We start from the raw sequence: 53830 nt of genomic DNA, 5'->3' as shown, positions 1-53830 counted from the left end.
GGGCCGGGTGAACGCCTCGGCGAGGAACACCCCGTCGGGATGCTGCCCGCGGATATCGCTGATCAGCCATTCCCAGAAGGCGAAGGGCTTGGTGTGCGGATTGTCCACGCGGAACAAGCGCACGCCCTGGTCGATCCAGTGCAGCACCACATCGCGCAAGGCCAGCCACAAATCGGGCACGGCATCCTTCGCGAAGAAGTCGACATTGACGATGTCCTGATATTTCTTCGGCGGATTTTCCGCATATTTGATGCTGCCGTCTGGCCGCCAGTCAAACCAGCCGGGATGCTCGGTGAGCCAGGGGTGATCCGGTGCGCACTGGACGGCGAAATCGAGCGCGATCTCCAGGCCGTGGTCCTTTGCCGCCGCCAGCATGCGCCGGAAGTCGCTGAGCGTGCCCAATTGCGGGTGCACCGCATCGTGCCCGCCTTCGCGCGAGCCGATGGCATAGGGGCTTCCGGGATCGTCCGGCGCGGGGGTCAGGGTGTTGTCCCGGCCCTTGCGGTTCTTGGCGCCGATGGGATGGATCGGCGGGAAATAGAGCACGTCGAAGCCCATGTCGCGGATGCGGGGCAGGTCGGCCATCACGTCGTCGAACGTGCCGTGTCGGTTCGCATCGCCCGAGGTGGACCGGGGGAAGATCTCATACCAGGCCGCGAACGCCGCGCGCTCGCGTTCGGCATCCACCGGGAACATCCGGGGATGGCGCACCGCGAACGGGCGCACGTCGCTGGCTGAGAGGATCTCCTGGGTCTGCGGGCTCAGAAGCAGGTCACGCGCCGCCGGCCCATCGGCCTGCGCCAAGGCGCGCGTAAGTTCGGCGATGCGTGCGCCCGCTTCACCCGTGGCCGAGGCGCCGGCCACCAGCGCGCGGCCCTCCTCGATCTCCAGCGATACGTCGAGCCCCGCGTTCACCTTGGCTGAAAGCTCGTGATGATAGCTCGCATAGGGGTCGCGCCAGGCCTCGATGGTGAAGAGATGACGGCCGAGGCGCTCCAGCGCGAAATCGGCGCCATACCGATCGTTCCCGAGAGGCGTCATGCGCACTTCGCGCCAATTGGCGTCGTCCGCCGGCCGCCACAGCAAGGCCACAGCGGTGACGTCGTGCCCGTCGGTCACCACGTCCGCTTCCACGGAAACACGCTCGCCGACAACGCGCCGGATGGGGAAGGCGCCATCGTCCACGGCGGGGCTGACCGCTTCGATGGCGAGGCGCTGGGCGCGCGCGGCATTGAGGGCGCCCTTGCGCCCCAGGTCTTCCAGCAGAATGGCCTGGGGCCGCAGGCCGGACAGGTGGATCACGCCGCCCGGGGGCAGGGGAAGGCTGGCGGTGCTGTCGAAAGGTACGCCCTCGGGCCCATCGAACCGGGCAAATCCGTCGGTCCGTGGCATCAGCGCGGCGCCGCTCACCTGCGCCACCCGCTGAAGGCTGGCGTTGGCGATCACGAGATCCGCCGCGTCGCGGTCCTCGCTCTCCCGCAGCAATGCGGCAAAGGGGGCGGCGGGCGGTGAAATCATACGCCAAGGTCCCATGGCGCCAAGAACGTGGCGCCGCGCCATGGCGCCATTGGCCTCGACCACAGCCGCCGAAAGGTCAAAGGGGGCGGTCTGCCGCAATTGAGCGAGGTCCGTCGCGACAGCGGCAGCGGGGTCGAGCGGATCGCGCGCGCCGAATTCAAAGCCGGCCGGTATCAGCAGGCCGTCGCCGAGAGTTGACGCCAGCGCGAGCCGGTGCCGGTGGGCGCGGGTTGGATCGCCGCCATCCGGGTACGGCTGGAGCCGCGGGGCGAAGGGCGCTTCGGGAAAGGTGATGACGGGGCCGAGGCGGTGCAGCAGCGCCATCTCCTCCGCAAGCCAGGGTTTGCGGACATCCCACCACGCGAGAGAGGAGAAGCCGCCATCGAAGCCCGCCGGCACCAGGGCTTCGAGCTGCACGCGCGTCAGGCCGGGCGTCCAGGCATAAAAGCGTGCGTCGGCGTCAGCTGCGCGCCCCGCCTCGATGATTTTCTGCCAGATCTCGACCGGCACCCGCTGGGGCGCGTCGCAGCGAAAGCCCGAAATGCCGGCATCGACCAGCGCGCCCACCAGATCGGCGAAAAAGGCACCCACCGCGGACGCAACGCCGGCGTCGGCGAAATTCACTTGCGCGCCTTCCCGTGCGGGCAGGCGGCGGGGGTCCGGCATGGCCGGTTCCGCATCCTGCGGCAGGAACCAGGAGGGCTCCATGGCGGGGAGCAGGCCGTCGGGGGCCATGCGGTCCACCACCAGATCAAGGAAAAGCGCGAGGCCGTGTTCGCGCGCCTGCGCGCTCAACGCGGCGGCACCATCCAGCGCATCGCCGGCGAATTCGAAGCGCGCATTCAGCCGGTCGTGGTCGGCGGTGAGGAAGACGCTGCGGTCGCGGCCGGTGGCGAACGGGGAGGCCAGCAGAAGCGCGTCAAACCCCAGGGCCGCCGCGTGCGTGCAGGCGTCTGCGAAGGCGGCTGGCCGCATCGGATCGGTAAAATAGAGCCGGGGGACCCGGCTGGAGGAGGCGGAACTTTGACGGCTTGCGCGCGGTTCAGAGAGGATCAGCATGGGCTCTTCACTGCGGGCGGGAGAACGGAACGACTCAACGCCGGGCAAACCGCCGGCCGAGCTCTCCAGGGGGCAACGCCCCAGGCGAGCGGCGGTTCCCTTTCTTTTGCAGGCCATTGGAGAGGGCGGCAGGCGAAGGCCGGAACCGGCGCGGCGCCCCTCCGTTATGCCGATCACGTCGAAGTCGGCAGCGGGGCCGATGCGTAATGCGCCGGTCGCGCCGGCCTGCTTCAATGGCTCGGACGCGCCGCGCGAAGCGAGGGGAAGGACCATCCATGGATGCGCAAAACGAGACTGGCGCGAACCGGGCGCCGGCGTCCTGGTGGCAGACAGGGGTGATCTATCAGATCTATCCGCGCTCCTTTCAGGATGGGTCGGGCGATGGCATCGGCGATTTACCGGGCATCCTTTCCCGGCTCGATTATCTCGCCGACCTCGGTATCGATGCCATCTGGGTTTCCCCCATCTTCCCCTCGCCGATGGCCGATTTCGGCTATGACGTCAGCGACTATGTGGGCATCGATCCGCTGTTCGGGACGTTGGAGGATTTCGACCGGCTGGTGGCGGCGGTGCACGAGCGGGGCATGAAGCTGCTGCTGGATCTGGTACCCAACCACACCTCCGACCAGCATGCCTGGTTCAGGCAGGCTCGCGCGTCGCGGGATAATCCCAAGCGGGACTGGTACATCTGGCGCGATCCGGCGCCCGACGGCGGGCCGCCCAACAACTGGCTCTCCGAATTCGGCGGCAGTGCTTGGACCCTGGATGCGGCCAGCGGGCAATATTATTACCACGCCTTTCTCGATCGCCAGCCGGATCTCAACTGGCGCAATCCTCAGGTGGTCGCGGCGATCCACGAGGTCATGCGCACCTGGATGCGGCGGGGCGTGGACGGATTCCGGGTCGATGTGATCTGGCATCTCATGAAAGATGCGGAATTCCGCGACAATCCGGAAAACCCGGCGTTCGCCGCCGGCATGAATCCCTATGCCCGCCTGCTGCCTCAGCGCACCACCGACCTTTCCGAGGTGCAGGATGTCATCGCCGGCCTGCGGACGGTGGTGGATGAATTTCCCGAGCGCCTGCTGATCGGGGAAATCTATCTGCCGGTCGAGCGGCTGGTCGCCTATTACGGGGCGGAGCTGAAGGGCGTGCACCTGCCGTTCAATTTCGCGCTGCTCGATACGGCCTGGAACGCCCGGGCGCTGGACCGGCTCATCACCACCTATGAGGCCGCTTTGCCGCCGGGCGGCTGGCCCAATTGGGTGCTGGGCAATCATGATCGCCCCCGCATCGCAACCCGTGTCGGCCCGGATCAGGCGCGGGTCGCTGCCATGCTGCTTCTGACCCTGCGCGGCACGCCCACGCTCTATTACGGCGATGAAATCGGCATGGCCAACGTGCCGATTCCCCCAGAGCGCATCCAGGACCCCTATGAGAGGAACGTCCCCGGCCTCGGCCTTGGCCGCGACGGCGTGCGCACGCCGATGCAATGGGATGACAGCCCCTTCGCCGGCTTCTCGGAAGTCGAGCCCTGGCTTCCCGTGGCGGCGGACTTTTCCGAGGTGAATGTCGCCGCCCAGCGCGGCAACGGCCATTCCATGCTGACCTTCGTGCGGCGCCTGATCGCGCTGCGGCGTGCCCATCCGGCGCTTCTGGTGGGTGACTATCGCGCCCTGGCGGCGCAGGGCGACCTGCTGCTCTATGTGCGCACGCTGGAGGGCACGGAGCGGGTCCTGGTCGCGCTCAATGTCGGTCCGGAGCCGCTTGTCGCGACCTTGCCGGGGATCGCCGGGGAGGTGCTGCTCTCCACCTTCTGCGATCGCGAGGACGAGCGGATCTCGGGTGAAATCGCATTGCGGGCCAATGAAGGGGCCATCGTGGGCGTTGCGGCTGGAGCGGTGCTGCCCGAATGACCGGGCGGCGCCCGCGCCCGGCGCGGGCGCCGCTTATTCGGCCGCCAGCGCCAACGCCTCCAGATCGGCGCTCACGGTGATCCATTCCTCTTCCGCCTGCGCCAAGGCGTCCACCAGATCGCCGCGCTGCTTGTTCAGGCGGGCGGCGTCATTGGGGAATTTCTCGATCTTGGGATCGGCCAGGCGCTTGTCCACGGCGGCGATATCCTTTTCGAGCTTCGCCACCTGCGCCTCCACCTCCTTGAGGCGCTTGCGCAGCGGGGCGAGATCGGCCCCCTCCTCAGGATCCGCGGCGCCGTCGATGCGCTCCTTCTTGCCGTCGCCGGTCATGCGGCCGTTGGATTTGCTCAGCACCTCGCGGCGGTATTGGTCGAGATCCCCGTCATAGGGCTTCACCGTGCCGCCGCCGACCACCCAGAGCCGTTCGGCGCACGCTTCCAGCAGATGCCGGTCATGCGACACCAGGATCACGGCGCCGGGAAAATCGTTGATGGCGTTGATCAACGCCTCGCGGGCCTGGATGTCCAGATGGTTCGTCGGCTCGTCGAGGATCAGCATGTGCGGCCCGTTGAAGGCCGCGAGGCCGAGCAGCAGGCGCGCTTTCTCGCCACCCGAAAGCGATGACACCTTGGTGTCGGCCGCCGCGCCGGAGAACCCCATCTCAGCCGCGCGGGCGCGCACCTTCGCCTCGGGGGCATCGGGCATCAGCTTGCGCACGTGCTGGGCCGCGCTGTCGCCGGGGATCAGCTCGTCCAGCTGGTGCTGGGCGAGATAGGCGACCTCCAGCTTGTCGGCGCGCACCACCGTGCCCTTTTGCGGCGCGAGGCGATCCGCCAGTAGCTTGGCGAAGGTGGACTTGCCGTTGCCATTGGGCCCGAGCAAGGCGATGCGGTCGTCCTCGTCGATGCGCAGGTCGAGATTGCGCAGGATCGGCTTGTTTTCCACATAGCCGACCTCGACCCGGTCCAGCACAACGATCGGCGGGGAGAGCAGCTTCTCGGGATGGCGGATGGAGATGGCGGCCTGGGTCTCGCCCACCTCGGCGGCGAGCGGCTCCATCTTCGCCAGCGCCTTCATGCGCGACTGGGCTTGCTTGGCCTTGGAGGCCTTGGCGCGGAAGCGGGCGACGAACGCTTCCATATGGGCGCGTTGGCTTTCCTGCTTCTTGCGGGCCTTCTGGTCCAGCAGCAGCCGTTCCCGGCGCTGGCGGTCGAACGAAGTGAAGCCGCCGCGATAGAGCGTCAGCTTGCCGTTGAAGAAATGCAGGATGTGATCGACGCTGGTGTCGAGCAGGTCGCGGTCATGGCTGATGAGGATGACCGTGCGCGGATAATTGGCGAGGTAATCCTGAAGCCACAGCGTGCCTTCCAGATCGAGATAATTGGTCGGCTCGTCCAGCAGCAGCAGGTCCGGCTCGGTGAACAGCAGCGCCGCGAGCGCGACGCGCATGCGCCAGCCGCCGGAGAATTCCGAGCAGGGGCGGGCCTGCGCGCTCTCGTCGAAGCCGAGGCCAGCGAGGATGCGCGCCGCCCGCGAGGGCGCCGAATGGGCGTCGATATCCACTAGGCGGATCTCGATCTCGGCGATCCGGTGCGGGTCGGTGGCGGTCTTGCTTTCCTCGAGCAGGGAGGCGCGCTCGGTATCGGCGGCAAGCACTCGCTCCAGCAGGCTGTCGGGGCCGGACGGGGCTTCCTGCGCCACGCGGCCGATGCGGGTGCGGTTCGGCAGGCGCACGACGCCGCTCTCCAGCTCCAGTTCGCCCACCAGCGCCTTGAAGAGGGTCGTCTTGCCCGTGCCGTTGCGGCCGACCACGCCCACGCGCGCGTTCTCGGGAATGGCCGCCGAGGCGTGGTCAATGAGCAGGCGCCCCGCGACACGGAGCGAAATATCGTCAAGAACGATCATGATGCCCGCCTTCTCGCAGGCGCGAAGGCGAAGGGCAAGAAAAAGCGCTTCTAAAAATGCCGATGGCTGCTCGCAGGCGGCATCGGGAGGCATCATGGCAGCTGGGGCGGCACGGTAGGTCGGAACCTTCGCCGTGCGGCGAAGGTTCAACAGCAAAGCGGGCCATGGCCCGCGCAGACCTCCCGAACCGCCCGGGTATTGCCAGCATGAACAGTTTCGTTCCCCCAGACGTCGCACCGGATGCTCCGCGCGGCCATGCGATGCCGTTTGGCGCCCAGCTCGAGGCGGGGGCGGTGCGGTTCCGCCTGTTTGCGCCCGCACAACAAAGCGTGACCCTGGTGCTGGAGGATAACCGGGCGTTTCCGATGCACCGCACGGCCGATGGCTGGCACGAATATGTGACGGCGGCCGCCGGCCCGGGAACGCGCTATCGTTTCCAGCTGGACGATGGCCTGATGGTGCCGGACCCAGCCTCCCGCCACCAGCCGGAGGATGTGCACGGCCCGAGCGAGGTGATCGACCCGGCGCGTCATGCGTGGCGCGACACGGACTGGCGCGGCCGGCCCTGGCACGAGGCGATCCTGTATGAATTGCATATCGGCGCCTTCACCTCCGAGGGCACCTTCCGCGCCGCGACGGAGCGGCTCGACGATCTCGTGGACCTCGGCATTACCGCCATCGAAATCATGCCCGTGGCGGATTTTCCCGGCGGTCGCAACTGGGGGTACGACGGCGTGCTGTTTTATGCCCCGGACAGCGCCTATGGGCGGCCGGACGACCTGCGCGCCTTCGTCGATGCCGCCCATGCGCGTGGGCTCATGGTGATTTTGGACGTGGTGTACAATCACTTCGGTCCCGACGGGAACTACCTGCACGTTTATGCGCCCTGTTTCTTCACTGAGCGCCACCAGACACCCTGGGGCGCCGGGCTGAATTTCGATGGTCGCGAGAGCGCGGTGGTGCGCGATTTCATGATCCACAATGCGCTGTTTTGGCTTGAGGAATTTCATCTGGACGGGCTGCGCCTCGACGCCGTCCACGCCATTCTGGACGACAGCGCGGATCCGTTTTTGGACGAGCTGGAGCGGCGCGTGCGCGCGGCCTGCGGCGGACGCCAGGTCCATCTCATTCTGGAAAACGAGGAAAACGAGGCGCGCCTGCTGGAGGGCGATCCGTCGTCAAAATTCACCGCGCAATGGAACGACGACATCCACCACGCGCTCCATGCGGCGATCACCGGAGAGGACCAGGGCTATTATGCCGATTATGCCGGCGACACCGAAAAGCTCGGCCGGGCGCTGGCGGAAGGGTTCGCCTTTCAGGGCGACCACATGCCCTATCGGGGGGCCGCACGTGGCGCGCCCAGCGCCCATCTGCTCTCCACCGCCTTCGTCGCTTTCCTGCAAAACCACGATCAGATCGGCAATCGGGCGTTCGGCGAGCGCATCACCGCGCTGGCACCGCGCGCGGCGGTGCGGGCGGCGGCGGCGATCTATCTGCTCGGCCCGCAGATTCCCATGCTGTTCATGGGCGAGGAATGGGCGGCGTCCCAGCCTTTCCTCTTCTTCTGCGGCTTCGAGGGGGAACTTGCGGACGCGGTGCGGGCCGGGCGGCGCGCGGAATTCACCCGCTTCCCCGCCTTCCGCGATCCCGAATTGCGCGAGCGCATTCCCGATCCGATCGCGCAATCCACCTATCTCGCCTCCAAGCTCGAATGGGCGGATCGGGATCGTCCGGAACACCTGGAGTGGTTGAACTGGTATCGCCACGTCATCGCGGCGCGGCGCGAGCATGTGTGGCCGCTCCTGCCGCTCCTGAAGGGGGAAATCACCACCACGCGAATCGTGGGTCCAGCGGCCGTCGAAGTCGAATGGGACCTTGAGGATGGCCGCCGGCTGTGCCTCGCCCTCAATCTCACCGCGGGGGAGCAGGGCGGTTTCTCCCCGCAGAAGGGCACGGCCCTATGGACCGAAGGCGCGTTCGAGGCCGGCCGCGCCGCCCCGTGGTCCGTGCGCTGGAGCCTGGACGAGGCTCAGGCGCCGTAGATCCAGCCGTAATGATCGATGAGGCGGTCGCTGGTGATGCGCAGCAGCGCGTCGCGGGCGAATTTGGCGGGGCCGGAGAGGTGATAGACCGTGCCGTTGGTGCGGGCGTCGCGCTGGATGCGCGCGGTGCGTGGCCGGCGGGCGGTCTCATAGGCGCGCAGCGCGTCGGTGACGCTGGACGCGCGGTTCAGCTCCGCGGCGAGGGCGGCGGCATCCTCGATCGCCTGGGCCGCGCCCTGGGCGAGGAACGGCAGCATGGCGTGGGCAGCATCGCCAAGCAGCGTCACGCGGCCTGAGCCCCAGCGGGGCAGGGGATCGAGATCGTACAGGCCCCAGCACTGGAAAGATGGCGCGGCGGCAAGCAGGCGGCGCACCGGCTCGGCCCATTCGGCGAAGGCGGCATGGACGCGGCTCGCGTCGCCTTCCTCGCTCCAGCGCGTCACGGGGCGCGATTCCTGCACCACGGCCACCACATTGATGGCGCGGCCGGACCGCACGGGATAGGTCACGAGATGCGCCTCGGCGCCGAGAAACAATTGCACCACGTTCGGCGCGCGGCCCTGTTCCACCGGCACGGTGGCCCGATAGGCGACGCGCTGCGCGAAGACGGGAACCGCCGAAAGCCCGATCTGCGGCCGCACCACCGAGCGGATGCCGTCTGCGCCCACCAAGATGTCGGCTTCCAGCGGCATCGGGTTGCCCGCGCAATTGGCGACCGCCGAGGCCTGGCTGTCGTCGGCCTCCACGCCCTCGAGCCGGGCACCGAGCAGAATCTCGGCACCAGCCGCGCGCGCGGCCTCGCTCAGCACGCGGTGCAAATCGGCGCGATGCACCACCAGGAACGGCGCGCCGAAACGGGTCGTCGCGGCGTCATAGGGGCAATGGGCGATGACCGAATCGCTGCGCCCGTCGCGCACTTCCAGCGCATCGGGCGCGATCGCCACGGCTTCCAGCGCCGGCAACAGGCCGAAGTCGCGCAGCACGCGCGTGGCATTGGGCGTGAGCTGAAGACCCGCGCCGACTTCCTCAAGCGCCTCCGCCTGCTCCAGCACGCGCACGGATATCCCGGCGCGGCGCAGGGCGATGGCGCAGGCCAACCCGCCGATTCCCGCACCGACGATGATGGCGCTGCGCGCGAAAGGGGATGTCATGGGCGATCAGGCGGCGACCGGCCGCTGCTCCCATACGCAGCCCTCGGGATTGGCCTGGTCGCTGTGGAGCGCGGGATTGTGCCGGTAGAGGGTGGAGCAATAGGAGCAAACGGCTTCCGGCTCGTCGCCCATGTCGATGAAGATATGGGGATGGTCGAACGGCGGCTTGGCGCCGATGCACATGAATTCTTTCGCACCCACCTCGACCACGCTCACGCCGAGATCGTTGCAGAAATGGGGAATGCTGTGGGCTGCCATGGCTGTGCCTTGTCCGTGTCATCGCCGGCCTGAATCCGCGCGACATTAGCGCTTCGCTCCGGACCCTCCAAGGGGAAAGGGGCCGCTTCGGTGCGGCGCCGCGACACAAATTGCGGCGGTGCCGCAAAGGTATCGCTGCGGCCGATCCGGGGCGCGGCTTGCCCTTTTTATGCCGCTTCTCTAGCGTAACAGTACGTCAACCGCGAACGGGGAGGCCGTAGAATGAAGCAGTTTGTCGCGCTCGGCCGCCGTTCGCCGATCCCTGAAACGATCGCCCGGACCGCGTTCCGCTAGCTTCGTTTCCGCGCCCGCCAGCGGGCGCCCCTTCTCTTCCCATCGATTTTGACGTGCGCCCTGCCGGCGCGTGTCCCACCCTCGTCTCCCTCAGAGGCCGGCTCTGCGCGATCGCGCGGCTGGAAGTCTGTCATGTCCTTTTTCGGTTCTCACAAGCGTGCGGATACCTTCCGTTCCGTCTTCGCCTTTCTTTGGGGTCACTGGCGCCGCCGGCCGGTGCTGCTCGCCGGCATCATGGTCGGCATGCTGGTCGCGACCCTCGGCGAGGTGCTGGTGCCGATCTTCGTGGGTCGGCTCGTGGATGCCCTTTCCGCGGCGCAGGGCGGGGCGGAGGCGGCGCGCCTTGCCGCGCGCGCCGTGGCGCTGAACGCATTCCTGGCGATCCTCACGCTGGGCGCCGTCACGGTGCTGGTGCGCCATTTTGCCTTCATGGGCATCGTCACGCTGACCCTGCGCATGATGTCGGAGATCGCCGCCGACGCCTTCGCCCGGGTGCAGCGCTTCTCCTCCGACTGGCATGCCAATTCGTTCGCCGGCTCCACCGTGCGGAAGATCTCGCGGGGCATGTGGTCGCTCGACCTTTTGAACGACACGATCGTGATGGCGCTCCTGCCCTCGCTGGTGGTGCTGGCCGGTTCCGCGCTTGTGCTCGGGCTGTATTGGCCGGTGATGGGGCTGCTGGTGGGCGCGGGGGCGGTGCTCTACGTCGCCATGACGCTGCTGCTCTCCACCGCCTATGTCGCCCCGGCGGCGCGGCTTTCCAACGCCTGGGACACCAAGGTGGGCGGGACGCTCGCCGACGCGGTGAGCTGCAACGCGGTGGTGAAGGGCTTCGGCACCGAGGCGCGCGAGGAGGCGCGGCTCGCCGGCGTGCTCAACAAATGGAACATCCGCACCACCCGCACCTGGCGCGCCGCCACCTGGAGCGGAACGGCGCAACTGATCGCACTGCTGGCCTTGCAGACCGGCATCATCGGCACCGCGCTGCTGCTGTGGTGGAAGGGGCAGGCGAGCCCCGGCGACGTGGCCTATGTGCTCACCACAGAATTCGTGGTGCACGGCTATCTGCGCGAGGTGGGTATGCATGTGCACAATCTCCAGCGCTCGGTGAATGAGATGGAGGAATTGGTCGAACTGCACAAAACGCCCATCGCCATCGCCGACAAGGCGGGTGCGGTGCCGGCGCGGGTGGACCAGGGCGCCATCGCTTTCGAGAATGTGCGCTTCCATTACCAGGGCCACGACAAGCCGCTTTACGACAACCTCTCGCTTTCCATCGATGCGGGCGAGCGGGTGGGCCTCGTGGGTCATTCCGGCTCCGGCAAGACCACATTCGTGAAGCTGATCCAGCGGTTGCACGACGTGACCGGCGGCCGGGTGCTGGTGGACGGGCAGGATGTGCGCGACGTGCAGCAGGGAACGCTGCGGCGCTCCATTGCGGTGGTGGCGCAGGAGCCGCTGCTGTTCCACCGCTCCCTGGCGGAGAACATCGCCTACGGCCGGCCCGACGCCACGCGCGCCGAGATCGAGCGGGCGGCGGCATTGGCCAATGCGAGCGGCTTCATCGAGCGGCTGCCGCGCGGCTACGGCACGCTGGTGGGCGAGCGGGGCGTGAAGCTCTCCGGCGGCGAGCGGCAGCGGGTGGCGATCGCGCGGGCGTTCCTGGCTGATGCACGCATCCTGATCCTGGACGAGGCCACCTCCAGCCTCGATTCTGAATCCGAGGCGCTGATCCAGGAGGCGATGGAGCGGCTGATGGTGGGGCGCACCACGCTCGTGATCGCGCACCGTTTGTCCACGGTGCGGGCGCTCGACCGGCTGCTGGTGTTCGACAAGGGGCGGATCGTGGAGGAGGGCGACCACGATGCCCTCGTCGCGCGCGAAAACGGCCTTTATCGCCGGCTGTTCGAGCGTCAGGCGCTCGATCTCGTGAAGGGGCTGGCCGCCTGAGGGATGCAAAAATAACGGGGTGGCCGCGTGCCACCCCCTGACAAAGCCACAAACCGATCCCCATATGCCACGCATCTGCCGTTAGGTCATCTCCTGCATAAGCGGAGGGGCCGGGGGCGGATCGCGGGTGGTTCCTTTCGAGGGTGAAATGAAGATTTTCAAGCGCATGCCGGTTCTGATGGGCGTCCTCGCTCTCGCCTCGGCGGTGACATTGACGATGGTGGATCATGCCGATGCGCGCCAGGGCGGCGGCTTCGGCAGCCGGGGCGGGCGCACCTATCAGGCGCCGGCCAGCACCAATACGGCGCCCGGCGCGGCGCCCATTCAGCGCTCCATAACCCCCCAACCGCAGCCCGGCATGAACACGGCCGGCGCGGCCACTGCGGCGCGTCCCGGCGGCATGTTCGGCAGCGGGTTCGGCGGCGCGCTGATGCGCGGCCTGCTGATCGGCGGCTTGGTGGGCATGTTGTTCGGCGGCGGCCTTGGCGGCCTGTCGGGCTTCCTCGGCCTGCTGCTCCAGGTGGCCCTGGTTGGCGGCCTCGTGTTCCTCGCCATGCGCTTCTTCGCGAACCGTCGCCAGCAGCCTCGGCCCGCTGGCGCGGGTGCGCCCTTCCCCGGCCCGCTATCGCGTGACAGCATGTTCGGCGGTCCGTCGCGCCCTTCCGGTTCGGCCAATGGGCGCAGCGCGCTCGGTGGTCTCGGTGGAATCGGCGGCGGGGCACCGCGCCCGGTTCCGCAGCAGCCCGCTCCGGCCAACCGCGTGAAGGATGAGCTTGGCATCGGCCCACAGGATCTCGACGCGTTCGAACGCCTGCTGTCCGAAATTCAGGCCGCCTTCTCCCGCGAGGATCACGGCGCGCTCGCCGAGCGCACGACGCCGGAGGTGCTCGCCGTGTTCTCCGAGGAGTTGCGTGACAATGCGGCGCGCGGCGTGCGCAACGACGTGAGCGACGTGAAGCTGCTGCAGGGCGACCTCTCCGAAGCCTGGCGCGAGGGCAATCTGGAATATGCGACCGTGGCCATGCGCTACGCGATCCGCGACCTGATGCGCGACCGGGTGACCGGGGCGCTGGCCGCCGGCAGCAAGGACGCTGTCAGCGAGACCACCGAGGTGTGGACCTTCGTGCGCCCCAAGGGCGGGCAATGGAAGCTCTCGGCGATCCAGGACGTTTGACCGCCTCTGATCGACGATTCAATTCAACACGAACGGCCGGGATCTCCCGGCCGTTTTTTTGTGCGCGCCGCCCCGTCGCGACGTTTTTCAACGCGGGACCTGACGCTGCGACATCCTGCCGCGTGCGTCCGCGTCTGGTCCAGCGGCCTTCGGCTTCCTAGCTGTAGCCTATCGATCCGGGCCCCTCTGGCGCGTGCATGAAAATGCGTGCGTGATGTCGGATCTCTTCCGACAGCTCTGCCGGCGAGAGGCCCAATGCCCCGTATCGACCCCCCGACGCATTTTCGCGCCCGCAATTCCGGTGCCGCTCCCGCCTGCCGCGATCGCCCTCGCAGCCGGCGCGGGGTCGCTTTGCCATACGTGGGGCCCGGCCTCGCCGGTGCCGTGGCGCGGGCGTGCGTCTCCTTCCCTTTCGCTTGTGTCGTTGCCGTTCGCGGCGCGCCACCGCATACCTTTCATCCGTCGAAGGCAGGTGAGTGATCCATGGACTATCTCGTGCAATTGGCAGCCGACCCCGCGGCCTGGGTGGCCCTCATCACCCTGGTGGCGATGGAGGTCGTGCTCGGCATCGACAATCTGGTCTTCATCTCCATCCTCACCAACAAGCTGCCGGAAGTGCACCGCTCCAAGGCGCGGCGCATCGGCATCAGCCTCGCGCTGGTGCTGCGCCTTGCGCTGCTGGGAACGGTGGCGATCATCGTGCAGCTCACCGAGCCGGTGTTCTCGGTGTTCGGCCAGGCGTTTTCTTGGCGGGACATGATCCTGATCGCCGGCGGCCTGTTCCTGGTGTGGAAGGCCACCAAGGAAATCCATCACACGGTCGATCCCGCACCGCATGACGACGTGTTCGGCACCAGCAAGGCGAGCATCGGCTTTGCCGCCGCCATCGCCCAGATCCTGATGCTGGATATCGTGTTCTCGGTGGACAGCATCATCACGGCGGTCGGCATGACGGACCATATCCCCATCATGATCATCGCCGTGGTCGTGGCGGTGAGCGTGATGATGCTCGCGGCCGATCCGCTCGCTCATTTCATCGAGGCCAATCCCACGGTGGTGATGCTGGCGCTGGGCTTCCTCATCATGATCGGCATGACGCTGATCGCCGATGGCTTCGGCGCCCATGTGCCCAAGGGCTATATCTATGCCGCCATGGCCTTCTCCACCGGCGTGGAGGCGCTGAACATGCTGGCGCGGCGCGCCAAGGCGCGGTCGAACGGGGCCGGAGGACAGGTCGAGGGCGGCGCGAGCCGCCACTGACCGGCAGCACCGGCCCAAGAGCAAAGCGGCCCGCCTCCTGCCGGAAGCGGGCCGCTCGCCTTCATTCGAATGCCGGCGCTGCGAGGCGATGGGCGTGGGTGCGGATGTCCTGCGGCCACGCGGCGGTGAGCTTGGCAAAGCCCGCCTCATCCCCCGCATAGAAGGCCCGCAGCGCCTCCTCGAACTGGGAGAGATTGCCGGCGAGCGCGCTCATGAAGCGATAGCCGGCCTCCTGCGCCGCGCGGCGGCGGGCCGGCGCGCTCTGGTCGCGGCGTGCGGCCTCCACCAGCTTGCGCAACGCAACGGACGCGCCGCCCGGCTGGGCGGCGAGCCATTCCCAATGGCGCGGCAGCAGGGTGACTTCGCGCGCGACGACACCGAGCTTGGGGCGCCCCGGCCCGCGAGCCGGCTCGGCTTCCGCCGGCGCGGGGAGGGTGGCATAGCGCGCCGCCACGTCATCCGGCGCGCCGCGCAGATCGAAGTCCACCGGGTGGGCGGTCTCCAGATCGAACACAAGCACCTGCTGCGCCTCGTCTTCGAGCTGCATGCGCTTGACGGCGGCCGCCACCTGCGCGGCGGAGCCTTCCGCAAGCCGGCGCGGGCCGGCGAAGGCGATGAACGGGCCGGCAAAGGGCAGGGGAGGCGTGGAAGCGGAGGCGGGGGTCGCGGCAGTCATAGGATGTCCTTTCCTCGCCTTTATATCCGGGTGTAATTGCCTCGTCAATTTGATCCGGATAAAAATAATCGACCTAAGGGCACCGGCTCGCCACAAACGGCGTTTATCTCTCCGACTGGAGAAGAAGATGGCGCGAATCCTCGCCTTGTTTGGCCTGCTGGCGGCTTTCGCCGGCCTCTTGCCCTGGGCCGCGCCCTTGGCGAAGAGTGGCGCGCGCCTGATCGAAGCACGGGACAATCCCGCTCTTCTCTCCGATCTCGCGCTTCAATCCTTCACCGCCGCCGATGCGGCCCTGGAGATCGAGCGCGCGCTGGCGGATGACGACGGCGAACTCGCCGCCTCGTATCTCGCGCTTGCCGACGCGCGGGCCCTCGCGCTTCCCCCAGACCTGCGCGCCCGCGTTGTGGCGGCCAATGACGGCGCGACCACCGCGTGGCGCTCCGCGAAGCATTTCGGCTATGGCTTCCTCACCGGCACGCCGGAGGATCTGGCGGGTTTCGCCGGTGCCGCTGCCGGCGATCTCACCGCCTGGGGCGATCTGCGCGACGCGAGCCGGGAAGGTTGGAAATATGCCAATGGCGAAGCGGTAGACCCCCTGATCCTCGGCCTTTCGACTGTCGGGCTGGCGCTCACGGCCGGCACCTATGCCACCTTCGGCGCCGGACTGCCGGTGCGGGCCGGGGTGAGCGCGGTCAAGGTCGCCAAGCGCACCGGCCGGCTCTCGGTGGGAATGGCTCGCCTGCTGACCCGCGCGGTCAACGAAACCGTCGATTTCGCGGCCCTGCGCCGGGCCGGCGCGAGCCTGGATGCCTCCGCCCTGAAAGGCGTCGTGCGTGCCGAGGGCCTCAAACCGCTCGCCCGCCTCATGGGTGATCTTGGCACGGTGCAGGCGAAGGCCGGCTCGCGCGCGGCGGTCGCCGGTCTTGCCGTGGCGGAGAATGGCAAGGACCTCTCCCGCCTCGCGCGCCTGGCCGAGGCGAAAGGCGGGCAGACGCTGGCGATCCTCAAGACACTCGGGCGCGGCGCCCTGGTGATGGGTTCGGCGTTGCTCAAGCTGGTCTGGTGGGGCGTGGTGGCGGCGCTTTGGCTGTTCGGCCTTGTCGCCGCCTTCAACCGCTTCTGCGTGGAGCTGGTGCGGCCCATCTGGCGACGCAGGCGGGTGCGGGGGCGCAAAGGCCCGATAACCGCTCCTGGTCCTGCTGCCGTGCCACCCGCGCCCGTGCTCCGCCGCGCGTCCAGGTCGCCGGCCCCGGTGTGCCTGGAGCCGGGCGAGGGCCCGGCTGCCACAGGCGCGGCATCCGCAGCAGCGCCTGCCATCGCCCGCTTCGAGCTGGCAGCGCGCGAGGCCGCCTCCCTCTCGGCCGTATAAGGGGCGCGTCCGGCGCGCTTTCAACAGGCAGAAGATCGTTGCCGCACAGCGGCTTGAACGGAGGCGGCGGGCGCGCCGGCAGCTTTCGCTTCCGCAAAGCGCCGGGGCGAATTAGGGTCCGCCCGAAACATCGCTTCGGGATACGCTTATGCCTCTCCTTTCGGCCGACGGTCTGGACATCGCCTATCTGGACGAGGGTTCCGGCCCGCCGATCTTGCTGATCCACGGCTTCGGCTCCACGAAGGAGATCAACTGGGTCCATACCGGCTGGTTCAAGACCCTGATGGGCGCCGGCTATCGCGTGATCGCGTTCGATCATCGCGGCCATGGCGCCTCCAGCAAGCTGTATGATCCCGCGCTCTACGACACGCGCCTGATGGCGCAGGATGCGCGGCGTCTTCTCGATCATCTCGGCATCCCGCGCATCGACATCATCGGCTATTCCATGGGCGCGCGGGTGGCGGCCCAATTCGCCCTTGCGGAGCGCGACCGGCTCAACAGCCTCATCATGGGCGGGCTCGGCATCCATCTGGTGGAGGGCGATGGCCTGCCGCAGGAGGTGGCGGCGGCGCTGGAAGCGCCGAGCCTTGCGGAGGTGACCGACCCGCTCGGCCGCATGTTCCGCGCCTTCGCCGATGCCAACAAGGCGGATCTGAAGGCGCTCGCGGCCTGCATTCGCGGCTCGCGGCAGACCCTGACGCGCCAGCAGGTGGCCGATATCGACCAGCCGGCGCTGGTGGCGGTGGGCACGCGCGATCTGATCGCCGGCAGCGGGCAGGAATTGGCGGACCTGCTGCCGCGGGGCGAGATGCTCGACATCCCCGGCCGCGATCACAATCCCGCGGTTGGCGACAAGGCCTTCAAGCAGGGCGCGCTCGACTTCTTCGCCCGGCATGGGTGATGTGCGCGAGCCGGCTCGGAACGACGGCCGGCTTGTGCTAGAAATGCGTCGAAACGTGATCCACCGGGAGGCAGGAATGCCCCAGTCTTTGTTCAAGGCGCCGCATCAGCCGTTGGCGCGCATCAATACGGAGCGCTTCCAGGACGTGGTCGACCCCGTCTGGGCGCGCATCCGCAATGAGGCGGACCTTGCGGCCGAGCGCGAGCCGCTGCTGGCCGGATTCCTGATCGGCGCCGTGCTGGGGCAGGGGAGCCTCGAAGCGGTGATCGGCGAACGCATCGCCGCGCGCCTCGACCATGCGGAGCTGCCCGGCTCCGCCATTCGCGCCGCCTATCACGAAGCCGTGTCGCAGGACCGCACCATCGCCCAGGCGGTGCGCGCCGACATCATGGCGGTGGTGGACCGCGACCCCGCGACCACCCGCGCGCTGGAGCCGGTGCTCTATTTCAAGGGCTTCCACGCGCTCCAGACCCACCGCCTGTCCCATTGGCTGTGGACCCACGACCAGCGCGATTTCGCCCTCTATCTGCAAAGCCGCGCCTCCTCGGTGTTCTCGGTGGACATCCACCCGGCGGTGCCCGTGGGCCGCGGCATCTTCCTCGACCATGCCACCGGCATCGTGATCGGCGCGACTGCGGTGATCGAGGATGACGTCTCCATCCTCCAGGGCGTCACGCTCGGCGGCACGGGCAAGGAATCCGGCGACCGGCATCCCAAGATCCGGCGCGGCGTGCTGCTGGGCGCCGGTGCCAAGGTGCTGGGCAATATCGAGGTCGGCCATTGCGCCCGCGTCGCGGCCGGCTCGGTGGTGCTGAAGCCGGTTCCGCCCAAGACCACGGTGGCCGGCGTGCCGGCGAAAGTGGTGGGCGAGGCCGGCTGCGCGGAACCCTCGCGCGCCATGGACCAGATGTTCGACGACAATATCTTCGCCGGCGCGGACATCTGAGCCGCCCCCGATTTCACGCGCATCTCGCGCTTTCGTGGCCGTCCCCGGGCGGCCATTCGACCCTTGGAGGAAGACACTTGGATAAAACGGAACTCGAGCGCGTGCAGCGCTACATGCGCACCCTGTTCGGCAATCCGCAGATCAAGGTGACGGCGCGCCCGAAGAAGACCGATTCGGCCGAAGTCTATCTTGGCGACGAATTCATCGGCGTCCTGTTCAAGGACGAAGAGGACGGCGACCTCTCCTACAATTTCCAGATGGCGATCCTGGAAGCCGACCTCGACTGAGTTTCGGCGCAACGCCTTCCTGCCGGTCCGTTTCGGATCGGTCTCTGCCACCTTCCGGCCAAGCCGGAGGGTGTTTCCCGGTGAGATCCGCACTCTTTCCCGCCCATCGACCTTGCCAATTGCCGGCAACGCTTTAAACCGGCGTCGTATACAGAATGCCGACCGGGGGTCCCGTGTCCGTCCTCGATATTGCAGGTGAGCGTTTCCGGGTTCAGGTCGAGGGCAAGGAGGGCGCGCCGCCCCTGGTCCTTGCCCATTCGCTGGGCACCACGCTGGAGATGTGGGACGCGCTCGTGCCCCATCTCACCGCGCATTTCCGCGTCATCCGCTATGACGCGCGGGGCCATGGTCAGTCCAGCGCGCCCGACGCGGTCTATTCCATGGGCGATTTCGGGCGCGATCTGCTCAACATCCTCGACCGTCTCGATGTTTCCGAACCGGTGAACTATTGCGGCCTCTCGCTCGGCGGCATGGTGGGGCAATGGCTGGCGCTCAACGCCCCGCAGCGCCTGAAGCGCGCCGTGCTCGCCAACACCACCGCCCACGCCGGCCCCCATCGCATGTGGGAAGGGCGCATCAAGGCCGTGCGCCGCGCCGGCACCGCCCCTATCGCCGACGCCGTGATCGACAGCTGGTTCACGCCGAAGTTTCGCGCGGCCCACCCCGACCAGGTCGCGAAGGTGCGCGAGATGATCGTGCACACGGCGCCAGGCGGCTACATGGGCACGAGCTGCGCCATGCGCGACATGGATTTCCGCCACGGCCTCCCGCACATCAAGACGCCCTGCCTGGTGATCGCGGGCCTTCAGGATCGCTCGACCCCGCCCGAATGGGGGGAACTGATCGCCGCCCATATTCCCGGTGCGGAGCTGGTGAAGCTCGACGCGGGCCATATGTCGGCAATCGAGCTGCCTGCGGATTTCGCGCGCGAGGTGCTCGGCTTCCTCAGCTGACGGCGACGGTATTTTATCGACGCCGGGACGCGCACGAAACGGTGCGCGGTGGTATCTAGGCGGCCGTCAGTTTCGCGATCGCGGCAAGGAGCCCACCATGACGGCACAGGGGCAAGACCAGCACGACGGCAAACCTACACCCGGTACGGCATCCGAAGAGGCATCCCAGCCCGTTTTCCCGCCGGGGCATGAGAACCACAATCACGCCAGCCACAACCATGCCGGCCACGACCACGGCACCGGCCACGCCCATGCCGCGCCGGCGGCGGCGAACCGCGACAGCCACGCGCCGCACGACCACGCGCCGCATGGCGATCACGGCCACGACGATCACGACCACGGCGCGGCCGAGGGCAGCCATTCGGGCCACGATCATTCCGGCCACAGCCATGGCCATGGCGGGCACAATCACGCCCATGCGGTGCCAAGCTCGCTTCGAGCGTTCGCCATCGGCGCCTCGGTGAATTTCGGCTTCGTGATCATCGAGGCCATCTTCGGCCTGCTGTCCGGCTCGCTCGCTTTGCTCGCGGACGCGGGCCACAATCTCTCCGACGTGCTCGGCCTGCTGCTGGCGTGGGGCGCCGCATGGCTCTCGCGCCGCGCGCCGAGCCCGCGCCGCACGTTCGGCTATGGCCGGTCCTCCATTCTTGCCGCGCTCGCCAATGCCATGATCCTACTGCTCGGTACCGGCGGCATCATCATCGAGGCGATCGGGCGCTTCGGCGATCCCGCGCCGATCCAGACCGGCGTCGTGATGATCGTCGCGCTGGTGGGCATCGGCGTGAATTTCGGCACTGCCATGCTGTTCATGGCCGACCGCAAGAATGACCTCAATGTCCGCGGCGCCTTCGTGCATCTGGTCGCGGATGCGGCCGTCTCGCTGGGCGTGGTGGTGGCGGCGGCAGTCATCGCTGTCACCGGCTGGCTGTGGCTGGATCCGGTGGTGAGCCTCATTATCGCGGCGGCCATCATCGCAGGCACCTGGGCGCTGCTGCGCGACAGCGTGAACCTCGCCATGGATGTGGTGCCGAGCGGCATCGACCATGCGGCGGTGGAAGCCTTCCTCGCCGGCCGCCCCGGCGTCAGCGAGGTTCACGACCTGCACATCTGGGGCCTCAGCACCACCGATTCCGCCCTCACCGTTCACCTTGTGCGCCCCGGCGCCGCGCTGGACGACGCCTTCCTCGCCGAGACCTGCGCCGAGCTGAAAATGCGCTTCAAGATCGGCCATGCGGCGATCCAGGTGGAGAACGGCACCATTCCGTGCGCTCTTGCGCCCGCCCACGTGATCTGAGGCGGGCCCGCGCGGCCCTATGGACGAAACCAGCCGGAAAGGCGGACCCATGACCACTGACGGCCTTGCCGATTTCCGTGCGCTGCTCGGCGACACCGGCGTGTTGACCGCGCCGGACCTCCTCGCGCCCTATGTGGTGGACCATCGCCAACTGATCCGCGGCACGACGCCGGCCGTGCTGCGGCCGCGCTCGACCGACGACGTACAGGCCATGGTGCGGCTGGCGGGAAAGCTCGGCTACGGGCTGGTGCCGCAGGGCGGCAATACCAGCTATGTGGGGGGAGCGACGCCGGACGAAAGCGGTCGCCAATTGGTGGTGAGCCTGGAGCGCATGAACCGGATCCGCGCGGTGGACCCGCTCGGCTTCACCCTGTCCGCCGATGCGGGCGTGATCCTCGCCGATGCGCAGGCGGCGGCGGAAGCGGTGGGCCTCATGCTGCCGCTGAGCCTCGGTTCGGAGGGCAGCTGCCGGCTGGGCGGCAACGTGGGCACCAATGCCGGCGGCCTCTCGGTGCTGCGCTATGGCATGACCCGCGATCTGGTGCTGGGGCTCGAAGCCGTATTGCCGGACGGCAGCTTGCTCGGCGACATGCGGGCGCTGCGCAAGAACAATGTGGGCTACGACCTCAAGCAGATGTTCATCGGCGGGGAGGGCACGCTCGGCATCGTTACCGGCGTGGTGCTGAAGCTGTGTCCCGAACAGGTGCTCACCGCCACCGCCTGGCTGCAACTGGCCAAGGGCGCGCCGCTGCCGCAGATGCTCGCGCAGGTGCGGCGCGAGACGGCGGATCTCGTCTCCTCGTTCGAATTCATCACCGCCAATTCGGTGGCGCTGGTGGCGGCGCTGAAGCCCGGCGAGGTCAATCTGACCACGGGCAGCGGCGGGGCGGTTCTGCTGGAGGTCTCGTCTTCATCCCGGCGGGTTCCGCTGGATGAAATTCTCATGGGAACGCTGGAAGCACTGATGGAAAAAGGATGGGTGGAGGATGCGCTCCTCGCCCAGTCGGAACGCCAGCGCGCCGACATGTGGGCCTTGCGCGAGACCATTCCCGAGGGCGAGAAGCACGCCGGCGGATCGGTGAAGCACGATATCTCGGTGCCGATCTCTGCTCTCGACGCTTTCCTGGAGCAAGGCGGCGGCGCGGTGGCGGCCTATGATCCCGCCCTTGTCCTATCCGTCTACGGCCATGTGGGCGACGGCAACATTCACTTCAACATCGTGGTGCCGCAGGGCGAGGACCGGCTGGCCTTCACCCGCAAGATCGAGGCGGGCCTCGCGCACGAGCTCTATGCCATTGCCGCCGCGCTGGGCGGCAGCTTCAGCGCGGAATATGGCATCGGCCGGTTGAAGCGGGATTTGCTGGAGCGCTACGGCGATCCCACCCGCATCGCGCTGATGGGGCGGGTGAAGTCGGCCTTTGATCCGGCCGGCCTCATGAATGCCGGCGCCATGGTCGATCCCGCGCGCGATCCTTCAGCCTGAGTCTCAGGCCGCGACGGAGGTGGCGCGCAGGCCGTCCAGCGCTTCCTTGGCGATGGGGGAAAGGCCCTCGCCGCCATGGTCCAGATGCTCGAAGATCTTCGAGCGCATGCGCGGGTCCCAGAACTTATGGATGTGCTCGCGCGTGGAAGCGACCGCTTCCGCGTGATGCTGGGTGGAGAAGGCGGTCGCGATCTGGTTCGCCATATAGACGAGGCGGTCGTTGGTGCTGGTGCTATGCGACATGTGCGTGCCGTGGGGATGACCCGAGGTCGATGCGCTCGGGATGGGTGAAGAGTTCAAACCCGTCGCCGCGCACGATTGCAGCCAGCGTGATGCCGGCCGCCTGCGCGGTACGGATGGCGAGGGATGTGGGCGCGGAGACGGCGGCGATGACGGGGGTGCCCAGCACCGCCGCCTTCTGCACCATCTCGATGGAAACGCGGCTGGTGAGCAGAACCATGCCGCGGGCGGGATCGGCGTCGAGCTTCACCACCTTGCCCACCAGCTTGTCGAGCGCGTTATGCCGACCCACGTCCTCGCACACGGCGAGCAGCCCGCGCCCCGGCTCGAAATAGCCGGCGGCATGGACCGCGCGGGTCTCGTGGTTGAGAGTCTGGGCGGGCGCGAGCGCCGCCATGGCCTCCAGCAGGAGGGACGCGGGAAAGACCGGGCGAGCGGTCACCTGCGCGGCGGGCTTGATGGCTTCGGCAAGGCTCTCCACCCCGCACAGGCCGCAGCCGGTCGGCCCGGCCATGTGCCGGCGACGGGCGCCGAGCACGGCCATCTTCTCCTCGGCGATCCACATCCGCGCCTCGATGCCGTCTTCCACCGCGATCACGTCGAGGTTGAGGATGTCCGCCGGGCTGGAGATGATCCCCTCGGTGAGCGAGAAGCCGAGCGCAAAGTCAGCGATGTCGAGCGGGCTCGCCATCATAACGGCATGGGTGGTGCCGTTATAGGTGAGGGCCACCGGCGTTTCCTCGGGCACCGCGCGTTCCGCAACCGTGACGCCATCCAGGCGCCACACGTCGCGGCTCACGCGCCGCACCGGCTCGGGAAAATCGGGGATTTCGAACAGCTCATCCATGATGCGCGCCACCGAGTGTTGCTGCCATCAAGGTTGTGCCGAACGCGCCCGCATTCAAGTGCGGCCTCGCCATGGGCCCCTTGCCCCGCCTGCAGGCGAATGCGAGGACGGAACGGCCGGCAAACACCCACGACCCGACGCCCGATGTTCCGTGTCCCAGCCCTCGCCCGCGCACGGGAGAGGGGCCTGGGTCCAGGCGGGGAGGGCGCGGGGCGGCGCCGGCCTTCATCTCACTCCGCCGCTTCGGCGATGCGACGGCTCTGGCGGGAGAGCTCTTCATACTCTTCCTGCCAGGCGCTCGGCCCGTTGGAGGGGGCGACCTGCACGGCCGTCACCTTGTATTCGGGGCAGTTGGTGGCCCAGTCGGAGAAGTCCGTGGTCACCACGTTCGCCTGCGTCACCGGATGGTGGAAGGTGGTGTAGACCACGCCGGGCTGCATGCGCTCGCTGATCACCGCGCGCAGGGAGGTGCCGCCCGCGCGGCTTTCCAGCTTCACGAAGTCGCCGTCGCGAATGCCCCGGTTCTCGGCATCGTGCGGGTGGATTTCCAGCACGTCTTCCGGATGCCAGGCGACATTCTCCGTGCGGCGGGTCTGCGCGCCGACATTGTATTGCGACAGGATGCGCCCGGTGGTGAGCAGCAGCGGGAACAGCGGGCCGGTGCGCTCGTCGGTGGGCACGTATTCGGTGAGCACGAACTTGCCCTTGCCGCGCACGAAGCCGCCGATGTGCATGATCGGGGTGCCTTCCGGCGCCTTCTCATTGCACGGCCACTGCACCGAGCCCAATTCGTCCAGCTTCTTGTAGCTGACGCCGGTGAAGGTGGGGGTCAGGCGGGCGATCTCGTCCATGATCTCGCCAGGGTGGCTGTAGTCCATGGGATAGCCGAGCGCCTCGGAGAGCATGATGGTGACTTCCCAATCGGCATAGCCGTTCTTGGGGGCCATCACCTTGCGGATGCGCTGGATGCGGCGCTCCGCATTGGTGAAGGTGCCGTCCTTCTCCAGGAACGAGCAGCCCGGCAGGAAGACGTGCGCGTAGTTCGCCGTCTCGTTCAGGAACAGGTCCTGCACGACGAGGCATTCCAGCGCGCCGAGGCCGGCGGAGACGTGGCGGGTGTCGGGGTCGGACTGGAGGATGTCCTCGCCCTGCACATACATGCCCTTGAAGGTGCCATCCACGGCGGCATCGAACATGTTGGGAATGCGCAGGCCGGGCTCGGCATCCAGCTTAACGCCCCACAGGCTCTCGAACAGCGCGCGGGTGGCGTCGTCGGAGACGTGGCGATAGCCGGACAGCTCATGGGGGAAGGAGCCCATGTCGCAGGCGCCCTGCACGTTGTTCTGGCCGCGCAGCGGGTTCACGCCCACGCCGTTGCGGCCGACATTGCCGGTCGCCATGGCGAGGTTGGCGATCGCCATCACGGTGGTGGAGCCCTGGGAATGCTCCGTCACGCCGAGGCCGTAATAGATCGCCGCATTGCCGCCGGTGGCATAGAGGCGCGCGGCCTTGCGCACGTCCTGGGGATCGACGCCGGTATACTTGGCGACCGCTTCCGGGCTGTGGCGCTCGTCGGCGACGAAAGCCGCCCATTCCTGGAACTCGTCCCAATCGCAGCGCTCGCGGATGAACTGCTCGTTCATCAGCCCTTCGGTGACCACCACATGAGCGAGCGCCGTGACCAGAGCCACGTTGGTGCCCGGGCGCAGCGGCAGATGGAAGTCCGCCTGCACATGCGGGGTGCGCACGAGGTCGATTTTGCGCGGGTCTGCGACGATCAGCTTGGCGCCTTCGCGCAGGCGCTTCTTCATGCGCGAGCCGAACACGGGATGGCCGTCGGTCGGGTTGGCGCCGATCACCAGGATCACGTCGGTCTCTTCGATGGAATCGAAGTCCTGCGTGCCGGCGGAGGTGCCGTAGGTCTGGGAGAGGCCGTAGCCCGTGGGCGAGTGGCAGACGCGGGCGCAGGTATCGACATTGTTGTTGCCGAAGGCGCCGCGGATCAGCTTCTGGACCAGATAGGTCTCTTCATTGGTGCAGCGCGAGGAGGTGATGCCGCCCACCGAGCGGCGGCCGTACTTCTCCTGGATGCGCTTGAACTCGGAGGCGGCGTAGGCGATCGCCTCCTCATAGCTCACTTCCTTCCACGGCTCGTGGATGGAGGAGCGGATCATGGGCTTGAGGATGCGTTCCTTGTGGGTCGCATAGCCATAGGCGAAGCGGCCCTTCACGCAGGAATGGCCGCGGTTCGCCTTGCCGTCCTTATAGGGCACCATGCGCACCAGCTCGTCGCCCCGCATCTCCGCCTTGAAGGTGCAGCCGACGCCGCAATAGGCGCAGGTCGTCACCAGCGAATGCTCGGGGGTGCCGATGTCGTACATGGCCTTTTCGTTCAAGGTCGCGGTGGGGCAGGCCTGCACGCAGGCGCCGCACGACACGCACTCGGACGAAAGGAAGCTCTCGTTCATGCCCGGCGACACGCGCGAGCCGAAGCCGCGGCCGGAGATCGTCAGCGCGAACGTGCCCTGTACTTCCTCGCAGGCGCGCACGCAGCGGTTGCAGACGATGCACTTCGACTGTTCGTAGGTGAAATAGGGGTTGGACTCGTCCTTGCCCAGCTTGGTGTGGTTCTCGCCCTCATAGCCGTAGCGCACGTCGCGCAGGCCGACCACGCCGGCCATGTCCTGCAGCTCGCAATCGCCGTTGGCGGAGCAGGTCAGGCAGTCCAGCGGATGGTCGGAGATGTACAGCTCCATCACGCCCTTGCGGATCTGCTTCAGCCGCTCGGTCTGGGTCTTCACCACGATGCCTTCCGCCACCGGCGTGGTGCAGGAAGCGGGGGTGCCGTTGCGCCCTTCGATCTCCACCAGGCAGAGCCGGCAGGAGCCGAAGGCGTCCAGCATGTCGGTGGCGCAGAGCTTGGGGATCTGGTTCCCGATCTCCATGGCGGCGCGCATGATGGAGGTGCCTTCCGGCACCTGCACCTTCATGCCGTCGATGACGAGCGAAACCAGCTTCTCGGACTTGGAGCGGGGCGTGCCGTAGTCGATTTCATGCACGAGGGACATTGAGTTCCTCCTATTCCGCAGCCGCGGGCAATTTCGGCGACACGCCGAAATCTTCCGGGAAATGGGTGAGCGCGCTGATCACGGGATAGGGCGTGAACCCGCCGAGGGCGCAGAGCGAGCCGAGCTTCATCGTGTGGCAAAGGTCCGTGAGGATCGCGAGATTGGCCTCGCGCCGGTCGCCGTTGATGATCTTGTCGAGGGTTTCGACCCCGCGCGTGGAGCCGATGCGGCAGGGCGTGCACTTGCCGCAGCTCTCGTGCGAGCAGAATTCCATGGCGAACTTCGCCATGTGCGCCATGTCCACCGTGTCGTCGAACACAACGATGCCGCCGTGGCCGATGAGCGCGTCCTTGGCCGCGAAAGCCTCATAGTCGAACGGCGTGTCGAACTGCGACACCGGCATGTAGGCGCCGAGCGGGCCGCCCGCTTGCACCGCCCGCACCGGGCGACCAGAGGCCGTGCCACCGCCAATGTCGTTCACCAATTCGCCGAGGGAGATGCCGAACGCGGTTTCGAACAGGCCGCCGAACTTGATGTTGCCCGCGAGCTGGATTGGCATCGTGCCGCGCGAGCGGCCCATGCCGAAGTCGCGATAGAACTGGCCGCCCTTGTCCAGGATCACCGGGACGGTGGCGAGAGAGATCAGGTTGTTGATGACGGTGGGCTTGCCGAACAGGCCCTTGTGGGCCGGCAGTGGAGGCTTCGCGCGCACCACGCCGCGCTTGCCTTCCAGGCTGTCGAGCAAAGCGGTTTCCTCACCGCACACATAGGCGCCGGCGCCCATGCGCATTTCCATGTCGAAATCATAGCCCGACCCGGCGACATTCTTGCCGAGCAGGCCGTTGGCGCGGGCGATCGCGATGGCCTTTTCCATCACCGCCAGTGACAGGGGATATTCAGACCGGCAATAGACGAAGCCTTTCGTCGCGCCAACGGCGAGGCCGGCAATGGTCATGCCCTCGATCAGGCAGAACGGGTCAGCTTCCATGATCAAGCGGTCGGCGAAGGTGCCGCTGTCGCCTTCGTCCGCATTGCAGACGATGTAGCGCTGGTCGGCCGGGGCGGCGGCGACGGTGCGCCACTTGATGCCGGTGGGGAAGCCCGCGCCGCCACGCCCGCGCAGGCCGGAGAGGAATACTTCCTCCACGGTCGCGGACGGGCCGATCTCCACCGCCTTAGCAAGGCCGCGATAGCCGCCATGGGCCTTGTAATCGTCCAGCGAGAGCGGGTCGATGATGCCGCAGCGGGCGAACGTAAGGCGGGTCTGCTTCTTGAGATAGGGGATCTCTTCCACCAGACCCACATTGAGCGGGTGAGCGGCGCCTTCGAGCAGACCGCCATCCAGCAAAGCTTCCACGTCGGACGGCTTCACCGGGCCGTAGCCAACGCGGCCGGCAGGCGTTTCCACCTCCAGCAGGGGCTCCAGCCAGAACAGGCCGCGCGAGCCGTTGCGCACGATTTCCACCGAAAGGCCGCGCGCCGCGAAGGCGTCCTGCAGCTTACGGGCGATGCGGTCGGCGCCGCAGGCGACGGCGGTGGCGTCGTTGGGGACGAAAATGCGGGGGCTGCTCATCGGTCGGTCTCCGCGACCAGTTCGTCAATGGTTTCGCGGTCGAGGCGGCCGACCAGGCGGCCGTCGATCATGGCCGAGGGCGCGCAGGCGCACAGGCCGAGGCAATAGATCGGCTCCAGCGTCACGCGGCCGTCGGTCGAGGTTTCGCCCATGGCGACGCCGAGGCGTTCCTGGGCATATTCGGCGAGCTTGTCCGAGCCCATGGACTGGCAGGCTTCAGCCGCACAGAGCTTGATGACGTGGCGCCCCGGCAGCTCACGACGGAAGTCGTGATAGAAGGTGACGACGCCATGCACTTCCGCGCGGGAGAGGTTCAGGCTTTCCGCGATCATCGGCACGACGGGCTCGGGCACGAAGCCGAACGTCTCCTGAATGGCGTGCAGGATCGGCATGGTGGCGCCGTCCATATGCCGGTGCGAGGAGATGATCTCGGACGCGCGTTCCGCGCTCCATGATTCGTAGCCGACCATCGGCAAATACCCTTCCCTGGCCCGCTGGAAGCGGCTTCCTTGTGATAATTCCAGAAAGAATGGCAGATTGCCGCATCCGATCAAGCGAGCTGTGGGATGTTGCGATAGAACATCTCTATCGATGGCCGCTCGAAAAATCCGGTGAGACATTGCAAACGTTCAATCCCGACTCGCGCTTCGATGCGGAGAACCGGTTTGTTTCGTCGATATTGATTGCCATTCTCTATCTTAAGCGCCCCGAACCGCCACCGGCGGAGCTCTGACGTGTTGCAGTGCAGCATGGATGCGGTGGAGCTACGGCTAGGGCGAGAGGGCCGCGACTAACGCGCCTTTTTCGTTTCTAGGCACGCCGCGTGCACCAGGAGCAGCGGGGTTCGGTCCGGCAGGCGATCGTCGGCGGTACAACCAATATCTGATAAAATGATATTGATACCCTTATAGGTTGTAGTAGAGTGTGCCTCGTCACCGCGCTTCAATGGGGGCGAGCCGCGCTTGAAGGCAGGCAATTGTGCCTGTCCCGAGCCGTCGTTTTTCTCTTTGCCTTGGGTTTCGCGCGTCTGCTTCTTCGCGGACCGATGATGCACGAGCTGAAGGGAGATGAACCGCGCGATGATTCACCTTGGAAATGTATAAGGGAGAAGAAGATGGCTTACGCTCAATGGGCTGAATTCACCATCAAGGCGGTTAATTGTTCGGTGACGCTGAAGAACGTCGTCCATCAATGGGGAAAATTCTATATCGGGAGCAAGGATAACGAAATCAGCCCCGACAAGCTGGAGGGCAAGGTCATCAAGCAGGGCGATAGCTATACGTTCGGCGCTTGCGGCCGTGAAAATGCGTCATCCGGCACCGAAGGCAGCTTCGATCTCTATGACGGCGACAAGAACATCGGCAATTATTACTGGGATTGCCCGTGGGGCAGCAAGACCAATACGTCCACCTGGACGCCCGGCTCCGACGCCTATATCGGCCAGCAGACCGGCGCCAATCTCAACAGCGGCGCGCTGGGCACCATCACGATCAAGGTCGCCTATCTCGGCTGATCTGGTCGCCGACCCGAACGACACCAGGACCGTTCACCCGACTGCACCTCAGGGCGTCGCAGTTTCGGTCCATGTCCCTTCGTCCCGGCCGCGCGCAGGCGCGGCCGGTTGCAAACCCGGCGCTGGGCTAAAGTCCCTCAGCCGAACTTGAACAGAACCCCATAACCGCCGCGCGGGTAGCTCCATTCGATATCCCCCGACGGTTCGGCGATCACGCGGCAGGTGCCGCATTCCACGCAGCCGTCCACGGTCACTTCCACCTGGCCGCTTTCGGTGAGGTCGTAGCAGCGCGCCGGGCAGGCCTTCAGCAGGGCCAGCAGAGGCGCCGGCGGCACGGTGTGGGGACGCACCTTGATATGGGCGCGGCCGGCATCCACCAGATAGCGATTGTAGAAGAGCTTGTCTTCGACGCGGACGGTCGGATCGCTCATCGTTCCAACTCCAGGGTTTGAGGGTCTTGGGCCATTTCAGTTGGCGCGGGGCGTGCACCCCGCATTCTTCAGCGCCAGGCGCGGGCGAAGCGGAACGCGTCGCCGAACAGGCCGGCCCAGGAGCGGGCGGCCACGAAGGAGCGCAGCGTCATCTTCTCCTTTTCGATCTTCGGCGTGCCGTCGACACGCACGAAGTTCTGCATCGCCTTCGAGACGAGCTGGGGATAGGTGAGGAAGAAGTTCTGCGACTGGACATGCATCAGCGCCGGCATGTCCTTGTATTTCTTCAGATCCTTGATGACGAAGGAATCGTCCAGAAGGGTCTTGTAGAGCGCCAGGTTCTTGGCGGTCATGGGCTCGCGCCGCGACTTGATCTGGAAGATCGCTTCCGCCGCGATGCGGCCCGAAGTCATGGCGAGGTTCGAGCCCTCGCGATGGATGGCGTTGTTGAGCTGGGCGGCATCGCCCACCACCACCCAGCCGTCGCCGTAAAGCTGCGGGATCGCCTTGTAACCGCCTTCGGGAATGAGATGGGCGGAATATTCCTTCACCTCCGACCCCTCGATCAGCGGCGCGACGGAGGGATGGGTCTTGAAGCGCTCCAGAAGGCCGTAGGGCGTTTCGCCCGATTTCTGGAAATCCGCCACCAGGCAGCCGATGCCGAGCGAAACGCATTCCTTGTTGGCATAGATGAAGCCCATGCCGGTCATGCCGCGCGAGATGGTGCCGACGGCCTCGATCACGGTGCCTTCGTCGCCCTTCAGGTTGAAGCGCGCCTCGATGGTCTCGCGCGGCAGGAAGTGCATCTCCTTCACCGCGAGCGCCACATTGTCCGGCTTCGGCCGCTCACGCAGGCCGGCGCGGGTGCCGAGCAGGCCATTCACGCCTTCCGCCAGCACCACCACGTCGGCATGGATCTGTCCGTCCTTGCGGTCGGTGCGCACGCCGATCACCTTGCCATAGGCGTCCTGCACCAGCTCCGTCACCGTGGTCTCGCACAGCACGACGGCGCCGGCCTCCTTCACCTTGGAGGAGAACCATTTGTCGAACTGGGCGCGGATGATGGTGTAGCGGTTGGGCTTTTCCTCGTTGAACTCGTCCGACTTGTAGTGGAGGCCGGTATGCGAGCGGTCATCCATCATCCAGAAGCGCTGTTCCACCAGATGGCGCTCCAGCGGCGCCTCTTCGCGGAATTCGGGGATGAGTTTCTCCAGCATGTCGGCATAGAGAATGGCGCCCTGCACGTTCTTGGAGCCGGAATATTCCCCGCGCTCCAGCTGCAGCACCTTCAATCCGCGCTGGGCGAGGGTGAGGGCGGCGGCATTGCCCGCCATGCCCGCGCCAACGACGATCGCGTCAAATTTTTCCTCGATCATGGCACGCTCCTCCTTCAGCTTGCGATCCGGTCGCGCGAATGGGGCGACAGGCGGGCACGAAAGGCCTCGGTCAGCGCCGGCAGGAGCCGGATCGCGTCGGTGACGATACCCACATGGGCGTATTGGAAGATCGGCGCGTTGGGGTCCGTGTTGATGGCGACGATCATGTCCGCGCCCTCGACGCCCACGCGATGCTGGATCGCCCCGGAGATGCCGGCGGCGATATAGAGCTTCGGCCGGATGGTCTTGCCGGTCTGCCCGATCTGCCGGTCGGAGGTGACCCAGCCCTTCTGCACCAGCGGGCGCGAGCAGCCGTATTCCGCGCCAAGCACGCCGGCGAGCTGGCGCACCAGCTGGAAATTCTCCGGCGAGCCCAGCCCCAGGCCCCCCGCCACCACCACGTCGGCATAGGCGAGGTTGGATTTCGCGGAATCGCGGTCCGGCATGAAGGACAGCACCTTTGTAACGATGTCGTCCTCGATCATGCCCAGGGGGTGCGTGATGATCCGTCCGGCCATCTTCTCCACGCGCTCGGGCATGGACATGACGCGCGGGCGGATGGTGGCCATCTGCGGGCGATAGTTGAGGGTATAGATGGTGCACAGAAGCGAGCCGCCGAACGTCGGCCGGGTCGCGGCGAGCGAGCCGTCGGCATCCACGTCCAGGTCGGTGCAGTCGGCGGTGAGGCCGGTGAGCAGCGTGGTCGCCACCGAGCCGGCGAGGTCGCGGCCGAGCGTGGTCGCGCCCAGCAGCAGGATTTCCGGCTTGTAGGTGTTCACCACGTCGGTGAGCGCCTTGGTATAGGCCTCGTTGCGATAATCGGTCAGCAGGTTGTCCGCCACCACATAGGCGAGGTCGGCGCCGTAGCAGAAGGATTCGGCGGCCGCGCTGCGCGTGGCCTCGCCCTCCGGGCCGATCACCACCGCCGCCAGCTCCACCTTGAGCTTGTTAGCGAGGATGCGGCCGGCGCCCAGCAGTTCCCAGGAGACGGGGTGGACGACGCCGCGCTCCTGTTCGATGAACACCCACACATGCTTATAGGCCTTGAAGTGCTCGGGGAGCTCCTTCTTCGTCGCCGCGCGGCCTGCGGCCGGGGCGGGCGCTTTGGTCGGTTCGCTCATCGCCTTGGTTCCCTCGTCCTTCGCTCAATAGCCGCGCGCCAGGGTCGCAAGCTCGGCTTCGAGCTTGGGCTGGCGCTTGAAGATGTCCTCGATCAGGGCCTCCGCGGGCGGGCGGGCGGAGAAGTCCACCAGGGCCACCTTTTCCGCACGCGGCGGCGGGGCGAACACGCGCTTCACGATGGTCGGCGAGCCGCGCAGGCCGCATTTGGTGATGTCCTCGACGCCGGCATCCTGCGCGCTCCATTTCACGATGGTGGCGCGGGCCGCCCGCAGCGCGTCTTCCATGCCGCCGCGCCGGATCTCGTTGGTCGCTTCCAGCATGGTGATGAGGCAGGGGAGCTGCGTCTTCAGCACCTGCACGCCGCCTTCCGAGCGGCGTTCGGCCTCGATGGTGCGCGCCTCCAGATCCAGCGTGTTGATCTTCGCCACATAGGTGAGCTGCAGCAGCCCGAGCCGTTTCGCGATGCCGGGACCCACCTGGGCGGTATCGCCGTCGATGGTCTGCTTGCCGGTGAAGATCAGATCGGGCGCGCCGAAGGTCTCGCCGATTTTGCGCACCGCGGTGGCCAGAGCATAGGTCGTGGCCAGCGTATCGGCACCAGCGAAGAAGCGGTCGGTCAGCAGCACCGCGCGGTCGGCGCCGAAAGTGAGCGCCTTGCGCAAGCTGTCTTCCGCCGAGGGCGGGCCCATGGTGAGGACGGTGACCTCGCCGCCGAATTTGTCGCGCAGGGCCAAAGCCGCTTCGAGCGCGAACAAATCGTAGGGATTGATGATGGTCGGCACGCCCTGACGCATGATCGTGTTCGTCACGGGGTGCACGCGGATCTGCGCCGAGTCTGGAACCTGCTTGATGCAGACGACGATGTGCATTCGGTTGCTCCGAGCATGTCTGACAGCCCGAAGAGGACAAACGCAAGTGTCGTACCAAGTGGAAAAAGAATTAAATTATATATTAGATTCAGATACTTGTGGGCATGGCCTGCCTCATGTCGAAACGCGGCGCAGCGTACGCTGACAAAAGCGTGCCGAACGCGTCGGGAATGCGACAGCCCGGCGCAGAGACCGGACGAGGCGTGTGGCATCTGCAGCGGCGGTCCTCATATGCGGGCGCGCGAGCGGCAAAAGACCTCCGGCGTGTGCGCCTCCACATCTCCAGCCGGCCTTGGGGGACCTCCAGACGCAAACGGCCGCCTCGTCCGGATATGCGGAGGGGCGGCCGTCGGGATCGGTGCAAGACTTTCGGAGCGGTTCGATTATTTGAGGACGTTCAGCTGAACGATGGCTTTCGGCTTGGGCGGCGCGACCGCATCCTTCAGCACCTTGAACACCCGCTGGTCTATGGGGGAGGAGGAGACGAAATCCGCATAGGCCTGTTCCAGCACCGCCTTGCAGCGCGCCGTCACGGCCTCTTCGCTCTGGCCGGTGAAATCCTCGCTGACGAGATATTGCCCCATGCGGCGCAGAATATGCAGGCGGGCCACATTGATCACCAGCGGATCGTATTCGACGCCGAGCAGCGTGAAGAAATCTTCGGCCGAAGACGCTTTGTTCAATTGATCGAGCACGCGGGGCGCATTGCTCGCCGAGCCTGCGGAACTGCTCATCGCCTGTCTCCTTCGCGCGTGTTGCGTCGTCGTTGGGTGGCTCGCGCCACGGGGCGCGCTTGTTGCTCGATCTGGAGAGGCAACCCGCGTGCCATTCGGTGTAGCAGATTAAGTATTTGAATTGCCGATATTTTCCGGGCGTCGATCAATGTCGGACTCGCGACAATCCGCATCCGCCACCTGCCGACAAGTCCACTTGCGAGGATCAGGGCCGCTTGCGCAGCCGCACCACCACGTCGATGCCCGACACTTCGAATCCTTCGGGGATCGGCGGCAAGCGGTCGATCACCACACTGTCCGACGGGATGTCGCACAGGACATTTTCGTCTTCGATGTAAAAATGATGATGCTGGCTCGGGTTGGTATCGTAGAAGGCGGTGGCGCCGTCGATGCCGATCCGGCGCAGCAGGCCAGCTTCGGTGAAATGGTTCAGCGTGTTGTAGACGGTGGCGAGCGACATGGGCACGCGGGCCTTCTGGGTTTCCTCGTGGAGGATGCCAGCGGTGATGTGCCGGTTGCCCTTCGAGAACAACAGGCGGCCGAGCACGATCCGCTGGCGGGTCGGCCGTAGGCCGGCGCGGCGCAGCATGCCGCCGCAATCGACCCAGGGCCGGTCTTCCTGCTTGCTCCGCCGCCACATCAGCCGCAGCTCCTGGTCCAGGTCCGCGTCGGTGGCTTCAAAGGACGGGTGGGCGTGCATGTCTTCCATCGGGCGCACCATGGTCAGGAGGGCTGGGACGACGTGAAATCGCCTTCGGAAACGGCCGCCAGGGCCAGCGAACGACGCCGATCCGCCATTCGGCTTTCTCCGCTTTCGTCGCCGAAGCAGAGGGCAAAATCATTGCATTGGGTGCACACGGGGGTGGAGCACATGACGAAGCCGTCGTCCTCGCACAACATGCGATAGAACAGCCGCTTCCAGCGCATGTTGTTGGTGTTGCGCGCCGCGAGCGGGAAGAAATGGCGGGCGATGAGGCGGGAGAGTTCGCTGCGTTCGCGCAGCCCGAGGTCTTCCCAGAGATGGTTCGGCTCCATGGCGCGGCGGGCGATCATGGCCGCGAGCCAGCGGCCCGTTTCGCCGGGCGAAGAGCATTTGGTGCGCAAAAGATCGCGCACCATGGTGATCTCCTCGTCGGCGGGAGCCGCCGGCTGCGTCCACCAGGAGGCGGTTTGCGCGTGGGCCAACGGGAACCACTGGCCTATCAGGGTGGAGAGTTCACACGGGGTGAGGCCGACACGCTCCGCGACCGATGGGCCTTCCATGGCAGCAACCGAGAGTATCGAGGCCAGCACGTGCCGGTCGAAGGCGATGTCGTCGGCGACGACGGCCGCGTCGGGCGCAAGGCCGGTGAGCATGCGATAGGTCGCGATGCCGGGATGCTCGCGGACCCGCTCGAGCTGCGACAGGGGTCGCAGAAAGCCGAGGGTCGGGTCGATCCTATCCTCTCGTGGTGCCGTAAGGGTCACGTTGCGCTCCAAAGGCTGTCGTGCAGCCCGCCTGCGGTTGTCTCCGGCCCGGTTGACGGCGATTGGATTTCGCCGACTCATGGTTCTTGGGGTGACGCCGGCGCTCGGCCGGCGTCGTCTTCGTGATGCTTAAAAGCCTCAGGCGGACATTGCTGCGAGTTCGGCGGCGGTCTTGCCGACGACAGTCTCGTCCACGGCCTTCATGATGCCGTGCTCCATGAGCATGTCTTCCAGCTCGTCCATGGTGATGGGGGTCGGGATGATGCCCTTGCCGCCGTTCGCATGGATCTTGGTGGCCAGCGAGCGATAATGGCCCGCCTGCACCGAGTCCGGAGCGTATTCGAGCACGGTCATGCGGCGCAGCTCGGCGTGCTGCACGATGTTGTCGCGCGGCACGAAGTAGATCAGATGGGTGCCGAGCTTCTTCGCCATGGCTTCCGCCAGTTCCAGCTCCTTGTCGGTCTGGCGCTCGTTGCAGACGAGCCCGCCCAACCGCACGCCGCCGGAATTGGCGTATTTGAGAATGCCCTTGGAGATGTTGTTGGCCGCATACATGGCCATCATCTCGCCGGACATGACGATGTAGATTTCCTGCGCCTTGTTCTCGCGGATGGGCATGGCGAAGCCGCCGCACACCACGTCGCCGAGCACGTCGTAGGAGACGTAGTCGATGTCCTCGTAGGCGCCGTTCTCCTCCAGGAAGTTGATGGAGGTGATGACGCCGCGGCCGGCGCAGCCGACGCCGGGCTCGGGACCGCCGGATTCCACGCACCGGATGTCGCGGTAGCCGACCTTCATCACTTCTTCGAGTTCCAGGTCCTCGACGCTGCCAGCGGCGGCTGCGAGGCTAAGGATGGTGTCCTGCGCCTTGGCGTGCAGGATCAGACGCGTGGAATCCGCCTTGGGATCGCAGCCGACGATGAGGATCTTGTGTCCCATCTCGGCCAGGGCCGCGAGCGTATTCTGGGAGGTCGTCGACTTGCCGATCCCTCCCTTACCGTAAAATGCGATTTGTCGTAGTGACGACATGATTGGTTTCCTTCGAACCGATTGCCAATGACCACCACGCGCGGGGCGTGAATGTTCCTCGCTCACAAACAGGCTCGCCGGTTACGGGAAGGAGCGCATCGCTCGTCGTCGCGTCTGCGTGCACTCAGCCCTCACTCGCCGTGCAGGAATTCTTCAGCAAACCGCGTGCCAGATGGCGATATTCAGTAATTGTCTGATTTATAAATGAAAAATAAGCCGGTTTTCTTGTCGGCCCTTGTGTCCTGAATCGGACAGCGCGCGCTGCGCTGTCATAAAGGAAACAAGAGGGAGAACTTGCACGGCTCAGAAAAACCTGCGCCAACCCGCGCGGATACTGGTGTCGCGCGGGCGGAACGGAACTTGCTTAGACAGGTGCAGAGCGCGGGCGCGAAGATGTGCCGCGACACGCCAGCGAGGGTGACATGCAGATTGGTGTCGAAACATCAAAGGCCGTGGATCAGCGGCGCGTGTTCGTTGTCGATCAGGATGAAATTACGCGCGCCGCCCTGCAATTCATGCTGCACGATGAAATCGAGACGCATGAACTCGCCACACCTGAGGAAGCCTACGAGAAAGGCGTCGGCTGGCTGAAGCCGGACGTGGTGTTGCTGGGGGTGTCCTTCCTCAGCGAGCGGGGAACCAACCTCGTGAGCGATCTCAATGCCAAATTCCCCGGCGTGCGCATTCTCATCGTCTGCGAAAAGGCCCAGGAGGCCACGGCGGTGGACGGCATCAAGGCCGGCGCCCATGGCGCACTGGTGAAGCCGCTGACCTTGGAGGCCGTGCGCAAGAAGGTGGACACGATCCTCGGGCGGGGTGGGGCGCAGCCCATCGTGCAACTCGGCTTCATGCGATAGGCGGCGGTCTTGACCGCAATCCTGTTTTTTCAAAAGCCCGGCTGCGGCACCAATGCCCGCCAGATCGCGATGCTGGAGCGCGCCGGCTATCGTGTGGACGCGCGCAACCTGCTGAGCGAACCCTGGACGCCCGAGCGCCTGCTCGGCTTCTTCGGCGATACGCCGGTCACGAGCTGGTTCAACCCGGCGGCGCCGCGGGTGAAGTCCGGCGAGGTCGTACCCGATCGGCTGGATGCGGCGTCCGCACTGGCGCTGATGATCGCCGACCCGCTGCTGATCCGCCGGCCGCTCGTGGAGCGCGGTACCGCGCGCTGCGCGGGGTTCGATCGCGAGCCCGTCACCTCCTGGCTGCGCGATGCGGATGCACTCAAGGCGGTGCAGGGCTGCACGCGGCCAGACGTTCCCGGCGGCTGCCCCGCGCCCGACGCGCCCGAGCCGCCGGCCGTCCGGCCATGACAATCGCCGCCCTCGACGCGCTAAGCCCGGTCGAGACGATCCTGGCCTATCATGCGCGCACTAAGCATACGCTGGCGCGCTACGCGCCGGGGCCGGAGACGCTGGATTGGGACTCGCAGCCCGATCCTTTCCGGGTGTTCTCGGGCGCTCCCCGCGTTGACCTACCGCTCGCCGCACACCGGCTGGAAACACGCTTTTCCCAGATATTTGAGGCCCCGCCGCACCCCGCTGCGCTGAACCTGCAAAGCGTCGCACTGCTGCTGGAATTGTCGTTCGGTCTTGCGGCCTGGAAGGTGTTCGGGCCGGACCGCTGGGCGCTGCGCTGCAATCCCTCCAGCGGCAATCTCCACCCGACCGAAGTCTATGCGCTGACCGCCCATGTGGCGGGCCTCGCCGACGGGCTCCACCATTATGTCAGCCGCGACCACGCGCTGGAGCAGCGTTGCCGCGCACCGGCGCAGCCGTGCAGCCCCTCCCGCCTCTGGATCGGCCTCAGTTCGGTGCACTGGCGCGAAGCGTGGAAATATGGCGAACGCGCCTTCCGCTATTGCCAGCTCGACATCGGCCACGCCCTCGGTGCGCTGTGCTATGCGGCGGGGGCGCTGGGCTGGACTGCTCGTGTCGTGGAAGGCTGCGATGCCGCGACGCTCAGCGCTGTGATGGGGCTTGATCGCGCGTCCGATTTTTCCGAAGCGGAACAGGAAGATGCGGACGTTCTGGTCGCCATCGAGCCGGGCCCGTGGCCAACCGGCTTCGATGCCGATGCCTTCAGCGACCGCGCGCTTGTGGGTGGAGATTGGGCGGGCCACGCCAGCGTGCTGGATCCGCGCCCGCTCTATCGTTGGCCCATCATCGCCGAGGCGAGCCGGGCAACGAGGGCGACGGCGGCGCGGCCCGTGCCCGCCGCCCTGCCGCAGCTTCCGAACCTGACGGGGACCGGCGACGCCCCTGCGGCCGAGATCCTGCTCGGGCGGCGCAGCGCCCAGCGCTTCGACAGCCGGTTTGAGATGCCGCGCCCTGTCTTCTTCAGAATGCTGGACGCGGTGCTGCCGCGCGCAACGGCGCCGTGGGATCTCTGGCAGCGCGCCCCAGCCCTGCATCCCGTCCTGTTCGTCCATCGCGTGGAGGGACTTGCGCCTGGTCTTTATGCCCTGCCACGCTCCGAGACGGCCGGCCGGGCGCTGCGGACGGCGTTGCGCGCGGATTTCGTCTGGGAGCCGGTTGAAGGCGCGCCCGCTCATCTGCCGCTGGTGCGCCTCGTGCAGAGCGATTGCCGGGGCGTGGCGCGCACCGTGAGCTGCCACCAGGCCATCGCCAGCGATGGCTGTTTCGCCATGAGCATGTTGGCGGAATTCGAGGGTGCGGTACGAACCGACCCGTCGCAATATCGCCAGCTGCATTGGGAGGCGGGCCTGCTGGGCCATGTCCTCTATCTGGAGGCCGAGGTCGCAGGGCTGCGGGGCACCGGCATCGGCTGCTTCTTCGACGATGCGCTGCACGAATTGCTGGGGCTGACCACGCTGGAATTCCAGACGCTCTACCATTTCACGGTCGGCCGTCCGCTCACCGACGACCGCATCGCCACCTTGCCCGCCTATGAGGGCCGGCCGACTTTTCCAGCGCGAGGATAGATATGCGACAGCGCGTTCCATTCCGCCGCATCGGCATCGCCGAGGCTGAGGTCTTGCTGGGCGGCGATGCGCTCATCCTTGATACGCGCGATCCATCCTCCTTTGCGGAGGCCAGGATCGAGGGGGCGGTGCGGGTTTCGTTTTCGAATCTCGGTCCGACCCTCGCGGGCACGCCGAAGGATCGGTCGATCCTGATCTATTGCTATCACGGCAACGCCAGCCAGGAATACGCGCAGGCCTTCTCCGATTTCGGCTTCTCGCAGGTCCATAGCCTCGACGGGGGATATGCGGCGTGGCGGCAGCGCTCGCCCGCCGCGAAAGAGCTTCCGCCCGAGGTGGACACCTGGCTTCTAGCGCAGGGATTTGCGTCTGGCGCGGTGGAGGGCACCATCGCCAATGGCACGACGCCACTCATGCGGGCAGCACACATCGGTGCGCTGGCCGTGGCGCGGGCGCTGGTGGCGACGGGGGCGCAGCTCAATACCCGTAACGCGGACGGCAACACCGCCCTGTGGCTCGCCTGCGTCGGCCGGCATTTCGAGATGATCGACCTGTTGGTGGAGAGGGGGATTGATCTCGACACCGCCAACGACAATGGCGCGACCGCGCTGATGTATGCCGCCTCCGCCGGCCTCGCCGACGTGGTGGCGCGCCTGCTGGAGCGCGGCGCGGATATCCGCCCCGAGACCCTGGACGGCTTCACCGCGCTCGACCTTGCGGGAAATGTCGAATGCCTCACGCTGCTGCGTCGGGCGAGCCGGGCGCAGGCCATGGAGGCGTGAGGGCAATTTAAATCTCCGCCCGCCGCGTGAACACGGCGAGGCGGAAATCGGCAGGCCTTCAGAGCGCGCCGACGGCAACGCCCTTTTCAGCCAACACCGTGGAGAGCTCGCCGGCCTGGAACATCTCGCGGACGATGTCGCAGCCGCCGATGAACTCGCCCTTGACGTAGAGCTGCGGGATGGTCGGCCAGCTGGAGAAGGCCTTGATGCCTTCGCGGATCTCGAAATCCGCCAGCACATCCACGCTCTCGAACGGCACTTCGAGCCGCGAGAGGATCTGCACCACGGTGGCCGAGAAGCCGCATTGCGGCGCTGCCGGAATGCCCTTCATGAAAAGCACGACATCATTGGCGGCAACGATGCCGGCGATGCGCTCTGAGGTGGAATTTGCCATCAACTTATCCCCTTCACGATCAGATGAATTGAACCGCGCGCTGCGGCCGGGTCAGGCGGGCACGATGGTTTCGAGGGCGAGGGCATGCAGCGTTCCGCCCATGTGCCCCTGAAGCGCGTCGTAGACCATCTTGTGCTGCTGCACCCGGCTCTTGCCCCGGAAGGTCTCGCTCGTGACGCGGGCGGCGAAATGATCGCCGTCGCCCGCGAGGTCCACGATGATGACCTGCGCTTCGGGAAATGCCTCCTTGATGAGGCGCTCGATGTCGGACCCGACCATTGCCATCGTCATCGCTCTCCAGATGTCACAGTCTTGCCTCTGCAAGGTTCAAACCACCCGCGCAAAACGTGAGGCGCGCCCGCAGATTCTGGATTTCCGTCAGAATAGCGAGGCGAGCGCGGGCGCACGGCGGACAGAATGTCCGCCACATGTCGCATTGCCGACAGGTGGGAGGGCCCTTCAAATCGAGCGCTGGCGCGGATCCGCTGCGGCCCGGCTCTTGCTTGGAATGGAGGAACCTGCGCGGGCTTGGCTGGGGCGACCCGGCCCGCCCGCTTGAGCGAGCCGCCGATGATCGAGCTTTTTCCAGACCGCGACCCCATCAATTTCGGCGACCTGCCGGCGGAGATCAATGCCCTGCTACAGCAGGGCGTGGCCGCCTATCGACAGGATCATGCGCGGGCCGATGGCTTGTTCCGCGAAGCACTCGCGGCGGCGCCGGGCGAATTGCCGATCTATTTCTGCCTCTACAAGATCCACACCTATCAGGGAAACCTGGACGAGGCCCAGGCGGTGGCCGAGAGCGGCTTGCGCGAGGCGGCGCGGCAGGCCGGCTGGCATGCGGACTGGCGCCGCTGGCGGCCGGAGGAGAACCTGCCCGAGGGCGCGGGCCGGTTCGCGCTCTATACGCTGAAAGCGCTTGGCTTCATCCATCTGCGCCGGAACGAGCCGGAGCGCACCCAGGAAATCCTCGCCGCCCTGCGCCAATTGGATCCGACGGGAGCCGTCGGCTGGACGGTGATCGAGGCGCTCGCGCAAGGCCTCGCCTGAGGCGGGATGGCACCACGTTTGCACGGTATTTCCTGCAGCCCTGCTTCGGCGGGCATGGATTGGGACCGAATTCGTGATGAACTTGGTGGACATCTTCAAAACATCAGCGAATACGCTCAGGAGACCGGAAGGCGGCCTTGATGTGCTGGCGCCGCGTCCCCGTCGTGTCGGTTCACCGCCATGTCGCATTGCCGCCAAGGTCGCAAATCCAACAGGGCGATCGGTTTGCGCGGGGGTGGCAGGCAGATGACACATCTCGATGATCACGACGCACCGCATGTGACGCACGAGGCAGGAGCCACGCCTGGCGCGGACGAAACTCTGATGGAGGCGATCATCGCCGCCATCCGCACCGTGCACGATCCGGAAATCCCCGTGAACGTCTACGATCTCGGGCTGATCTATCGCATCGATGTCTTGCCGGGCGGTCATGTGGAGATCGACATGACCTTGACCGCGCCGGGATGCCCGGTGGCCGGCGAATTGCTGAGCTGGGTGGAGAAGGCGGTGGTCGGCGTCGAGGGCATTTCAGGGGCGACGATCAAGCTCGTGTTCGATCCCCCGTGGGAGAATTCGCGCATGTCGGAAGACGTGCAACTGGAGCTTGGGTTGCTGTAGCGCGCCCTGGATCATCCAAGAAACAAGAATTGAATTTTCTGGGCGCGAGCCTGGCACCTAATCCGCCGTCCGAATGACCGAGGCTGGGCGGATCAAGCACGCAATGCCCTGCGCGAAAGCTGCCATGGGCGGGAATTGAGGATGCCATGATCGAGCTTGTTGCTTCCGATGGACACGCCGTTTCGGCTTATCGGGCTGACCCCGCGGACGAGCCCAAGGGGGCCGTCGTCATTCTGCATGAATTGTTCGGGGTCAATCCGCACATCCGGAAACTGGCCGACGATTTCGCCGCGAAGGGCTACGTCGCCATCGCGCCGTCGCTGTTCGATCGCATCCAGACCGGCGTGGCGTTGAGCTATGACGAGGAAGACTTTTCGGCAGGCCTCGCATTGCTGGAGCAATTGGACGATGCGAAGGCGCTCGCCGACATCCAGGCAAGCGTCGATGCCGTGAAGGAGGCCGGAAAGATCGCGATCGTCGGCTATTCCTGCGGTGGCAACATCGCCTATGCGGCCGCGAATGCGGTTTCAGGCATCGCCTGCGTGGTCTCCTATTATGGCCCGGGCATCGTGGAAACCCAGGGCGAGAAGCGCAAGGTGCCGACCTTGCTGCACTTCGCCGAGAATGATCCGCTGATCCCGATCGAGCACGTGGAGCAGTTCCGCGCCTCCCATCCCAATGTCAGCGCCTTCACCTATCCCGGCGCGACCCACGGGTTCAATTGCGACGAGCGGGGCAGCTATCACGCGGCCTCGGCGGGCCAGGCGCTGGAGCGGACCTTGTTCTGGATCTCGCAATTCGTCGAAGGCCAGGCGCCCATCGCCCTGAAGAATTCGGGCATGTATGCGCAGGCCAAGGTGGAAAAGAAGAAGACCAAGAAGAGCGCCGACGACGATCTCGGTCCGCCGCTGGATTGAGGGCGGGGAGGACGACAGAGCGGAGGTGATGATGAGCATCATCAAGGCTGATTTCGGAGTGGAGAAGCGCCAGGCGGCCCGCCGCCTGCGCACCTTGCTGAGCCTGCCCGCCCTGCACGAGGCCAATGTCCGCAACAATCCGGTGCCGTATCTGGAGCGGGCCAGCGAACGCATCTACCAGCTCGAAAAAGTGTTGTTCGAGGCCGCCGCTGCAGCCCGCCCGTGTGAGGGCGACCCGGGGGTGGGCGACCTGAGCCATGCGGAGCCGGTGACAATCGAGCGGGGCGACTATCTGCGCCTGCTCGCCTGCCGGGACATCGTCGAAACCGCCTTGAAACAGCTCGCGTCCGAGGATGCGGACGCGGAACCCTAGCCGGACGAAATGGCTGAATTCATCTCATCGGAGGAACACATGTCGCTTGAGGGCTTCTTCGTGGATTGGAACGGCAATGTGCGCGAAACCCGCGATCCGGGCGGCGGCTACCTCTGCGAAAGCGATCCGGTCGCGCGCTATGTGGCGGTCACCACCAAGGGCGGCACGCTGGTCCACGAAGCCACGTTCTATCGCACCCTCGCCGATATCGCGAAAGCTGGGATCAAGGCGGAACTGGTGCCCGGATCGCACCCCTGGGGCCAGCGGGACGAGGGGTTCTGACCCGCCACGGAAGCGGGGCGCCTGACGGAAACATGACATGACCGGAGACGTGACATGATGCCGACCACCATCCTCATCGACGAGGCGCCGCGTTGTGTCGTGCGGCCCGTCGATACCAAGGATCTCCAGCGCTTCCTGCGCAACGGCAAGGTCTATCTGCTGGCGGAACGGCCGGACGGCAAAATCACCCATCGCTCCGCCGACGAAGCGGAACTCGCGCGCTGGCGCAATGCGTTGGCTCTGCACAAGGCCTGGGGCGGGGCGGACGAGGAATTCTTCGGCGTGCCGTTGTAAAGCACGGCCGCACCTTTACGGCGGGCCTTTTTACGGGCGGGCTTGGCCCGAATCGTGCGGATTGTCGGCCTGATTGCGCATCCAGTCGGCGAGCTTGGTCAGGGCTTCGTCGATCTCCCGGCGGGCCGCTTCGTCGTCCACCGTCTCCTCCAGCGCGCCGCGCATGCACACAAGCCACGCGTCGCGTTCCGCATTGCCGATCTTGAAGCCCATATGGCGCTGGCGCAGGCGCGGATGACCCTTTTCCACCGAATAGAGCTTCGGCCCGCCGGTCCATTCGCACAGATAGCGCTTCAGGACGTTCTTGGTGGTCGAGAGGTCAGGCGCATGCATGGCGCGGATGTCCTGGGCCTGCTCCAACGTATCCATGCGGCGATAGAAGGCCTCCACCAAACGGTCGATGGTGACCGCTCCGCCGAGGCGCTCGAACATGGACATTTGGACTGCCACATCAGACATGGCTCACCTCCAGATTTTGGCCCACCGGCGGGGCCTTCCGGCCCGAAAGGGCGATTTGCAAGAGTTCCGGGTCGGTGACCGGCAGCGAGCAGGTCTCCCCGATGCAGACATAGGCTGTCGCCTTGCCTGAAATGCTCTCTTTGCCGTGGGCGGGATGACCCGGCGGGGGCTGCTCTCCGGCGCCGAGCACCCGCAGCACCCGGTTGGGGATGCAGCATGTCTGCACGGCGTGCCGCAGCTCTTCCAGACCGCTGCCGGCGCGGATGATGATCTGCACGCTGTTGGCGAAGGCATCGAGGCCGCTGAGAAAGGCCGCGAGCGGAATCGCGTTGCGTGCGACCTCGCCGGCGAACGCGCCGATCTGCCGCTCCGCGCGGGTGCGATACTCTGTCTTTCCCGTCAATAGGAAGAGGGTCGCGAAAACCTCCACCATCATCGCGTTGCCGGAGGGTGTCGCATGGTCGAAGGCGTTGCGGATGCGCGTGATGAGACCTGCCGCGTCGTCGGCCGTGAGGAAATAGCCACCGCGCTCCGCATCGCTGAAATGGGTCTCCAGGAGGGCCGCCCACGTCTCCGCACAGGCGAGGTAATAGCCATCGCCGCAGGCCTGATAGAGGGCCAGGGCCGCGCGGCTCATGGCGGCATAGTCATCCAGCAGCCCGGAATGGGTTCGCCCCTCGCACCAGGAATGGTGTAGCCGGCCGCGCGCGTCGGTCATCTGCGCGAGAATGAAGGCGAAGGCCCGTTTGGCCGCGTCGATCCAGTCCTCCCGCCCGAGTGCACCGCCGGCAAGGCAAAGCGCACTGATGGCAAGGCCGTTCCAATCCGCCAGAACCTTGTGATCGCGTCCCGGACGCACGCGCGCACTGCGTGCCTCGAGCAGCTTTTCGCGCGCCGCGGCGAGGCGGGATTCGATTGCGGCATCGGCAAGGTCCGGCTTCTCGGAACGATTGAGAATGCTGCGCCCCTCCCAATTGCCGATCCGGTGCACGTCGTAATGGGCTTTGAACAGCGCGGCCTCGCCGCCGAGAACAGCTTCGACTTCTGCGGCCGTCCAGACGTAGAATTTGCCTTCCTCATGCTCGCTGTCCGCATCGAGCGCGGCCGCGAACGCACCCCCCTCCACGCGCATCTCGCGCAGCATCCAGGAAACGGTTTCCGCGATGCGTGCGGCATAGAGGGGATTGCGCGTTTCCTGACAGGCCCAGGTCAGCAGCTCGACCAATTGGGCGTTGTCGTACAGCATCTTTTCGAAATGCGGGACCAGCCAGGCATTGTCAGTGGAATAGCGCGAATAGCCACCGCCGAGATGGTCATAGATGCCGCCTTGCGACATGCGATCCAGCGTCAGCAGCACGCCGTCGCGCAGCTTCGCCTTGCCGGTGCGCTTGTAGCCGCGCCACAGGAGCGCGAGCACGGGCGACTGAGGGAATTTCGGCGCCTGCCCGATGCCGCCGTCCACCTCGTCGATGAGGTCCGAAAATTTCAGGCAGATTTCGTCCAATATATCGAGGGTGAGCAGATTGTCCGGCGGCGGCTCCGACAGGCGGGCGAGGCCCTCCCGTAGCACCGCCGTGTTCTTAGCGACCGTGTCCTTCTGGTCGCGATAGACCTGCGCCGCGCGGCTGAGCATGTCGCGAAACGCCGGGCGGCCATAGCGGCTTTCAGGCGGGTAATAGGTGCCACCCCAGAACGGCTCGCCCTGCGGGGTCAGGAACATGGTCAGCGGCCAGCCGCCCCGCTGGCCGAGCAGCGTCAGGGCGTTCTGATAGATGAGGTCGAGGTCCGGCCGCTCCTCCCGGTCCACCTTGATGGGCACGAACAAATCGTTCATCAGGGCGGCGGTCTCGGCATTCTCGAAGCTTTCCGCCGCCATGACATGGCACCAATGGCAGGCGGCGTAGCCGATAGAGAGCAGGATCGGTTTATCGGCCGCCTGTGCTGCGGCGCGCGCCTCTTCGCCCCACACCTGCCAGTGGACGGGGTTGTCCTTGTGTTGGAGCAGGTAAGGACTGGTCTCGCCCGACAGATTGTTCATGGCCCGCCGCTTCCCTTGCTGCAGATATACTCCGGTGCGGGCAAAGCAATTTGCTCGCCATCTGTGAAGCCCTTAGAAAAGCGCCGACCACCGTCGGTTTCATCAAGCGCTCGGGCCTGGAGGCGAAGGAAATCCGACAGCACCGCGTCGCGTCTTCATCGCGAATGCGACAAGGAAGGGCCGCTTCTATTCATCCATGCTTGGAAGGAGGATGACCTCCGCCGGCGCGCCCGGGCCGTGGTCTTCCACGAAATCCAGCGCATCGACGCGCGAGAGGCCGCCGTCGGTTTCCATGAGAACCACGGCGTCCCGCGGCATCTGCATGAGTGCGTCGAGCAATTGTGCGACAGTCATGATGATCCGCATCCCTCGTTTTGCGCGGACGGGTTTGCCTCCGAGCGCGGCGTGCCGGCTTCGTCAAAGCTCAGGGCCGCCGGCTCCTCGTCCAGCATCACGATCTCGGCGCGCTTCAGCTGGCCGTTGGGGTGGTAGGCATAGCGATGGGAAAGCTCCACCTCGCCGTAAACAACCTTGTCGAAGCCGCGCAGCACGCCCGCACCATCGAAATAGGCGCGGATGAACGTGTTGCGGTTGGACAGCGCATCCGCCTCGATCGCGTTGACCAGGGTGAAGGGCAGCTTCACCCCGGTATAGGAGACAAAGAAGCGGCAATGCTCTTCGGCCGGCTCCGCCATGCGCGTGTTCTCCCGTCACCCGTCATTCCGGGTGGATCATGATTTCCATGGTTTCATCGAGGTCGCTGAAGGGATCGGGAAAGCCGTCGTCCTCCACCAGATCGATGCCGCAAATGCACACCTCCCCATCGACCACGGCGAGGGCGAGAGGCTCCAGATTCTGGCCTTTGCAGGGTCCTTTCACGCAGACCCCGGTATCGATTTCGAAGGTCGCGCCGTGCCGCCCGCATCGCAGGAATTCCCCGTCGGGCGTGAAGAATTCGCCCGAACCGATATTCAGCCAGCGGCCCTCATGCGAGCAAACGTTGGAATAGCCGAAATAATCGTTGGTCAGCGTGCGTACGATGAAGATGGGGAACGGACGCGTCTCGCGGTTCTCCCCGGTTTCAACGACACGGGACAGGCGGAACGATTTCACGCCGCCGGGCGCGATGCTCGACGCCGGGCAAATGACGAAAACCTGAATTTCCCCTGGAGACATCGGCAAGCCTCTGCTTCTCTCCACCACAGCGTGGCCGTAGCGCGCCGTGCGTCAGATCGCGGACAGGGTCCGCGCTCCCTGAAGCACCGGATAATTGTCGCGCAGCAGGCGCTCCAGCTTGCGACACAAGGCGGCGTCGGACGCCGCGCCTGGCCCGACGAAATCGGTGCCCTCGTCCCAGATCTCGAAGAAACAGTGCAACCGGTCTTCATAATCGGCGGTGGGCACCACGGTGAGATCGTTGAGCCGCGCGATGCCTTCGGAGGAGACCTCCAGCCGCCAGCTGCGGTCATCAGCGACGGAAGCCAGCAAGGCGCTGACGTCGGCCGTGGTCCAGGGTGTTTTCAGGTCGAGGGCCATGCTCGTCTCTGTCGCAAACGCGACGCTCCCGGTCGCACTTCCCGCACAATTGGCTTCTGCACGGGGGATGCCCCGAGATTTGCATGAAGCATGCCGCGAGAGGCCGGCGGGCGTGCGTCCTGGTGGTTTCCCGACATGCGAGGATGAACCATGGCCCTGATGAAGTTCTATATGACGCCTGGATCCTGCTCCACGGGCATCCACATCCTGCTGGAGGAACTGGAGGAGGTGTTCGAGGTCACGATCGTGAACCTGCCCGCCGGAGACCATTTCAAGCCGGGCTATGTCGCGATCAACCCAAAATCGACGATTCCGACCCTGGTGCGCGCGGACGGCTCGGCACTCACCGAGGTCCAGGCCATTGCTTACTGGCTTGCCCGCAGCCGGCCGCGCGCGAAGCTCTGGCCGGACGATGTGGAGCTTCAGACGCGGCTCGTGGAAGCCATGGCCTATGTGGTGGGAACGGTCCACGGCCAGGGCTTTGCGCGCATCTTCGCGACCTCCACTTTCGCGTCGGATGTGGCGGACCACGAGCGTGTGCGCCAACTCGGCCGCGATATCGTGCGCAAAGGCTTCGAGGTGCTGGACGCGGCGATCGGCAACGGGCCCTACCTCGCGGGAGCCTTTTCGGCCGCCGATCCAGTGCTGTTCTATGTGGAATTCTGGGCCGAGAAGACCGGCATCGCCCTGCCGAAACACCTCCTCGTCCATTACCGTCGGATGCTCGCCCGGCCCGCCGTGCAGCGCGTGCTGCGGGAAGAGGGCTACAACACCGCCGTGCTGGGACAGGACAAGAGCGTGGAGGTGGCATGAGCCGCGCATGGATCTTGCATCGCGGATGGCGGGCGCACGCAACGCTTTAAGGGATCGTCATGAGCCAGATGTTTGTCGTGGAAGAGCGCAATCAGGACGACATGTCGCGCAAGGCCGGAATCTATCTCTATGGCGATACGAAGCTCTGGCTTGATGGCGACGTGGTGCACCGCGCAGACGGCCCGGCGATTATCGGGCCGGATGGAGTCGAGCGCTGGTACATCCACGGCAAGGACATGACCCGGGACGTAAAGACCTTTTTCTTCGACCATCGCTGGCCGGTGCAGAGCGGTCTTGATACGGCGGAGAAACTGGCCCTGTTCCAAGGGCAGTTTATCAAATGAGGCGGTGATCGGGGCACGGTGTGGGCAGCGCCCGCTCGTCCTCGCCCGCGCTGATTAATAACTCTCTCATGAGCGAAGGCTGATCCCTGACGGGACCAGCCTTTATCGTAGGTGGGGGCCGATCGTAGGCGGGGGCCTGGACCCCAGCCCTCACGCTGCGCTTGAAACGGCTTCGGCTTTAAGAGCCTCGAGCTTGGTCTTCTCGATGCGGAATACGCCGCGCCCGCCCGAGAACGCCTGGTAGACATCGCCTGCGCGGTCGCTCAGCAGATTGAACCAATCCTGCGGGGTGAGGCCCACCGGGCGTTCGCTGATCTCGACGACCGAACCGTTCGGCGCGAAGCGGGCATGGATCATGATGGTTTCCATTTTCTCCTCCGCGCCGGTCAGGAATCGAAGCCGAGCAACTCGATCTTGATGTTCTCCGTGCCAAGCACCTTCGCCTGGCAGGCGAGGCGCGACTTCGAGCTGACGCCGACGATGGCATCGAGCTTCTCATTCTCCTCGCGTGCAATCTTGGAGAGACCTTTGCGGCCTTCCAGGACGAAGATATGGCAGCTGCCGCAGCTCGCCTTCCCTTCGCACTTGTGCGGGATGCCGATCTCCGCGCCGAGCATCGCTGCCAACAGGCTGGAGCCCTCGGCGACATCGAACGACTTTCCAGAGGGCATAACGGTAAGCGTGGTCATTTTCTCTCTCCTAAACTTATCTTTCAGATGTTGAAGCTGTGGATCTCACCTAATCATCAGTAAATCGCCGCCCCGGCCCCGACATTAATGGATGCGTCCTTCATCGTGGCGACGATGAACTCGATCTGATCTTCGGTGAGATGGGTGTGGAAGGGGAGAGCGACGGCCCGGTCGGCCAGCTTCTCGGTCACCAGCAGGTCGCCCCGGCGATATCCCATATCGAGATAGTGTCGCTGGAGGTGTAGCGGATTGCAGTATCCAGCGGCCTCCACATCTTCCACCCGAAGGTCTTCGACGATGGCATCGCGGCTGGAGCGGGAAAAGCGATTGCCGAGATGGACGAGATAGAGAAACCAGTTCACCTCGGAGACATCCGGTCCGACGTAAGGATCCTTGATGCCCTCGAACGATGCGACGTGCTTGTAGTACAGATGCTCGATGAGCCGCCGCCGTTCCAGGATCTCATCAATGCGCTTCAACTGCGCGAGGCCAAGAGCGGCCGAGATATCGCTCATGTTCGCCTGATAGGGCGCCGAGCCGCCGACCACCACCGAGCCGCGTTCCTCTAGGCCGTGCGCGCGGTGCCGGCGCACGGTGACCGCAAGGTCGATATCGTCGGTCACCAGCATGCCGCCCTCCCCGCAGGTGAGAGCCGAGGGCTGGGAGAAATCGAACACCGACATGTCGCCGAAAGTGCCGACCGGCTTGCCCTGATAGCGTGAGCCGATGGCCTCGGTGGAATCCTCTAACAAGGCGAGGCCATGCCGCTGCGCGAGCGCGCGCAGGCCTTCCCACGCGGCTGGGTGGCCGTTGGTGTTGGCAGCGATGATGGCGCGCGTTTGTGGGGTGATCTTCGCTTCGGCTTTTTCCGGCGTGAGCGTTCCGGCCCAATAGTCGATATCCGCGAACACCGGGCGGGCGCCGGCAAGGCTGATCGCATGCGCCGTCTCGCGGAAGGAATAGGACGAGGCGATCACCTCGGAGCCGGGCCCGATGCCGACGGCCTTCAACGCCAGCAGCAGGCCAATCGTGCCGCTCGGCACCGCGACCGCATATTTGCGGCCGAGATAGTTGGCGAACGCGTCTTCAAACGCAGCCACGCCCGGTCCAGCGGAAAGCCGCGGCGCCCGCATCGCGTTGTCCACCGCTTCGATCTCGGCCAGCGTGATGTCCGGATCGGAGAGGGGGATGAGCTCCGCCTCGTCGTCGCCGGCCGCGACGAGGTCGTCGGAAAGGGCAGCCTCGTTCATGGCATTGTCTTCCGGGCTGCGAGCACCAGGCCGGTGGCGCGCTCAGGGTCTGCCGTGATCAGCACGCAGTGGTCCGCGGCATCCAGCAGGTGGACCTCGAACCTTGGATAAATGCGGAACGGTGTTTCGGTCACATCCGACGCGTCGCAGCGGGACCAGGACAAATGGGGAAACCGCTTGCGCAAATCCGCGAATACACTGGCATCCGCGTCCACGGCAGAAAGTATCTGGTCGATCTGTGTCAAGTCGTCCGCTTTCAATGCCATGTGCGCGATCCTATGTTCGAGATCTGACAATCTTATCTATGCAAGATCATTGCCAGAACGTGCGCTCATCATCCATGTTCAGCTGTTCGAGGATCGAAGCCAAGCGGACATGAACGCTGTGAAGCTCCCATGTTCCGGTCTTGTGGTTCTTCCAGAATAGGCGCCAAATCTCGTTTTCCGGTTCGAACAGGAGCAGGGCGACGTCTATGATCCCACCCTCGGCGTCGATGTTTCGCGAGCAGCAGGGGCTCGCGATGCGATAGCCGCCATCCACGTCCACGACGCTCGGTTCCACATAGCGGTAGCGCCGACGGGCCTTCAGACCGCGCACGATGCGGCGTCGGTCCAGCTCATTTGGATGAGCCGACATGCGCGCCGAACGGGATCCCAGGGTCGCCGAATTCATGGCCCAGCTCATGCTCTAGAGCGGAACGATTTCTTCTTCCAAACACCCGATCACCAGATGCTCGCCGAACTCGACGAGATAGATTGGCATGTTCGCTTCAGTGTGTGTGCCGACTTGGACAATCTCGCCGGTGGCACCGGTGGCCACCAGGAGCGCTTCCAACGGCGCTGATGGAAACGACCCGTCGTTGTGTAGGTCGATGGTGGCCTTCACGCGCTGTCCCCATTGGTATTTCGGAAGCCTGGGTTCGATCACGCTATGGGTCCTCCGGGCAGGGGAATGTCCGCCATGTCGTCGCGGGAAAGAACCGGCTCCAGCTCCTTCTTTTTCATGCCGACGCGATTTCCGCTCTCCATGAACTCGACGCCGTAGATGTAGAATTGCTGGAGGAACGTGCCGATGCTTACCACGTAGCCTTCCTCCCCTTTCTTCGCGAGGATGTCGCCGATCTCCTTTCCCGCGTAAGTCCCGTCATTGCGAATGGTGCGCTTCGCCTTCACCTTCTCGCCGAAGGAAAAATAGGGAGGAGCGGTGATCTCGACCACGTCGCTGTCGCGAACAATATTGCTCATCACGGGTACTCCATTGATCGTCCTTGGCTCTGCAACGTCCGGGAGCGCGCCATGTCTTGGACAAACGTGTCCGCGTCGTCCGCTAGCTCGGCGATGTCTTCAACCGCGATCTGGCGCGCCACCTCGTAGCGCACGCGCCAGTCCGGATCGTGCCGCAGGCGGGCCAGCAGATCGGGCGAGAGGCGCTGGGCGACCTCCAGCCGCACCGCTGCGTCGGCATCGTCCACCATCTGCAGCAACCAGTCGCGCGGCAGGCGCTGCGCCACGATTTTGCGGACTTCAACCTCAGGATCCTCGATCATCCGCGCCAGCAGCGGCGGTGCGACCCGCCGGGCGATGACGAGGCGGACGTAGTAATCCGGATCCGCCATCATGGGGATCAGTTCGGCATCGTCGAGCAGCGACACGATGCGGATGCGAACCTCTCTGTGCGGGTCGTGCCGCAGACGCAGGATCAGCCGCTTCGGCAATCGCCGCGCGGCGTTCCAGCGCACGGTTTCCTCCGGATCGTCCAGCAGAGGCTGGAGCACGAAGGGGCTAGCGTGCTTCGCCGAGATCGCCCGCACTTCAAAATGCGGATGGGCGATATAGCTGTTAGAGAGGCCGGGATTCCAATTGAAGAAACGGTCGATGCGCCTGGCATAGCGGTCGTGCACGCAGGCATGCTTCAGCCGGCAGAGGCGAGCGTTGAGCAGATCCTGGTGCGCACATGCGGCGCAATCGATTTCGTTGCCCTGCCAATCGCGGGCTTCGTCGATTTCATCCATCATCGTCTTGCCCAATGCGTTCGAGAACGTCGAGCAATACCTTCGCGCCGATCTTGTCGCTGGGGTCCAGCTGGATCAGCTTGGTGACGGCGGCGCGTCCCTCTTCCAGCGCGCCAAGGCGCATCTGGAGATAGGCGTAACCCTTCAGGGTAAAAAGATAAAAGCGGGGCAGCATGGCGTCGTAGCGGCCGAACTCGGCATCGCCCGCGCTCACGTCCTGCCAGCGCGGGGCGAGATTATTTTCGCGAGCCGCTTTCTCCAGGCATTGCTTCGCCACCTCGAGCGCCTCCGCAAGTCGCCCCTTGTAGAAATAAAAGCGATAGAGGCC

General features: G+C 65.8%; 60 protein-coding genes (2 of these 60 running past the window's edge). 25 read left to right on the top strand and 35 right to left on the bottom strand.

From position 1 onward, the window contains the following. Positions 1-2577: the 5' portion of a maltotransferase domain-containing protein gene (locus V5F68_RS13640; protein ID WP_394013082.1), read on the bottom strand. It extends 708 nt beyond the left edge of the window; only the first 2577 of its 3285 coding nucleotides appear in the window; its start codon is at positions 2575-2577; the stop codon falls past the left edge of the window. 275 nt (positions 2578-2852) lie between these two features. On the opposite strand from V5F68_RS13640, the gene V5F68_RS13635 reads away from it, so the two are divergent. Beyond that, positions 2853-4493: an alpha-amylase family glycosyl hydrolase gene (locus V5F68_RS13635; protein WP_394013081.1), complete on the top strand. Its 1641-nt coding sequence runs from the start codon at positions 2853-2855 to the stop codon at positions 4491-4493. A 33-nt stretch (positions 4494-4526) separates the two neighbouring features. Here V5F68_RS13635 and V5F68_RS13630 read toward each other — a convergent pair whose 3' ends face one another. After that, entirely contained in the window at positions 4527-6398 is a 1872-nt protein-coding gene (locus V5F68_RS13630) for an ABC-F family ATP-binding cassette domain-containing protein (RefSeq protein ID WP_394013080.1), read from the bottom strand. A 206-nt stretch (positions 6399-6604) separates the two neighbouring features. Here V5F68_RS13630 and treZ point away from each other — a divergent pair, with 206 nt between their 5' ends. After that, positions 6605-8443: a malto-oligosyltrehalose trehalohydrolase gene (gene treZ, locus V5F68_RS13625; RefSeq protein ID WP_394013079.1), complete on the top strand. Its 1839-nt coding sequence runs from the start codon at positions 6605-6607 to the stop codon at positions 8441-8443. On the opposite strand, the gene V5F68_RS13620 is transcribed toward treZ, so the two are convergent. Next, on the bottom strand, positions 8431-9594 hold the full coding sequence (locus V5F68_RS13620) for an FAD-dependent monooxygenase (RefSeq protein WP_394013078.1): 1164 nt from the start codon (positions 9592-9594) through the stop codon (positions 8431-8433). The two genes, treZ and V5F68_RS13620, sit on opposite strands and share 13 nt — an antisense overlap. A gap of 6 nt (positions 9595-9600) precedes the next feature. Then, positions 9601-9852, bottom strand: a complete 252-nt coding sequence (locus V5F68_RS13615) for a zinc-finger domain-containing protein (RefSeq protein ID WP_348847721.1) — start codon at positions 9850-9852, stop codon at positions 9601-9603. Between the two features lie 426 nt (positions 9853-10278). Between V5F68_RS13615 and V5F68_RS13610 the strand changes: the two genes are divergently transcribed. The 3 genes from V5F68_RS13610 to V5F68_RS13600 all read left to right on the top strand — a co-directional run bounded on the left by V5F68_RS13610 (position 10279) and on the right by V5F68_RS13600 (position 14530). Next, positions 10279-12096 carry an ABC transporter ATP-binding protein gene (locus V5F68_RS13610; RefSeq protein ID WP_394013077.1) on the top strand — a complete coding sequence of 606 codons (1818 nt, stop codon included), beginning with the start codon at positions 10279-10281 and terminating at the stop codon, positions 12094-12096. Between the two features lie 148 nt (positions 12097-12244). Next, positions 12245-13270, top strand: a complete 1026-nt coding sequence (locus V5F68_RS13605; RefSeq protein ID WP_394013076.1) for a Tim44 domain-containing protein — start codon at positions 12245-12247, stop codon at positions 13268-13270. A 483-nt stretch (positions 13271-13753) separates the two neighbouring features. Further along, positions 13754-14530 carry a TerC family protein gene (locus V5F68_RS13600; RefSeq protein WP_394013075.1) on the top strand — a complete coding sequence of 259 codons (777 nt, stop codon included), beginning with the start codon at positions 13754-13756 and terminating at the stop codon, positions 14528-14530. Positions 14531-14591: 61 nt separating this feature from the next. On the opposite strand, the gene V5F68_RS13595 is transcribed toward V5F68_RS13600, so the two are convergent. Further along, complete coding sequence (locus V5F68_RS13595; RefSeq protein ID WP_394013074.1) at positions 14592-15206, bottom strand: DUF2239 family protein; 615 nt, start codon at positions 15204-15206, stop codon at positions 14592-14594. A gap of 127 nt (positions 15207-15333) precedes the next feature. On the opposite strand from V5F68_RS13595, the gene V5F68_RS13590 reads away from it, so the two are divergent. The 7 genes from V5F68_RS13590 (at position 15334) to V5F68_RS13560 (ending at position 22439) form a co-directional block, all read left to right on the top strand. Then, the gene (locus V5F68_RS13590; RefSeq protein ID WP_394013073.1) at positions 15334-16575 is read left to right on the top strand and encodes a hypothetical protein; all 1242 of its coding nucleotides are present in this window, start codon (positions 15334-15336) and stop codon (positions 16573-16575) included. 148 nt (positions 16576-16723) lie between these two features. Then, positions 16724-17476 (top strand): alpha/beta fold hydrolase, encoded by a 753-nt coding sequence (locus tag V5F68_RS13585; protein ID WP_394013072.1) that lies wholly within the window; start codon positions 16724-16726, stop codon positions 17474-17476. Positions 17477-17552: 76 nt separating this feature from the next. Beyond that, positions 17553-18422 carry a serine O-acetyltransferase gene (cysE, locus tag V5F68_RS13580; RefSeq protein ID WP_348847714.1) on the top strand — a complete coding sequence of 290 codons (870 nt, stop codon included), beginning with the start codon at positions 17553-17555 and terminating at the stop codon, positions 18420-18422. Positions 18423-18499: 77 nt separating this feature from the next. Beyond that, positions 18500-18709: a DUF3126 family protein gene (locus tag V5F68_RS13575; RefSeq protein ID WP_394013071.1), complete on the top strand. Its 210-nt coding sequence runs from the start codon at positions 18500-18502 to the stop codon at positions 18707-18709. Positions 18710-18882: 173 nt separating this feature from the next. Next, positions 18883-19662, top strand: coding sequence for a 3-oxoadipate enol-lactonase (gene pcaD / locus V5F68_RS13570; protein WP_394013070.1), 780 nt, complete (start codon positions 18883-18885; stop codon positions 19660-19662). Between the two features lie 97 nt (positions 19663-19759). Beyond that, positions 19760-20956 (top strand): cation diffusion facilitator family transporter, encoded by a 1197-nt coding sequence (locus tag V5F68_RS13565; protein ID WP_394013069.1) that lies wholly within the window; start codon positions 19760-19762, stop codon positions 20954-20956. A gap of 49 nt (positions 20957-21005) precedes the next feature. Next, positions 21006-22439, top strand: coding sequence for an FAD-binding oxidoreductase (locus tag V5F68_RS13560; protein ID WP_394013068.1), 1434 nt, complete (start codon positions 21006-21008; stop codon positions 22437-22439). Positions 22440-22442: 3 nt separating this feature from the next. On the opposite strand, the gene V5F68_RS13555 is transcribed toward V5F68_RS13560, so the two are convergent. From V5F68_RS13555 to V5F68_RS13535, 5 genes are all read right to left on the bottom strand, one after another. Next, on the bottom strand, positions 22443-22682 hold the full coding sequence (locus V5F68_RS13555; protein WP_394013067.1) for a formate dehydrogenase subunit delta: 240 nt from the start codon (positions 22680-22682) through the stop codon (positions 22443-22445). After that, positions 22672-23526, bottom strand: coding sequence for a formate dehydrogenase accessory sulfurtransferase FdhD (gene fdhD / locus V5F68_RS13550; RefSeq protein WP_394013066.1), 855 nt, complete (start codon positions 23524-23526; stop codon positions 22672-22674). The genes V5F68_RS13555 and fdhD overlap by 11 nt, the downstream gene beginning before the upstream one ends. 230 nt (positions 23527-23756) lie before the next feature. After that, the gene (gene fdhF / locus V5F68_RS13545; RefSeq protein ID WP_394013065.1) at positions 23757-26594 is read right to left on the bottom strand and encodes a formate dehydrogenase subunit alpha; all 2838 of its coding nucleotides are present in this window, start codon (positions 26592-26594) and stop codon (positions 23757-23759) included. A gap of 10 nt (positions 26595-26604) precedes the next feature. Next, positions 26605-28167, bottom strand: a complete 1563-nt coding sequence (locus V5F68_RS13540) for a formate dehydrogenase beta subunit (RefSeq protein WP_394013064.1) — start codon at positions 28165-28167, stop codon at positions 26605-26607. Continuing rightward, complete coding sequence (locus V5F68_RS13535; protein ID WP_394013063.1) at positions 28164-28637, bottom strand: formate dehydrogenase subunit gamma; 474 nt, start codon at positions 28635-28637, stop codon at positions 28164-28166. Before V5F68_RS13535 ends, V5F68_RS13540 begins: the two co-directional genes overlap by 4 nt. Positions 28638-29281: 644 nt before the next feature. On the opposite strand from V5F68_RS13535, the gene V5F68_RS13530 reads away from it, so the two are divergent. Next, complete coding sequence (locus V5F68_RS13530) at positions 29282-29680, top strand: aegerolysin family protein (protein WP_394013062.1); 399 nt, start codon at positions 29282-29284, stop codon at positions 29678-29680. Between the two features lie 137 nt (positions 29681-29817). On the opposite strand, the gene V5F68_RS13525 is transcribed toward V5F68_RS13530, so the two are convergent. The 8 genes from V5F68_RS13525 to nifH all read right to left on the bottom strand — a co-directional run bounded on the left by V5F68_RS13525 (position 29818) and on the right by nifH (position 36708). Further along, positions 29818-30111: a ferredoxin family protein gene (locus tag V5F68_RS13525; RefSeq protein ID WP_348844597.1), complete on the bottom strand. Its 294-nt coding sequence runs from the start codon at positions 30109-30111 to the stop codon at positions 29818-29820. 68 nt (positions 30112-30179) lie between these two features. Further along, positions 30180-31487 (bottom strand): FAD-dependent oxidoreductase, encoded by a 1308-nt coding sequence (locus V5F68_RS13520; RefSeq protein WP_394013061.1) that lies wholly within the window; start codon positions 31485-31487, stop codon positions 30180-30182. 14 nt (positions 31488-31501) lie between these two features. Continuing rightward, positions 31502-32608: an electron transfer flavoprotein subunit alpha/FixB family protein gene (locus V5F68_RS13515; protein WP_394013060.1), complete on the bottom strand. Its 1107-nt coding sequence runs from the start codon at positions 32606-32608 to the stop codon at positions 31502-31504. Between the two features lie 24 nt (positions 32609-32632). Beyond that, the gene (locus tag V5F68_RS13510) at positions 32633-33478 is read right to left on the bottom strand and encodes an electron transfer flavoprotein subunit beta/FixA family protein (RefSeq protein ID WP_394013059.1); all 846 of its coding nucleotides are present in this window, start codon (positions 33476-33478) and stop codon (positions 32633-32635) included. A 383-nt stretch (positions 33479-33861) separates the two neighbouring features. Further along, on the bottom strand, positions 33862-34212 hold the full coding sequence (gene nifW, locus V5F68_RS13505) for a nitrogenase stabilizing/protective protein NifW (RefSeq protein WP_394013058.1): 351 nt from the start codon (positions 34210-34212) through the stop codon (positions 33862-33864). 205 nt (positions 34213-34417) lie between these two features. Then, positions 34418-34921, bottom strand: a complete 504-nt coding sequence (gene irr / locus V5F68_RS13500; protein WP_394013057.1) for a Fur family transcriptional regulator Irr — start codon at positions 34919-34921, stop codon at positions 34418-34420. A gap of 14 nt (positions 34922-34935) precedes the next feature. Continuing rightward, positions 34936-35628 carry a nitrogen fixation protein NifQ gene (locus tag V5F68_RS13495; protein ID WP_394013475.1) on the bottom strand — a complete coding sequence of 231 codons (693 nt, stop codon included), beginning with the start codon at positions 35626-35628 and terminating at the stop codon, positions 34936-34938. 189 nt (positions 35629-35817) lie between these two features. After that, entirely contained in the window at positions 35818-36708 is an 891-nt protein-coding gene (nifH, locus tag V5F68_RS13490; RefSeq protein WP_394065975.1) for a nitrogenase iron protein, read from the bottom strand. Between the two features lie 422 nt (positions 36709-37130). Between nifH and V5F68_RS13485 the strand changes: the two genes are divergently transcribed. Genes V5F68_RS13485 through V5F68_RS13470 form a run of 4 tightly spaced genes read left to right on the top strand, consistent with a single transcriptional unit; the run spans position 37131 to position 40434 of the window. Beyond that, on the top strand, positions 37131-37565 hold the full coding sequence (locus V5F68_RS13485; protein WP_348844604.1) for a response regulator: 435 nt from the start codon (positions 37131-37133) through the stop codon (positions 37563-37565). A gap of 9 nt (positions 37566-37574) precedes the next feature. Then, the gene (locus tag V5F68_RS13480) at positions 37575-38021 is read left to right on the top strand and encodes an ArsC/Spx/MgsR family protein (protein ID WP_394016271.1); all 447 of its coding nucleotides are present in this window, start codon (positions 37575-37577) and stop codon (positions 38019-38021) included. Then, entirely contained in the window at positions 38018-39652 is a 1635-nt protein-coding gene (locus tag V5F68_RS13475; RefSeq protein ID WP_394016272.1) for a nitroreductase family protein, read from the top strand. The genes V5F68_RS13480 and V5F68_RS13475 overlap by 4 nt, the downstream gene beginning before the upstream one ends. A 2-nt stretch (positions 39653-39654) precedes the next feature. Further along, the gene (locus V5F68_RS13470) at positions 39655-40434 is read left to right on the top strand and encodes an ankyrin repeat domain-containing protein (RefSeq protein ID WP_394016273.1); all 780 of its coding nucleotides are present in this window, start codon (positions 39655-39657) and stop codon (positions 40432-40434) included. 58 nt (positions 40435-40492) lie between these two features. Here V5F68_RS13470 and grxD read toward each other — a convergent pair whose 3' ends face one another. Together grxD and V5F68_RS13460 are read right to left on the bottom strand one after the other, a co-directional pair. Continuing rightward, positions 40493-40828, bottom strand: a complete 336-nt coding sequence (gene grxD, locus V5F68_RS13465) for a Grx4 family monothiol glutaredoxin (protein ID WP_394016274.1) — start codon at positions 40826-40828, stop codon at positions 40493-40495. A gap of 51 nt (positions 40829-40879) precedes the next feature. Beyond that, entirely contained in the window at positions 40880-41113 is a 234-nt protein-coding gene (locus V5F68_RS13460; protein ID WP_348844609.1) for a BolA/IbaG family iron-sulfur metabolism protein, read from the bottom strand. 285 nt (positions 41114-41398) lie between these two features. Between V5F68_RS13460 and V5F68_RS13455 the strand changes: the two genes are divergently transcribed. The 6 genes from V5F68_RS13455 (at position 41399) to V5F68_RS13430 (ending at position 44362) form a co-directional block, all read left to right on the top strand. Continuing rightward, entirely contained in the window at positions 41399-41878 is a 480-nt protein-coding gene (locus V5F68_RS13455; protein WP_394016275.1) for a hypothetical protein, read from the top strand. Between the two features lie 246 nt (positions 41879-42124). After that, complete coding sequence (locus tag V5F68_RS13450) at positions 42125-42496, top strand: DUF59 domain-containing protein (protein WP_394016276.1); 372 nt, start codon at positions 42125-42127, stop codon at positions 42494-42496. A 146-nt stretch (positions 42497-42642) separates the two neighbouring features. Then, positions 42643-43413, top strand: coding sequence for a dienelactone hydrolase family protein (locus V5F68_RS13445; RefSeq protein ID WP_394016277.1), 771 nt, complete (start codon positions 42643-42645; stop codon positions 43411-43413). 31 nt (positions 43414-43444) lie between these two features. Beyond that, complete coding sequence (locus V5F68_RS13440) at positions 43445-43786, top strand: hypothetical protein (protein ID WP_394016278.1); 342 nt, start codon at positions 43445-43447, stop codon at positions 43784-43786. Between the two features lie 39 nt (positions 43787-43825). Further along, positions 43826-44068 carry a hypothetical protein gene (locus V5F68_RS13435; RefSeq protein ID WP_394016279.1) on the top strand — a complete coding sequence of 81 codons (243 nt, stop codon included), beginning with the start codon at positions 43826-43828 and terminating at the stop codon, positions 44066-44068. Between the two features lie 54 nt (positions 44069-44122). Then, entirely contained in the window at positions 44123-44362 is a 240-nt protein-coding gene (locus V5F68_RS13430) for a hypothetical protein (RefSeq protein WP_394016280.1), read from the top strand. A gap of 30 nt (positions 44363-44392) precedes the next feature. Here V5F68_RS13430 and V5F68_RS13425 read toward each other — a convergent pair whose 3' ends face one another. From V5F68_RS13425 to V5F68_RS13400, 6 genes are all read right to left on the bottom strand, one after another. Further along, positions 44393-44821 carry a group II truncated hemoglobin gene (locus V5F68_RS13425; protein WP_394016281.1) on the bottom strand — a complete coding sequence of 143 codons (429 nt, stop codon included), beginning with the start codon at positions 44819-44821 and terminating at the stop codon, positions 44393-44395. Continuing rightward, positions 44814-46859, bottom strand: coding sequence for a thioredoxin domain-containing protein (locus tag V5F68_RS13420; protein ID WP_394016282.1), 2046 nt, complete (start codon positions 46857-46859; stop codon positions 44814-44816). The genes V5F68_RS13425 and V5F68_RS13420 overlap by 8 nt, the downstream gene beginning before the upstream one ends. A 186-nt stretch (positions 46860-47045) precedes the next feature. Next, positions 47046-47213, bottom strand: a complete 168-nt coding sequence (locus tag V5F68_RS13415; RefSeq protein WP_348844617.1) for a hypothetical protein — start codon at positions 47211-47213, stop codon at positions 47046-47048. Beyond that, positions 47210-47554 (bottom strand): DUF6156 family protein, encoded by a 345-nt coding sequence (locus tag V5F68_RS13410; protein ID WP_394016283.1) that lies wholly within the window; start codon positions 47552-47554, stop codon positions 47210-47212. Before V5F68_RS13410 ends, V5F68_RS13415 begins: the two co-directional genes overlap by 4 nt. A gap of 22 nt (positions 47555-47576) precedes the next feature. Further along, complete coding sequence (locus V5F68_RS13405) at positions 47577-48035, bottom strand: Rieske (2Fe-2S) protein (protein ID WP_394016309.1); 459 nt, start codon at positions 48033-48035, stop codon at positions 47577-47579. 51 nt (positions 48036-48086) lie between these two features. Beyond that, positions 48087-48395 (bottom strand): hypothetical protein, encoded by a 309-nt coding sequence (locus tag V5F68_RS13400; protein WP_394016284.1) that lies wholly within the window; start codon positions 48393-48395, stop codon positions 48087-48089. 159 nt (positions 48396-48554) lie between these two features. Between V5F68_RS13400 and V5F68_RS13395 the strand changes: the two genes are divergently transcribed. After that, a complete protein-coding gene (locus V5F68_RS13395) occupies positions 48555-49208 on the top strand; it encodes a glutathione S-transferase family protein (protein WP_394016310.1) in 654 nt (217 codons plus the stop codon). A 59-nt stretch (positions 49209-49267) separates the two neighbouring features. After that, on the top strand, positions 49268-49552 hold the full coding sequence (locus tag V5F68_RS13390) for an aldehyde dehydrogenase (protein WP_394016285.1): 285 nt from the start codon (positions 49268-49270) through the stop codon (positions 49550-49552). A 150-nt stretch (positions 49553-49702) separates the two neighbouring features. Here the strand turns inward: V5F68_RS13390 and V5F68_RS13385 are convergent, their stop codons facing one another. The 9 genes in view from V5F68_RS13385 to V5F68_RS13345 are tightly spaced (at most 56 nt apart) and all read right to left on the bottom strand, a layout consistent with a single transcriptional unit that may run on beyond the window. Continuing rightward, a complete protein-coding gene (locus V5F68_RS13385) occupies positions 49703-49921 on the bottom strand; it encodes a hypothetical protein (protein WP_394016286.1) in 219 nt (72 codons plus the stop codon). 17 nt (positions 49922-49938) lie between these two features. Then, positions 49939-50241 (bottom strand): 2Fe-2S iron-sulfur cluster-binding protein, encoded by a 303-nt coding sequence (locus tag V5F68_RS13380; protein ID WP_394016287.1) that lies wholly within the window; start codon positions 50239-50241, stop codon positions 49939-49941. 56 nt (positions 50242-50297) lie between these two features. Continuing rightward, positions 50298-51491, bottom strand: a complete 1194-nt coding sequence (locus V5F68_RS13375; protein WP_394016288.1) for a DegT/DnrJ/EryC1/StrS family aminotransferase — start codon at positions 51489-51491, stop codon at positions 50298-50300. Beyond that, complete coding sequence (locus V5F68_RS13370; RefSeq protein ID WP_394016289.1) at positions 51488-51757, bottom strand: DUF6129 family protein; 270 nt, start codon at positions 51755-51757, stop codon at positions 51488-51490. Before V5F68_RS13370 ends, V5F68_RS13375 begins: the two co-directional genes overlap by 4 nt. Before the next feature lie 46 nt (positions 51758-51803). Then, a complete protein-coding gene (locus V5F68_RS13365) occupies positions 51804-52163 on the bottom strand; it encodes a DUF3024 domain-containing protein (RefSeq protein WP_394016290.1) in 360 nt (119 codons plus the stop codon). A 15-nt stretch (positions 52164-52178) separates the two neighbouring features. Then, positions 52179-52418, bottom strand: a complete 240-nt coding sequence (locus tag V5F68_RS13360) for a nitrogen fixation protein NifZ (RefSeq protein WP_348844626.1) — start codon at positions 52416-52418, stop codon at positions 52179-52181. Continuing rightward, positions 52415-52735, bottom strand: coding sequence for a nitrogen fixation protein NifZ (locus tag V5F68_RS13355; RefSeq protein WP_348844627.1), 321 nt, complete (start codon positions 52733-52735; stop codon positions 52415-52417). Before V5F68_RS13355 ends, V5F68_RS13360 begins: the two co-directional genes overlap by 4 nt. Continuing rightward, on the bottom strand, positions 52735-53505 hold the full coding sequence (locus V5F68_RS13350) for a 4Fe4S-binding leucine-rich repeat protein (protein ID WP_394016311.1): 771 nt from the start codon (positions 53503-53505) through the stop codon (positions 52735-52737). Before V5F68_RS13350 ends, V5F68_RS13355 begins: the two co-directional genes overlap by 1 nt. After that, on the bottom strand, positions 53495-53830 hold the 3' portion of the coding sequence (locus V5F68_RS13345; RefSeq protein ID WP_394016291.1) for a hypothetical protein. Its footprint extends 204 nt past the window's final position; the window shows 336 of its 540 coding nt (coding positions 205-540); the start codon falls outside the window, past its right edge; its stop codon occupies positions 53495-53497. The genes V5F68_RS13350 and V5F68_RS13345 overlap by 11 nt, the downstream gene beginning before the upstream one ends.

The sequence above is a fragment of the Roseixanthobacter pseudopolyaromaticivorans genome, assembly GCF_043195145.2.
In the GTDB taxonomy this organism is placed as follows: Bacteria; Pseudomonadota; Alphaproteobacteria; order Rhizobiales; family Xanthobacteraceae; genus NCEH01.
This window is presented reverse-complemented; position numbering and strand designations above follow the sequence as displayed.

What these genes read in the sequence shown, in the direction of transcription:
- V5F68_RS13635 (WP_394013081.1), top strand. Translation starts at nt 2,853, where the DNA reads ATGGATGCGCAAAACGAGACTGGCGCGAACCGGGCGCCGGCGTCCTGG.
- V5F68_RS13630 (WP_394013080.1), bottom strand. Translation starts at nt 6,398, where the DNA reads ATGATCGTTCTTGACGATATTTCGCTCCGTGTCGCGGGGCGCCTGCTC.
- treZ (WP_394013079.1), top strand. Translation starts at nt 6,605, where the DNA reads ATGAACAGTTTCGTTCCCCCAGACGTCGCACCGGATGCTCCGCGCGGC.
- V5F68_RS13620 (WP_394013078.1), bottom strand. Translation starts at nt 9,594, where the DNA reads ATGACATCCCCTTTCGCGCGCAGCGCCATCATCGTCGGTGCGGGAATC.
- V5F68_RS13615 (WP_348847721.1), bottom strand. Translation starts at nt 9,852, where the DNA reads ATGGCAGCCCACAGCATTCCCCATTTCTGCAACGATCTCGGCGTGAGC.
- V5F68_RS13610 (WP_394013077.1), top strand. Translation starts at nt 10,279, where the DNA reads ATGTCCTTTTTCGGTTCTCACAAGCGTGCGGATACCTTCCGTTCCGTC.
- V5F68_RS13605 (WP_394013076.1), top strand. Translation starts at nt 12,245, where the DNA reads ATGAAGATTTTCAAGCGCATGCCGGTTCTGATGGGCGTCCTCGCTCTC.
- V5F68_RS13600 (WP_394013075.1), top strand. Translation starts at nt 13,754, where the DNA reads ATGGACTATCTCGTGCAATTGGCAGCCGACCCCGCGGCCTGGGTGGCC.
- V5F68_RS13595 (WP_394013074.1), bottom strand. Translation starts at nt 15,206, where the DNA reads ATGACTGCCGCGACCCCCGCCTCCGCTTCCACGCCTCCCCTGCCCTTT.
- V5F68_RS13590 (WP_394013073.1), top strand. Translation starts at nt 15,334, where the DNA reads ATGGCGCGAATCCTCGCCTTGTTTGGCCTGCTGGCGGCTTTCGCCGGC.
- V5F68_RS13585 (WP_394013072.1), top strand. Translation starts at nt 16,724, where the DNA reads ATGCCTCTCCTTTCGGCCGACGGTCTGGACATCGCCTATCTGGACGAG.
- cysE (WP_348847714.1), top strand. Translation starts at nt 17,553, where the DNA reads ATGCCCCAGTCTTTGTTCAAGGCGCCGCATCAGCCGTTGGCGCGCATC.
- V5F68_RS13565 (WP_394013069.1), top strand. Translation starts at nt 19,760, where the DNA reads ATGACGGCACAGGGGCAAGACCAGCACGACGGCAAACCTACACCCGGT.
- V5F68_RS13560 (WP_394013068.1), top strand. Translation starts at nt 21,006, where the DNA reads ATGACCACTGACGGCCTTGCCGATTTCCGTGCGCTGCTCGGCGACACC.
- V5F68_RS13555 (WP_394013067.1), bottom strand. Translation starts at nt 22,682, where the DNA reads ATGTCGCATAGCACCAGCACCAACGACCGCCTCGTCTATATGGCGAAC.
- fdhD (WP_394013066.1), bottom strand. Translation starts at nt 23,526, where the DNA reads ATGGATGAGCTGTTCGAAATCCCCGATTTTCCCGAGCCGGTGCGGCGC.
- fdhF (WP_394013065.1), bottom strand. Translation starts at nt 26,594, where the DNA reads ATGTCCCTCGTGCATGAAATCGACTACGGCACGCCCCGCTCCAAGTCC.
- V5F68_RS13540 (WP_394013064.1), bottom strand. Translation starts at nt 28,167, where the DNA reads ATGAGCAGCCCCCGCATTTTCGTCCCCAACGACGCCACCGCCGTCGCC.
- V5F68_RS13535 (WP_394013063.1), bottom strand. Translation starts at nt 28,637, where the DNA reads ATGGTCGGCTACGAATCATGGAGCGCGGAACGCGCGTCCGAGATCATC.
- V5F68_RS13530 (WP_394013062.1), top strand. Translation starts at nt 29,282, where the DNA reads ATGGCTTACGCTCAATGGGCTGAATTCACCATCAAGGCGGTTAATTGT.
- V5F68_RS13525 (WP_348844597.1), bottom strand. Translation starts at nt 30,111, where the DNA reads ATGAGCGATCCGACCGTCCGCGTCGAAGACAAGCTCTTCTACAATCGC.
- V5F68_RS13520 (WP_394013061.1), bottom strand. Translation starts at nt 31,487, where the DNA reads ATGATCGAGGAAAAATTTGACGCGATCGTCGTTGGCGCGGGCATGGCG.
- V5F68_RS13515 (WP_394013060.1), bottom strand. Translation starts at nt 32,608, where the DNA reads ATGAGCGAACCGACCAAAGCGCCCGCCCCGGCCGCAGGCCGCGCGGCG.
- V5F68_RS13510 (WP_394013059.1), bottom strand. Translation starts at nt 33,478, where the DNA reads ATGCACATCGTCGTCTGCATCAAGCAGGTTCCAGACTCGGCGCAGATC.
- nifW (WP_394013058.1), bottom strand. Translation starts at nt 34,212, where the DNA reads ATGAGCAGTTCCGCAGGCTCGGCGAGCAATGCGCCCCGCGTGCTCGAT.
- irr (WP_394013057.1), bottom strand. Translation starts at nt 34,921, where the DNA reads ATGGAAGACATGCACGCCCACCCGTCCTTTGAAGCCACCGACGCGGAC.
- nifH (WP_394065975.1), bottom strand. Translation starts at nt 36,708, where the DNA reads ATGTCGTCACTACGACAAATCGCATTTTACGGTAAGGGAGGGATCGGC.
- V5F68_RS13485 (WP_348844604.1), top strand. Translation starts at nt 37,131, where the DNA reads ATGCAGATTGGTGTCGAAACATCAAAGGCCGTGGATCAGCGGCGCGTG.
- V5F68_RS13475 (WP_394016272.1), top strand. Translation starts at nt 38,018, where the DNA reads ATGACAATCGCCGCCCTCGACGCGCTAAGCCCGGTCGAGACGATCCTG.
- V5F68_RS13470 (WP_394016273.1), top strand. Translation starts at nt 39,655, where the DNA reads ATGCGACAGCGCGTTCCATTCCGCCGCATCGGCATCGCCGAGGCTGAG.
- grxD (WP_394016274.1), bottom strand. Translation starts at nt 40,828, where the DNA reads ATGGCAAATTCCACCTCAGAGCGCATCGCCGGCATCGTTGCCGCCAAT.
- V5F68_RS13460 (WP_348844609.1), bottom strand. Translation starts at nt 41,113, where the DNA reads ATGGCAATGGTCGGGTCCGACATCGAGCGCCTCATCAAGGAGGCATTT.
- V5F68_RS13455 (WP_394016275.1), top strand. Translation starts at nt 41,399, where the DNA reads ATGATCGAGCTTTTTCCAGACCGCGACCCCATCAATTTCGGCGACCTG.
- V5F68_RS13450 (WP_394016276.1), top strand. Translation starts at nt 42,125, where the DNA reads ATGACACATCTCGATGATCACGACGCACCGCATGTGACGCACGAGGCA.
- V5F68_RS13445 (WP_394016277.1), top strand. Translation starts at nt 42,643, where the DNA reads ATGATCGAGCTTGTTGCTTCCGATGGACACGCCGTTTCGGCTTATCGG.
- V5F68_RS13440 (WP_394016278.1), top strand. Translation starts at nt 43,445, where the DNA reads ATGAGCATCATCAAGGCTGATTTCGGAGTGGAGAAGCGCCAGGCGGCC.
- V5F68_RS13435 (WP_394016279.1), top strand. Translation starts at nt 43,826, where the DNA reads ATGTCGCTTGAGGGCTTCTTCGTGGATTGGAACGGCAATGTGCGCGAA.
- V5F68_RS13430 (WP_394016280.1), top strand. Translation starts at nt 44,123, where the DNA reads ATGATGCCGACCACCATCCTCATCGACGAGGCGCCGCGTTGTGTCGTG.
- V5F68_RS13425 (WP_394016281.1), bottom strand. Translation starts at nt 44,821, where the DNA reads ATGTCTGATGTGGCAGTCCAAATGTCCATGTTCGAGCGCCTCGGCGGA.
- V5F68_RS13420 (WP_394016282.1), bottom strand. Translation starts at nt 46,859, where the DNA reads ATGAACAATCTGTCGGGCGAGACCAGTCCTTACCTGCTCCAACACAAG.
- V5F68_RS13415 (WP_348844617.1), bottom strand. Translation starts at nt 47,213, where the DNA reads ATGACTGTCGCACAATTGCTCGACGCACTCATGCAGATGCCGCGGGAC.
- V5F68_RS13410 (WP_394016283.1), bottom strand. Translation starts at nt 47,554, where the DNA reads ATGGCGGAGCCGGCCGAAGAGCATTGCCGCTTCTTTGTCTCCTATACC.
- V5F68_RS13405 (WP_394016309.1), bottom strand. Translation starts at nt 48,035, where the DNA reads ATGTCTCCAGGGGAAATTCAGGTTTTCGTCATTTGCCCGGCGTCGAGC.
- V5F68_RS13400 (WP_394016284.1), bottom strand. Translation starts at nt 48,395, where the DNA reads ATGGCCCTCGACCTGAAAACACCCTGGACCACGGCCGACGTCAGCGCC.
- V5F68_RS13395 (WP_394016310.1), top strand. Translation starts at nt 48,555, where the DNA reads ATGAAGTTCTATATGACGCCTGGATCCTGCTCCACGGGCATCCACATC.
- V5F68_RS13390 (WP_394016285.1), top strand. Translation starts at nt 49,268, where the DNA reads ATGAGCCAGATGTTTGTCGTGGAAGAGCGCAATCAGGACGACATGTCG.
- V5F68_RS13385 (WP_394016286.1), bottom strand. Translation starts at nt 49,921, where the DNA reads ATGGAAACCATCATGATCCATGCCCGCTTCGCGCCGAACGGTTCGGTC.
- V5F68_RS13380 (WP_394016287.1), bottom strand. Translation starts at nt 50,241, where the DNA reads ATGACCACGCTTACCGTTATGCCCTCTGGAAAGTCGTTCGATGTCGCC.
- V5F68_RS13375 (WP_394016288.1), bottom strand. Translation starts at nt 51,491, where the DNA reads ATGAACGAGGCTGCCCTTTCCGACGACCTCGTCGCGGCCGGCGACGAC.
- V5F68_RS13370 (WP_394016289.1), bottom strand. Translation starts at nt 51,757, where the DNA reads ATGGCATTGAAAGCGGACGACTTGACACAGATCGACCAGATACTTTCT.
- V5F68_RS13365 (WP_394016290.1), bottom strand. Translation starts at nt 52,163, where the DNA reads ATGAATTCGGCGACCCTGGGATCCCGTTCGGCGCGCATGTCGGCTCAT.
- V5F68_RS13355 (WP_348844627.1), bottom strand. Translation starts at nt 52,735, where the DNA reads ATGAGCAATATTGTTCGCGACAGCGACGTGGTCGAGATCACCGCTCCT.
- V5F68_RS13350 (WP_394016311.1), bottom strand. Translation starts at nt 53,505, where the DNA reads ATGATGGATGAAATCGACGAAGCCCGCGATTGGCAGGGCAACGAAATC.